At 65.4% G+C, this 57,671-nt stretch carries 48 protein-coding genes (1 of these 48 running past the window's edge); 27 read left to right on the top strand and 21 right to left on the bottom strand.

Annotated features, from left to right (window positions below; all coding sequences use genetic code 11):
* The 6 genes from AC1DQR_RS32360 to AC1DQR_RS32335 all read right to left on the bottom strand — a co-directional run.
* Positions 1-4,877, bottom strand: partial view of a hybrid sensor histidine kinase/response regulator gene (locus tag AC1DQR_RS32360; RefSeq protein WP_477134460.1) — the 5' portion only. The gene continues 1,234 nt to the left of window position 1, outside the view; only the first 4,877 of its 6,111 coding nucleotides appear in the window; it begins with the start codon at positions 4,875-4,877; the stop codon falls past the left edge of the window.
* A gap of 85 nt (positions 4,878-4,962) precedes the next feature.
* Positions 4,963-7,131, bottom strand: coding sequence for a methyl-accepting chemotaxis protein (locus AC1DQR_RS32355; protein ID WP_416047816.1), 2,169 nt, complete (start codon positions 7,129-7,131; stop codon positions 4,963-4,965).
* Positions 7,132-7,217: 86 nt separating this feature from the next.
* Positions 7,218-7,787: a chemotaxis protein CheW gene (locus AC1DQR_RS32350; RefSeq protein ID WP_416047815.1), complete on the bottom strand. Its 570-nt coding sequence runs from the start codon at positions 7,785-7,787 to the stop codon at positions 7,218-7,220.
* Positions 7,788-7,853: 66 nt separating this feature from the next.
* Positions 7,854-8,222, bottom strand: a complete 369-nt coding sequence (locus AC1DQR_RS32345) for a response regulator (RefSeq protein ID WP_477134459.1) — start codon at positions 8,220-8,222, stop codon at positions 7,854-7,856.
* A gap of 26 nt (positions 8,223-8,248) precedes the next feature.
* Complete coding sequence (locus AC1DQR_RS32340) at positions 8,249-8,743, bottom strand: response regulator (protein WP_006159033.1); 495 nt, start codon at positions 8,741-8,743, stop codon at positions 8,249-8,251.
* A 446-nt stretch (positions 8,744-9,189) separates the two neighbouring features.
* Positions 9,190-9,360, bottom strand: a complete 171-nt coding sequence (locus AC1DQR_RS32335) for a rubredoxin (RefSeq protein WP_006159034.1) — start codon at positions 9,358-9,360, stop codon at positions 9,190-9,192.
* A gap of 215 nt (positions 9,361-9,575) precedes the next feature.
* Here AC1DQR_RS32335 and hemL point away from each other — a divergent pair, with 215 nt between their 5' ends.
* Positions 9,576-10,865 (top strand): glutamate-1-semialdehyde 2,1-aminomutase, encoded by a 1,290-nt coding sequence (gene hemL / locus AC1DQR_RS32330; protein ID WP_416047814.1) that lies wholly within the window; start codon positions 9,576-9,578, stop codon positions 10,863-10,865.
* Positions 10,866-11,043: 178 nt separating this feature from the next.
* Here hemL and dapA read toward each other — a convergent pair whose 3' ends face one another.
* Complete coding sequence (gene dapA, locus AC1DQR_RS32325; RefSeq protein WP_477134458.1) at positions 11,044-11,985, bottom strand: 4-hydroxy-tetrahydrodipicolinate synthase; 942 nt, start codon at positions 11,983-11,985, stop codon at positions 11,044-11,046.
* 424 nt (positions 11,986-12,409) lie between these two features.
* On the opposite strand from dapA, the gene AC1DQR_RS32320 reads away from it, so the two are divergent.
* The 3 genes from AC1DQR_RS32320 to AC1DQR_RS32310 are packed head-to-tail and all read left to right on the top strand — an operon-like array spanning position 12,410 to position 14,421.
* Positions 12,410-13,030, top strand: a complete 621-nt coding sequence (locus AC1DQR_RS32320) for a LemA family protein (RefSeq protein ID WP_183035167.1) — start codon at positions 12,410-12,412, stop codon at positions 13,028-13,030.
* Between the two features lie 14 nt (positions 13,031-13,044).
* On the top strand, positions 13,045-13,911 hold the full coding sequence (locus tag AC1DQR_RS32315) for a TPM domain-containing protein (RefSeq protein WP_416047812.1): 867 nt from the start codon (positions 13,045-13,047) through the stop codon (positions 13,909-13,911).
* Positions 13,912-13,917: 6 nt separating this feature from the next.
* A complete protein-coding gene (locus AC1DQR_RS32310) occupies positions 13,918-14,421 on the top strand; it encodes a TPM domain-containing protein (protein WP_416047811.1) in 504 nt (167 codons plus the stop codon).
* Here AC1DQR_RS32310 and AC1DQR_RS32305 read toward each other — a convergent pair.
* The gene (locus AC1DQR_RS32305; RefSeq protein WP_477134457.1) at positions 14,411-15,700 is read right to left on the bottom strand and encodes an MFS transporter; all 1,290 of its coding nucleotides are present in this window, start codon (positions 15,698-15,700) and stop codon (positions 14,411-14,413) included. The genes AC1DQR_RS32310 and AC1DQR_RS32305 overlap by 11 nt on opposite strands.
* Positions 15,701-15,777: 77 nt before the next feature.
* On the opposite strand from AC1DQR_RS32305, the gene AC1DQR_RS32300 reads away from it, so the two are divergent.
* Positions 15,778-16,809: a LysR substrate-binding domain-containing protein gene (locus AC1DQR_RS32300; protein ID WP_416047809.1), complete on the top strand. Its 1,032-nt coding sequence runs from the start codon at positions 15,778-15,780 to the stop codon at positions 16,807-16,809.
* 3 nt (positions 16,810-16,812) lie between these two features.
* Here the strand turns inward: AC1DQR_RS32300 and AC1DQR_RS32295 are convergent, their stop codons facing one another.
* The 3 genes from AC1DQR_RS32295 to AC1DQR_RS32285 form a co-directional block, all read right to left on the bottom strand.
* Positions 16,813-17,982, bottom strand: coding sequence for a M48 family metallopeptidase (locus AC1DQR_RS32295; protein WP_477134456.1), 1,170 nt, complete (start codon positions 17,980-17,982; stop codon positions 16,813-16,815).
* Positions 17,983-18,051: 69 nt separating this feature from the next.
* Positions 18,052-19,149, bottom strand: a complete 1,098-nt coding sequence (locus AC1DQR_RS32290; RefSeq protein WP_416047807.1) for a YjgN family protein — start codon at positions 19,147-19,149, stop codon at positions 18,052-18,054.
* A gap of 1,001 nt (positions 19,150-20,150) precedes the next feature.
* Positions 20,151-21,110 (bottom strand): phosphatase PAP2 family protein, encoded by a 960-nt coding sequence (locus AC1DQR_RS32285; RefSeq protein ID WP_477134455.1) that lies wholly within the window; start codon positions 21,108-21,110, stop codon positions 20,151-20,153.
* A 1,430-nt stretch (positions 21,111-22,540) separates the two neighbouring features.
* Here AC1DQR_RS32285 and AC1DQR_RS32280 point away from each other — a divergent pair.
* The 3 genes from AC1DQR_RS32280 to AC1DQR_RS32270 are packed head-to-tail and all read left to right on the top strand — an operon-like array spanning position 22,541 to position 25,073.
* Entirely contained in the window at positions 22,541-23,917 is a 1,377-nt protein-coding gene (locus AC1DQR_RS32280; RefSeq protein ID WP_477134454.1) for a sigma-54 dependent transcriptional regulator, read from the top strand.
* A 38-nt stretch (positions 23,918-23,955) separates the two neighbouring features.
* Positions 23,956-24,690: a class I SAM-dependent methyltransferase gene (locus tag AC1DQR_RS32275; protein ID WP_416047804.1), complete on the top strand. Its 735-nt coding sequence runs from the start codon at positions 23,956-23,958 to the stop codon at positions 24,688-24,690.
* Between the two features lie 47 nt (positions 24,691-24,737).
* Positions 24,738-25,073 carry a GtrA family protein gene (locus AC1DQR_RS32270; RefSeq protein ID WP_416047803.1) on the top strand — a complete coding sequence of 112 codons (336 nt, stop codon included), beginning with the start codon at positions 24,738-24,740 and terminating at the stop codon, positions 25,071-25,073.
* 19 nt (positions 25,074-25,092) lie between these two features.
* On the opposite strand, the gene AC1DQR_RS32265 is transcribed toward AC1DQR_RS32270, so the two are convergent.
* Genes AC1DQR_RS32265 through AC1DQR_RS32255 form a run of 3 tightly spaced genes read right to left on the bottom strand, consistent with a single transcriptional unit; the run spans position 25,093 to position 28,605 of the window.
* Positions 25,093-26,118: a glycosyltransferase family 2 protein gene (locus AC1DQR_RS32265; RefSeq protein ID WP_150988510.1), complete on the bottom strand. Its 1,026-nt coding sequence runs from the start codon at positions 26,116-26,118 to the stop codon at positions 25,093-25,095.
* Positions 26,099-27,385 (bottom strand): glycosyltransferase family 87 protein, encoded by a 1,287-nt coding sequence (locus AC1DQR_RS32260; RefSeq protein WP_416047802.1) that lies wholly within the window; start codon positions 27,383-27,385, stop codon positions 26,099-26,101. Before AC1DQR_RS32260 ends, AC1DQR_RS32265 begins: the two co-directional genes overlap by 20 nt.
* Positions 27,376-28,605, bottom strand: a complete 1,230-nt coding sequence (locus tag AC1DQR_RS32255; RefSeq protein ID WP_416047801.1) for a glycosyltransferase family 87 protein — start codon at positions 28,603-28,605, stop codon at positions 27,376-27,378. Before AC1DQR_RS32255 ends, AC1DQR_RS32260 begins: the two co-directional genes overlap by 10 nt.
* A gap of 1,110 nt (positions 28,606-29,715) precedes the next feature.
* Between AC1DQR_RS32255 and AC1DQR_RS32250 the strand changes: the two genes are divergently transcribed.
* The 15 genes from AC1DQR_RS32250 (at position 29,716) to AC1DQR_RS32180 (ending at position 43,491) form a co-directional block, all read left to right on the top strand.
* Positions 29,716-29,901: a Flp family type IVb pilin gene (locus AC1DQR_RS32250; protein ID WP_043344388.1), complete on the top strand. Its 186-nt coding sequence runs from the start codon at positions 29,716-29,718 to the stop codon at positions 29,899-29,901.
* Between the two features lie 140 nt (positions 29,902-30,041).
* A complete protein-coding gene (locus tag AC1DQR_RS32245) occupies positions 30,042-30,218 on the top strand; it encodes a Flp family type IVb pilin (RefSeq protein ID WP_477134453.1) in 177 nt (58 codons plus the stop codon).
* A gap of 64 nt (positions 30,219-30,282) precedes the next feature.
* Complete coding sequence (locus AC1DQR_RS32240; protein WP_416047799.1) at positions 30,283-30,831, top strand: A24 family peptidase; 549 nt, start codon at positions 30,283-30,285, stop codon at positions 30,829-30,831.
* Positions 30,832-30,927: 96 nt separating this feature from the next.
* Positions 30,928-32,343, top strand: a complete 1,416-nt coding sequence (locus AC1DQR_RS32235) for an ATP-binding protein (RefSeq protein WP_416047798.1) — start codon at positions 30,928-30,930, stop codon at positions 32,341-32,343.
* A gap of 43 nt (positions 32,344-32,386) precedes the next feature.
* On the top strand, positions 32,387-33,235 hold the full coding sequence (gene cpaB / locus AC1DQR_RS32230; protein ID WP_416047797.1) for a Flp pilus assembly protein CpaB: 849 nt from the start codon (positions 32,387-32,389) through the stop codon (positions 33,233-33,235).
* Positions 33,236-33,314: 79 nt separating this feature from the next.
* Positions 33,315-35,162 carry a type II and III secretion system protein family protein gene (locus tag AC1DQR_RS32225; protein WP_416047796.1) on the top strand — a complete coding sequence of 616 codons (1,848 nt, stop codon included), beginning with the start codon at positions 33,315-33,317 and terminating at the stop codon, positions 35,160-35,162.
* Positions 35,163-35,196: 34 nt separating this feature from the next.
* A complete protein-coding gene (locus tag AC1DQR_RS32220) occupies positions 35,197-35,538 on the top strand; it encodes a hypothetical protein (protein ID WP_416047795.1) in 342 nt (113 codons plus the stop codon).
* 26 nt (positions 35,539-35,564) lie between these two features.
* On the top strand, positions 35,565-36,857 hold the full coding sequence (locus AC1DQR_RS32215; RefSeq protein WP_477134452.1) for a pilus assembly protein TadG-related protein: 1,293 nt from the start codon (positions 35,565-35,567) through the stop codon (positions 36,855-36,857).
* Between the two features lie 9 nt (positions 36,858-36,866).
* Entirely contained in the window at positions 36,867-37,376 is a 510-nt protein-coding gene (locus AC1DQR_RS32210) for a TadE/TadG family type IV pilus assembly protein (RefSeq protein WP_416047793.1), read from the top strand.
* A complete protein-coding gene (locus tag AC1DQR_RS32205) occupies positions 37,373-37,831 on the top strand; it encodes a TadE/TadG family type IV pilus assembly protein (protein ID WP_416047792.1) in 459 nt (152 codons plus the stop codon). Before AC1DQR_RS32210 ends, AC1DQR_RS32205 begins: the two co-directional genes overlap by 4 nt.
* Before the next feature lie 25 nt (positions 37,832-37,856).
* Positions 37,857-39,050, top strand: coding sequence for a CpaE/TadZ family protein (locus AC1DQR_RS32200; protein ID WP_416047791.1), 1,194 nt, complete (start codon positions 37,857-37,859; stop codon positions 39,048-39,050).
* A 36-nt stretch (positions 39,051-39,086) separates the two neighbouring features.
* Positions 39,087-40,448 (top strand): TadA family conjugal transfer-associated ATPase, encoded by a 1,362-nt coding sequence (locus AC1DQR_RS32195; RefSeq protein ID WP_416047790.1) that lies wholly within the window; start codon positions 39,087-39,089, stop codon positions 40,446-40,448.
* A gap of 36 nt (positions 40,449-40,484) precedes the next feature.
* Entirely contained in the window at positions 40,485-41,462 is a 978-nt protein-coding gene (locus AC1DQR_RS32190; RefSeq protein ID WP_416047789.1) for a type II secretion system F family protein, read from the top strand.
* 78 nt (positions 41,463-41,540) lie between these two features.
* Positions 41,541-42,461: a type II secretion system F family protein gene (locus AC1DQR_RS32185; protein WP_416047788.1), complete on the top strand. Its 921-nt coding sequence runs from the start codon at positions 41,541-41,543 to the stop codon at positions 42,459-42,461.
* A gap of 241 nt (positions 42,462-42,702) precedes the next feature.
* Positions 42,703-43,491, top strand: a complete 789-nt coding sequence (locus tag AC1DQR_RS32180) for a metallophosphoesterase (RefSeq protein WP_477134451.1) — start codon at positions 42,703-42,705, stop codon at positions 43,489-43,491.
* Positions 43,492-43,629: 138 nt separating this feature from the next.
* Here AC1DQR_RS32180 and groL read toward each other — a convergent pair whose 3' ends face one another.
* Both groL and groES read right to left on the bottom strand, forming a co-directional pair.
* A complete protein-coding gene (gene groL, locus AC1DQR_RS32175; RefSeq protein ID WP_477134450.1) occupies positions 43,630-45,273 on the bottom strand; it encodes a chaperonin GroEL in 1,644 nt (547 codons plus the stop codon).
* A gap of 40 nt (positions 45,274-45,313) precedes the next feature.
* The gene (groES, locus tag AC1DQR_RS32170) at positions 45,314-45,604 is read right to left on the bottom strand and encodes a co-chaperone GroES (protein WP_006160236.1); all 291 of its coding nucleotides are present in this window, start codon (positions 45,602-45,604) and stop codon (positions 45,314-45,316) included.
* A 507-nt stretch (positions 45,605-46,111) separates the two neighbouring features.
* Between groES and AC1DQR_RS32165 the strand changes: the two genes are divergently transcribed.
* The gene (locus AC1DQR_RS32165) at positions 46,112-47,116 is read left to right on the top strand and encodes a zinc-dependent alcohol dehydrogenase family protein (RefSeq protein ID WP_416047785.1); all 1,005 of its coding nucleotides are present in this window, start codon (positions 46,112-46,114) and stop codon (positions 47,114-47,116) included.
* A gap of 315 nt (positions 47,117-47,431) precedes the next feature.
* Here the strand turns inward: AC1DQR_RS32165 and AC1DQR_RS32160 are convergent, their stop codons facing one another.
* The 5 genes from AC1DQR_RS32160 to AC1DQR_RS32140 all read right to left on the bottom strand — a co-directional run bounded on the left by AC1DQR_RS32160 (position 47,432) and on the right by AC1DQR_RS32140 (position 50,753).
* A complete protein-coding gene (locus AC1DQR_RS32160; protein ID WP_416047784.1) occupies positions 47,432-47,647 on the bottom strand; it encodes a hypothetical protein in 216 nt (71 codons plus the stop codon).
* 589 nt (positions 47,648-48,236) lie between these two features.
* Positions 48,237-48,689, bottom strand: coding sequence for a hypothetical protein (locus AC1DQR_RS32155; protein ID WP_416047783.1), 453 nt, complete (start codon positions 48,687-48,689; stop codon positions 48,237-48,239).
* A 255-nt stretch (positions 48,690-48,944) separates the two neighbouring features.
* Positions 48,945-49,667, bottom strand: a complete 723-nt coding sequence (locus AC1DQR_RS32150) for a Crp/Fnr family transcriptional regulator (RefSeq protein WP_416047782.1) — start codon at positions 49,665-49,667, stop codon at positions 48,945-48,947.
* A gap of 67 nt (positions 49,668-49,734) precedes the next feature.
* Complete coding sequence (locus tag AC1DQR_RS32145) at positions 49,735-50,343, bottom strand: 2OG-Fe(II) oxygenase (protein WP_477134449.1); 609 nt, start codon at positions 50,341-50,343, stop codon at positions 49,735-49,737.
* 122 nt (positions 50,344-50,465) lie between these two features.
* The gene (locus AC1DQR_RS32140) at positions 50,466-50,753 is read right to left on the bottom strand and encodes a helix-turn-helix domain-containing protein (RefSeq protein ID WP_416047780.1); all 288 of its coding nucleotides are present in this window, start codon (positions 50,751-50,753) and stop codon (positions 50,466-50,468) included.
* 587 nt (positions 50,754-51,340) lie between these two features.
* Between AC1DQR_RS32140 and AC1DQR_RS32135 the strand changes: the two genes are divergently transcribed.
* The 3 genes from AC1DQR_RS32135 to AC1DQR_RS32125 are packed head-to-tail and all read left to right on the top strand — an operon-like array spanning position 51,341 to position 57,270.
* Entirely contained in the window at positions 51,341-52,789 is a 1,449-nt protein-coding gene (locus AC1DQR_RS32135) for an efflux transporter outer membrane subunit (RefSeq protein ID WP_477134448.1), read from the top strand.
* Positions 52,790-52,837: 48 nt separating this feature from the next.
* On the top strand, positions 52,838-54,070 hold the full coding sequence (locus AC1DQR_RS32130; protein ID WP_416047778.1) for an efflux RND transporter periplasmic adaptor subunit: 1,233 nt from the start codon (positions 52,838-52,840) through the stop codon (positions 54,068-54,070).
* Positions 54,067-57,270, top strand: a complete 3,204-nt coding sequence (locus AC1DQR_RS32125; RefSeq protein ID WP_416047777.1) for an efflux RND transporter permease subunit — start codon at positions 54,067-54,069, stop codon at positions 57,268-57,270. The genes AC1DQR_RS32130 and AC1DQR_RS32125 overlap by 4 nt, the downstream gene beginning before the upstream one ends.
* The last annotated feature ends 401 nt before the right edge of the window (positions 57,271-57,671 follow it).

Below are 57,671 nucleotides of genomic sequence, written 5' to 3'. Positions count from 1 at the left end.
TCGTCGACGAAGTGCAGCACCACCTCATTGCCTTCCTGCTGCACTTCCAGCGTGAGCGCGCCGGTGGCGGGCTTGCCCGCGGCGCGGCGCACGTCGGCGGACTCGATGCCGTGTACCACCGCATTGCGGATCAGGTGCTCGATCGGGCCGGCCATGCGGTCCAGCACGGAGCGATCAACCTCCACGGTGCCGCCCTTGATCAGCAGGCGCACTTCCTTGCCGGTCTCGCTGGCGGCCTGGCGCGCCACGCGATACAAACGCTCGGCCAGCGCGTCGAACTGCACCATGCGCGCCTGCATCAGGCTGCGCTGCAGGCCGCGCGTGAGGCGCGCCTGCGCGTCAAGGTCGCCGGCGGCGCGGTCGAAGCCGCGCTGCAGGTTTTGCTCGACGGTCGCCACGTCGTTGACCGACTCGGCCATCATCCGCGTCAGCTCCTGGAAACGCGTGAAGCGATCGAACTCGAGCGGATCGAACTCGACCGTGTGCTGGGCATCGGCGGTGCGCGAGGCCATCTGCGACTCGGCCTGGATCTCGATCTCGCGCAACTGGCCGCGCAAGCGCGCCACGTTGTCGTTGAGCTCGCCCAGGTAGCTGCGCATCGCGTCGAGCTCGCTCTCCAGCCGCGCGCGCGTCGCGCCGACTTCGCCAGCATCGGTGATCAGCGTATCGAGGGTGCGGGCCTGCACCCGCACCAGCGCGCGCTGGCGTTCGACGGCGTCGGTGGCGGGGGCCAGCGCAGCGCCCATTGCGGGCATCGGCAGGGGCGCCCCGACCGGCTGCATGGGCGCGCTGGGCAGCCACGGCTGTACCGTGGCGCTCGGCGGCACGTCTTGCACAAGCGCAGGTGTGGGTGCGAGTGTGCGCGCAGCCGGAACCGGTGCCTCGTCCGGCGCGCTGCTCTGCCCGGTCATGGCGTTGATCAGCTCAGGATCGTCCACCGGCAGCAGGCGGCCGGCCTGCAGCGCCTCGCTATGCGCGAGGATACGGTCGTACCAGGCGTACAGGCGCACGAACAGGAGCGGCACCACGCGATCGGCGCGCACGGCGGCATCGAGCAGGGTTTCCATCTCGTGGGCGGCCTGGCCCAGCGCCATGGCGCCGGCCATCCGGGCGCTGCCCTTGAGCGTGTGCAGCGCGCGCAGGATCAGGCCGGCGTGGCTGGCATGCTCGCCATCGCCGCTGGCGGTCTCCCAGCCTCGCAGCAGCTTGCCCAGCTCCGGCAGGCTGCCGTGCGCTTCTTCCAGGAAAATCTCGACTAGCGCCGGATCGGGGGCTTGCTCGGCTTGCTCGGCGACCTCGGTGGCTTGCTCGTCCGGCGTGTCCGTGACAGCCGTGACAGCCGTGACAGCCGTGACAGCCGGGGCAGCTTGTGCTTGCACCGCATGCAGGGGCGTGACGGTGGCGTCGTGCAGCATGCCGGCATTGGCCGCGCCGGGCAGCTTGCCGAACAGCAGCGCAACCGGCGCGTCCTCGGCCTCGGCCGGCAGCTCCACCGCCGGCAGCGCCAGGCGCGGGCGCACCATGGCGCGCTCGCCAAGCTCGAGCAGGCTGCGGCAGAGCGTGTCATCGGCGGCAGGCCAGATGCCCGCGGCAAACTGGTGCAGCATGCCACGCACGCGCTCCACCGCCTGCTCCAGCAAGCGGAAGTCGCCCGGGTGCATCGCCACCGGGTGCGCGCCGAGCTGCAGCATCAGGCGCTCAAGCGCCTCGGCAATGGCGCGTACCGGCTCCAGGCCGACCGTGGAAGCGCTGCCTTGCAAGGTATGCGCGACACGCAGCGCCAGCTCGCTCGGGCAGGGACGGCCCTCGTGGCGCCACTCGGAAAGATCGGTGGCGAACTGGCGGATGAGGTCGTCGGCTTCTTGCAGGTAGACGTTGTAAAGCGGCAGGCTGATACGCACCGGGCCGATCAGCTTGAAGTGGTCGTTTTCCTCAGCCGGCGTGCTGGCAAAGCGGAAAGGAATGACCTTGGCATCCCCGGCCACGGTGTTGTCTGCTTCGGCCTCGGCTTCGGCTTCGGCCGGGTGCTCCGCGTCCTGCTCGGGGGGCTGGATACCTGGCACGGGTTCCAGCTCCGTCCCCGGTTGTGCTTCCAGCACCTGCTCGTCCTCGGGCTGCGTCGCCATCAGCTCAAGCCCGGCCGCGTGCACAGTCGCGGTCTCCGCTTGGGCGATGTGCTCCGGCTCGGGCCGCTCGCCCGCGCGCACAGACTGCGCCGCGGCCAGCAGGCCCGTGGCGTCGTGCGCGGCATGGGCATCGCCGCGCAGTGCGCTCACCCAACCGGACAGCTCATCGTGGGCACGCAGCAGCAAGTCCAGCAGGCCCGGCGCCGGGGCGCGGGCCTCGGCAATCCAGAGGTTCATCACCTGCTCGATTGCCCAGGCCGCTTCGCCATAGCGATGCAGGCCGACCATCCGGCTGGATCCCTTGAGCGTATGAAAGGCGCGGCGCAGGCGGCTGATGGTATCGGCATCCGCCAGCGCGCAGAGGCCGCCGCCGAGATCGTTGCCGACCTCGCCCAGCACCTCGACCGCTTCGGTCAGGAAGATATCCAGCAGTTCGGCATCGATGGCGCCGGTATCGGCCGCGGCAGGCATGGCTGCCGCGGGCGCGGGCGTGCCGGGCGCACTGATCGGCAGCGCCTCGGCCAGCGCCACCACCAGGCGCTCGGCCGCGCCGTGGGACCCGGCGAGCCAGGCATTGAGCTGCGTAGTGGCTTCGCCGGCCTGGCGGCGCAGGCCGGCTGCGTCGTCGATGGCGGCCTGCTCGTTCATCGCCTGCAGTGCCGCGCGCAGCGCCTTCACTTCGGGTGCGTCGGCGGCGGCCGGATGGCGCATCGCATCGTTGGCCGCCGCGCGCGCCCTGGCTAGCAGCGTCGCGTGGGAAACCGCGCCGCCCTGCTCGTCTTGCGCGGCAACGTCGACGGCATCGGCATGCGTGTCCGCCGATGCGGCACGGCCAAATGCCAGCGCATCGATAAAGGCGTGCACAACACCCAGCTCGCCGGCGATCGCGGCAAGGCGGCCAGCGCGCGCGCTCACCGCGTCGGCAGCGCTGGCTGTGTCGCCTGCAACCTGGGTGGCGCGGGTGCCGGCAAGCCATTCCAGCGCTGGCATCACGCGCTCCAGCGCCGCCGCTACCGCAAGCGCGTCGGCCTGCAGTGCTTCCGGCAGCGCACCGGCCTCGCGCAAGCCAGCCAGCGTGCTGGCGAGCGCCGCGAACGCGCGTTCGGCGTCGCGCAGGTGCGCGCCGGCTTCGGCGCGGGCGGCATCGCGGTCATAGGCATCGAGCCAGGATTCACCGCTGTCGAGGTGGCCGCGCAGTTGCGCCACTGCTGCCTCGCGCAGGCGTTGGGTGCGCGCCTGGTCCACCATCTGCGCGAGCCAGCGCGGCGCTTGCACAGTGGGCTCGCCACGCTCATGCGCGCCAAGGTACAAGGTCAGTTCATCGCAACGCCGCGCGAACTCGGCCGCCGCCGCGTGCCCGGTGCTGCCATGCACGCGCCATGGCAGCGCCAGTGCCCGCCCCAGGAACAAGGCAATGGCGCAGGCGCCAAAGGGATCATCGGCACCGGGTCGGACCTGCAGCGCGGCATCCAGGCAGCGCAGCAGCGCCGGCTGGGCCAGCGGCTGCGCGGCTTCGGCCAGCACGGCGAGCGCGTTATGCCACTCACCGTGATCCGGGCCAGCGGCAGCGGACCGCTCGAGCGCGGTGGCCGCCTGCTGCAGGTTGCGGGTGTCGATCGGGTCGAGCCAGCCGTAATAGCGCACGCGGAAGTCGGCATGCACGGTGGCATGCGCCGCATCGATGCGGAAGGCTTGCAGGCATTCGCGAATGGCGGAGCGCAGCACCAGCACGGGCGCGCTCTGCGGTTCGTCCGCGGGCGGCGTGCCGCTGGTGGTGACCAGCAGGTACACGGCGTCGTTGAGCAAGGCTTGCGGCACCCGCACCTGGCCTTGCAGGTACTGGCGCAACAGCAGGTGGGCACGCCCCGCCAGCCGCTTGGCCAGCAGGTCCGAGGGCAGCAGGCCGTGGGCCAGCGCGCCGAACACCAGCGCCAGCACATGCCACACGCCGCGGTCCGGATGGTCAGTGGCGCGGCGCAGTTCCTGCTCGCTCGCGCGTACGTCTTCCAGCGCGGACTCCAGCGGCAGATAGGCCTCGTGCAACAGGCTCGGCTCGGCGCACGGCACCGGCAGGCGCAGCGCCTTGAGCAACGCCGCCTCGAAGCGCTGGCGCGCGCGCGTCACCGTGGAGGCCATGCGCATCGGCAGCAGGATGCCGGGCAGCATCTGCAGCTCGTCCACCCACAGGTCGGCGGGGTGCACGCGGTCTTCGCCAAGGCGGCCCAGCACGTCGGCGTAGGAACAGAACAGCCGCACCGGATCTTCGTCGTCGCCAACCATCAGGTCATCGACGTACTCGGCCAGCGCTTGCACGCCCAGGCGGAACGCGGCCAGCGTGCGGGCGTCGGCGGGCACTGCGCCGCCATCGATGCCTTCGAGCAGGCGGCGCAGCGCCTGGCAATACGGATCGACCCCGCGCAGGCCAACGATGTGCACCGCGCCGGCGGCCTGGTGCAGGTGCTGGCCGGCCAGGCGCAGCGAAGTGGTGTCGCGCGCGCCCAGCGCCTCGGGCGCCTGCTGCACTTCATCGACGTAATGGCCCAGCTCGGCCGCGGCGTCATCCAGCGCGGCGCGCAGGCTCGGCGCCAGCCAGGCCAGCACGGAAAGATCACGGGCTACCGGGGCGGCAGGCTTCCTGGCAGGGGCGGCCAGCTCGGCGGACAGGTCCGGCGAAGGGATCGGCGCCAGCGGATCCTGCACGGCCGGATCGGTGCCGGCGGCCTCGCGCGAGACAGGGAAATTCAATGACATGACTGCTTCCAATGCGTCCAATGCGGTGGCGCCGGTCCGTGGCCCGCATCCGCGCGGGCTCGCGTTGAACACCAATGCTGACTCGTCAGGCGATCTTGAATCGCAGCACCGAATTGCGCAGCTCTTCGGTCAGCAAGGTCAGCTGGCGCACCGAGAGTGCCGTCTGGCGCGTGCCGGACGAAGTCTGCTCGGTCACCTGCAGGATCCCTTCGATATTGCGTGCCACCGCGGTAGCCAGCCCCGCCTCATGCGAGGTGGTCTGGGAAATCTGCTCGATCAGCTCGGCGAGCTGGCGCGACACGCGGCCAATCTCCACCAGCGCGGCGCCGGCGTTGTCCGACAGCTTGGCCCCTTCCACCACGCCCTGCGTGCTGCGCTCCATGGCGTGCACCGCGTCCTGGGTGTCGGTCTGGATGGTGCGGATCAGCGCGCCGATCTGCTTGGTTGCCTCGCCGGAGCGCTCTGCCAGCCGCTGCACTTCTTCGGCCACCACCGAGAAGCCGCGCCCGGCTTCACCGGCCGATGCGGCCTGGATGGCGGCGTTCAGCGCCAGCACGTTGGTCTGCTCGGTAATGTCGGAAATCAGTTCGACGATTTCACCGATCTCCTGCGAGGATTCACCCAGGCGCTTGATGCGCTTGGAGGTGTCCTGGATCTGCTCGCGGATGTCGTTCATGCCGACGATGGCGTTCTGCACCGCGTGCTGGCCCTGCTCGGCCGCGGCCAGCGAGGCGCGCGCCACGTTGGCGGATTCCGCCGCGCCGCGCGAGACCTGCGTGATGCGGTCCGCCATTTCCACCACCGATTCGCCGGTCTGGCGGATCTGGCGCGATTGCTCTTCCGAGGCGGCGACCAGCTCGGTCGAGGTGTCCTGCACCTGCCCCGATGCCTGCGTCACCTCGCCGGCGGTCTGCTGCACCCGGCCGACGAGTTCGCGCAATTCTTCCACCGTGTAGTTCACCGAGTCGGCGATGGCGCCGGTGATGTCCTCGGTCACGGTGGCTTGTTTGGTCAGGTCGCCGTCGGCGATGTCCTGCAGCTCGTTCATCAACTGCAAAATCGCCTTCTGGGTCGCGTCGTTGTTGCGCTTTTCATCCAGGCGGCGGGCTTCCGCCTCGCGCTCGCGGGCCTCGGCTTCGAGGGTACGGGCACGCGAGTCGCGCAGGTACAGCGCGGCCAGGCCGGCCAGGAACAGCAGCGTGAGCAAGGCCGAGACGATGGTGGCGCCCAGCGTCAGCGGGCGCACGCGCGCGCCTTGCGCATAAGCGGCCTGCAGCGCGGACAGCTCGCCGCGCAGTGCCTCGTTGTCGTTGAAGATCTGCTGCTGCGCGCGCTTGGCGGCGATCAGGCCGGGCAGGTTCTGCAGGATGGTCTGGGTGGTTTTCTGCACCGCGTCGAAACGTTGCGACAGCTGCTGCAGGTAGCCGCGGGTTTCGGCATCTCCCGCCGCCGACAGCCGCAGCGCTTCGCTGCCATTGATCAGGCCGTCCAGGGTTTCGCGGAAGGTATTGGTGTCCTTGCCGAGCAGGAACGCGGTTTCCGGGTTGACGCCTTCGCCCGCCAGGAACTCGTTGAGGTTCTTACCCAGTCGCTGCGTCAGCATCACCAGCTGCGCGGAGGCAGCCACCTCGCGCGCGTTGGCGCCGCTTTGCAGCTTGATTGCCGCCACCTGCTCCGCGCTTTCCAGCAGTTCGGGGTTGGAGGCGTTGAAGATCTGCAGCGTCTGGCCGATGGTGGTCAGGGTGGGCTGCTGGGCCAGCACGTCACCGGCGCTCTTCTCGGTGCGCTGCCAGGACTCCATGGCTTTTTCCAGCAGCGGCGCGGCGGCTGCGCCGGTCGCGCGCACGTGCTTCGCATCGCTGCCGTCTTGCAGCGCCTGCAAGTCGCCCGCGAGCTCGCTCTTGGACTGGCGCAGCTGCGTGAACGCCTGCGCATTGCCCAGCAGCGCCACCGGCACGGCCTTGGCGAGGCGCTGCGAGTGCATCAGCATGTCGCCGGCGATCTCGATCTGCGCCGCGCCGTTGTTGGCTTCGCGGTTATCGAAATACACCGATGCCAGCAGCGCCGCCAGCGACACCACCACGCCGATGGTCAGCGCGCGCTGCTGGCTGGCAAACGGGATGCGGGACAGCCGGCCCGAGAGCGTCTCGGCCGGGGTGCTTCGCGTGCTGGGCGCGGCTGCGGCGTCTGCCGCCAGTTCGGCGGCACCGGCCGCCGGTGCCTGGCGACCCAGGCTGAACATCTTGAAACCCATAGCACCCTCTGTCCGTTATTTTTTGAATTTGGTTTGTCGCCGCACCGTTGTGTCGCCACATCCTTGCAGGCAGCGCCGCGCGGTGTTCAGGCAGCCTGCCGGCCCACCTGCAGGAAGGCCGGCGACGCCAGCAACCTGCGCACATCGAGCACCTGCCAGTCGCGCCCGTCGCGATCGGCAAAACGCGCGCCCTCCCAGTCCTGCGCCGCCTCCGGCCCCGCCGGCGGCGCGTTCGCCGCTTCCACCGGCAACGACAGGTCGCCGGCATGGCGCAGCCCGATCACGCGCGTGGCCAAGATGCCGCAGGCACGCTCCACCTGGCGCGACAGCACCACGATCTTGCTGCCCGGCTGCAGCGCGGTGGCTCCCTCGCCACAGAACAGGCCGAAATCGATCACGCCCAGCAGGCTGCCGCGCGCGTTCACCAGCCCGGTGTACCAGGACTGCGTGAGCGGCACGCGGCTGGGCTGGCGCATCTCCAGCACCTCGCCCGTCTCCGGCAACGGCAGCAGCCAGTGCCGCTGTCCCACCTGCAGGCCCAGGAAGCTGTCCACCGCCGGCAGGTTGCGCGCCTCGCGCAGCCGGCGGGCCAGCATGGCCTGGTAGTCCTGCAGCCGGGTCTGGCGGGCACGAAGATCCTGGCGCGGCGCGGTCATGGTCGGGTTCCGGTGAGAAGGCAAGGATGGGCTCGGATGCAAGCGGGCAGGAAACCGGCGCGCGGCTCAGTGCGCCAGCGCAGCGATCTTGGTCAGCAGTTCTTCGCCGTCGACCGGCTTGACGACGTAGTCTGCCGCGCCCTGGCGCATGCCCCASATGCGGTCGGTGTCCAGGCCCTTGCTGGTGCACATGATCACGGGGATGTCCTTGAAGCGGTCGTCGCGCTTGATCGCGCGGGTCGCCTGGTAGCCGTTCTGGCCGGGCATCACCACGTCCATCAGGATCAGGTCGAAGGGTTCCTTCTCGAGCCGGGCGAAGGCCTGTTCGCTATTGCCGGCCACCGAGACCTTGAAGCCCTTCTTGCCGAGCAGGTCGGACATGAACAGGGCTTCGGTGGGGGAGTCGTCGACGATAAGGATTTTGCTGATAGTCATGATGATTGGTATTCCTTGGATTGCGCTCAAGCCGGCAAGGGGCTGGCCACGGCAGCGGCACGTGGCACGCAGGCGTCTACCGCCTGCAGCAGCGACTCACGGGTAAAAGGCTTGGCGAGATGGTCTTGCGCGCCGACCAGGCGGCCGCGCGAACGGTCGAACACGCCGTCGCGGGAGGACAGCATGATTACCGGGATGGCATGGAACCGGGGGCTTTTCTTGATGAGGGCGCAGGTCTGGTAACCGTCCAGGCGCGGCATCAGGATGTCGCAGAAGATCAGGTCCGGATGCATGTCGCCGACCTTGGCGAGTGCCTCGAAGCCGTCTTCGGCCAACAGCACCTGGCAGCCGGCCTGGGACAGGAAGATCTCGGCGGTGCGGCGAATGGTGCTGGAATCGTCAATGACGAGCACCTTGCGGCGCGCAGGCGCAGCAGCGCCGCTAGCGCCAGCGCCAGCTTCGACCGCGCCGCTGACCTCGGCGTTGACCCGAATACCTTCTTGTAGTTGAGCGACCCGCATCTCGTTCCCGCGACCAGCGTGGTTCCCTGACGGAAACGCCGGCATTCACTTGAGAACTTCCGCGCAAGGCAGCCTGGCCGCCCCGACGGACCCCCGAAACAAAACGATTTGATTCCCGAAAACACGCCGGCCGGAAAGCCCCGGTGCCCGGCAAACGGCGGCGCGTGGTACCCGCGCCTGCCGCGGTCCACCCCCCAAAGGGTGGATTTTCAAATTTGAAACAGAGTGTGACAAGTCGTCGTGGGGCCGTCAATCCGGAATCTCGGGCGGCCCCTGGCGATCTGTCGCATCGACGCGACGCGCCGCGGCGGGCTGAGGCCCCAAGCGGGGTCGTCACGGTCGCGTCATGGTGACGCATGGCCAGATCAAGCCATCCAGCCTGTGCTGGCTGGCGACGCGGCGGTGCTAGCGTTGCTGTTTAGCAACTCCAGCCACCGTGGAGCCTTTCAGAGCGCCACCATCTCGAAATCTTCCTTGCGCGCGCCACATTCCGGGCAGGTCCAGTTGATGGGCACGTCTTCCCATTTGGTGCCGGGGGCAATGCCGTCTTCGGGCGCGCCGGTAGCTTCGTCGTAAATCCAGCCGCAGATCAGGCACATCCAGGTCTTGTATTCCATAACGGTCCAGTCACTCTCCATTAAAATTCAGGGCCAGATGGTACCGAATCGGCGCCGCCGGCGCCAGCCGGGCTAGCAGGATTCGGGCCAAATACGCCGTGTTCGCGCACGTTACCGCGTAAATGCCTCGCATTTGAGCCTTTTTGCTGGCATCTTCAAGGTAACTTGCTGCCTGTTAGAACGCGTTTCTCCCGCTTTTGATTTCACGCAAAGCCATGTCTCGTAACCAGCAGCTCTTCGACCGCGCACAGCAAACCATTCCGGGCGGCGTCAATTCGCCCGTGCGCGCCTTCCGCTCGGTGGGCGGCACGCCCCGTTTCATCACGCGCGCCGAAGGCGCTTACATGTGGGACGCCGACGGCCAGCGCTATATCGACTATATCGGCTCCTGGGGCCCGATGATCGTCGGCCATGCCCACCCCGAAGTGGTGCGCGCGGTGCAGGAGACCTCGGCCCACAGCTTCTCGTTCGGCGCGCCGACCGAGGCCGAGATCGAGATGGCCGAGGAAATCTGCAAGCTGGTGCCGTCGATCGAGCAGGTGCGCCTGGTTTCCTCCGGCACCGAGGCCACCATGAGCGCGCTGCGCCTGGCGCGCGGCTTCACCAAGCGCGACCTGATCGTGAAGTTCGAGGGCTGCTACCACGGCCACGCCGACAGCCTGCTGGTCAAGGCGGGTTCCGGCCTGCTGACCTTTGCCGACACCACCAAGAACGCGCCCTCCTCGGCCGGCGTGCCCGCCGACGTGACCAAGCACACCATGGTGCTGGAGTACAACAACGTCGAGCAGCTCGAGCAAGCCTTTATCAAGCACGCCGATGAGATCGCCGCGGTGATCGTGGAGCCGGTGGCCGGCAACATGAACCTGGTGCGCGCAAGCGATGCGTTCCTGCAAGCCATGCGCTCGCTGTGCACCAAGCATGGCGCCGTGCTGATCTTCGACGAGGTGATGACCGGCTTTCGCGTAGCGCTGGGCGGCGCGCAGGCGCATTACGGCATCACGCCGGACCTGACCTGCCTGGGCAAGGTGATCGGCGGCGGCATGCCCGCGGCGGCCTTTGGCGGGCGGCGCGACATCATGGCCTGCCTGGCGCCGCTGGGCGCCGTGTACCAGGCCGGCACGCTGTCGGGCAACCCGCTGGCGGTGGCGGCCGGGCTGACCACCCTCAAGCTGATCCAGGCACCGGGCTTCCATGACCGCCTTGCCGCGCAAACCCGCAAGCTGGCCGACGGCCTGGCCGCGGCCGCACGCGAAGCCGGCGTGCCGTTCGCGGCGGATGCCATCGGCGGCATGTTCGGCCTGTACTTCCGCGAGGGCGTGCCGGGCAGCTTTGCTGAAGTCACGCAATGCGATACCGCGCGCTTCAACCGCTTCTTCCACGCCATGCTGGATGCCGGCGTCTACCTGGCGCCGTCCGCCTTTGAGGCGGGCTTCGTCTCGGCGCAGCACGACGACGCGATCCTCGCCACCACGATCGAAGCCGCCCGCAAGGCTTTCGCGGCCTGAGGGCTTGTGTTGTTGGTCTTTGAACTGCAACTGCAATTGCAAGTGCTTAACTGCCACTTCAAGGTCAGAAGCTAAAAGGCAACTGCAGCTGCAGTTGCAGTTGCAGTTGCAGTTGACGTTAAGCAGTCGCTAATAACGCCGAGAGCCCGAAAGCTCGATAACTCAAACGCCCGCCGAGTCAGCCAAGCAACTCGGGAACAGCCGCCCCAAGCTGCTCGCAGGCCCGCGCCAGCGCCACCTCCAGGGCGGCGCTGGCGGGCGTCATCGGCGCACGCAGCTCATTGCGCAACCATCCCTCGCGCGCCAGCATGGCCTTGAGCGGGCCCGGATTGGGCTCGGCGAACAGCAGCTTGATCATCGGCATCACGGCATGGAAAAGCCGGCGCGCATGCTCGAGCCGCTGCCCCGCCACCGCCTGCGCGAGTGCCACGAACAGCGCCGGATACAGATGCGCAGAAGCGATGATCGCGCCCGTGCCACCCAGGCACAGCGTGCCCAGTAACTGGTGATCCTCCCCCGCCAGCACGCTCAAGCGAGCGTCGGCAATGACGGCCTGCGTGCCCTGGTAATCGCCGCCGCAATCCTTGATGGCGCGGATATTCGGATGCGCGGCCAGCGCCAGGATGGTTTCCGTCCCCAGCTTCACGCCGGTCCGGTAGGGAATGTCGTACAGCACCAGCGGCGCGGGGGCGCTGTCGGCCAGCATGCGGAAATAATCCAGCAGGCCGGCCTGCGACGGACGGACGTAATAAGGCGCGGGCGCCAGCAGCCCGGCCAGCGGTCGCCCGGCCAGCCGGCGCACGCACGCCTGCACCTGCTTCACCTGGCTGCCCGCCACGCCCATCATCACCGGCAAGCTGCCGGCGCTGGCCAGCACCGTATCCAGAACGGCCAGTTGCTCGGCCTCATCGAGCGCGGCCGCCTCACCGGTGCTGCCGCACACCACGATCCCCGCGATGCCGCTGCCGGCGTAGTGCACCACCAGGCGGGCCAGCTCGGGAAAATCGACCGAACCGTCGGCAAATGGCGTCACCAATGGCAGCCAGATTCCTGAAAAGACGTGTTGTGCCTGCGAATCCTGTTGGACTTGTTGGGCTTGGGCTTGATCTACGGCTTGCATCGAATCACTCCTGTACGACCGGTCAATAAAAACCGTGCAGAAGCGCGCCGGGTGGCAGATGAGCCCGCGTGGGGCAGTGGGAAAGCCTGAACCTTCAAACCTGGCCTCGCCCCTGTACGCTGGTACGCAGGTGCCGCTCCGTCGCTCATCTGACGGAAGCAGCGCCCCGGTCAGATGAGCGGCTGTTTTTTGGCTTTGGCGCGCGCCGGCACCTGCCGCTGCGAGGCAGGGCAAACAAGTGCGGAAATCGACGAAACAGCGCGCATGGCAGGTTGGGGCTGAATGGGAGCACACCGTGGCAACCACGGCAGAAACGACAATCTACCGGGACGGCCGGCCTGCCGTCAACCGCACCCGGGCCGATTCGCTTGCGCCGGCCGGCCCCTGCGCTACACTGGGGACTCCACGAATTCCGGAGTCTTCGATGCGCGCATCCCCTTCCCTGTCACTGTCCTGCGGGCGCTCTGTGCTGCGCTGGCTCATGCTGGCCCTGTGCGCAAGCCTGCTGTCCGCCTGCGGGTACAACGACTTCCAGTCCAAGGACGAGGCCGTCAAGGCGGCCTGGGGCGAGGTGATCAACCAGTACCAGCGCCGCGCCGACCTGATCCCCAACCTGGTCAATACCGTCAAGGGCTATGCCACGCATGAGCGCGAGACACTGGAAGCCGTGACCAAGGCCCGCGCCGCGGCCACCAGCATCCAGGTCTCGCCCGAGACCCTCAACGACCCCGAAGCCTTCAAGCGCTTCCAGCAAGCCCAGGGCGAGCTGAGCGGCGCGCTGTCGCGCCTGCTGGCGGTGTCGGAGAACTATCCGCAACTCAAGGCCGATGCGTCGTTCCGCGACCTGCAATCGCAGCTCGAGGGCACCGAGAACCGCATCACGGTGGCACGCCAGCGCTATATCACCGCGGTGCGCGACTACAACATCCTGGCGCGCAGCTTCCCCACCAACCTGACCGCCATGATCTTCAAGTACCCGGTCAAGCCGTCGTTCACGGTGGAGAACGAGAAGGCCATCTCGGCACCGCCCACGGTGAAGTTCTGACCCCGGACATACCTATGCGCAATCCCTCTGAGCGCAGTGGCTGGACAGCCGCCATGCTGGCGCTGCTGCTGTGGCTGGGCGCGCTGCTGGCGTTCCCGGCCATGGCCGCCGGCGACGGCTTTGTCGCGGTGCCGCCGCTCACGCAGCGGGTCACCGACCTCACCGGCACGCTCAGCGCCAGCCAGCGCAGCGCGCTGGAAAACGTGCTGGCAGAGTACGAGCAGCAGCGCGGCAGCCAGATCTTCGTGCTGATGGTGCCCACCACGGATCCCGAGCCCATCGATGCCTACAGCATCCGCGTGGCCGACGCCTGGCGCGCCGGGCGCAAGGGCATCGACGACGGCGTGATCCTGCTGATCGCCAAGGACAACCCGCCCGGCCTGCGCAAGATGCGCCTGGAAGTGGGGCGCGGCGTGCAAGGCTCGCTGACCGACGCCATGTCCAAGCGCATCCTGCAGGACGTGATGGCGCCGCACTTCCGCCAGAATGATTTCTATGGCGGCATCGCGGCCGGCGTCTCGGCGATCCAGGCCACCATCGACAAGGAAGCCCTGCCCGGCCCGCAGGCCGGTGCCAAGGCCGCCCAGAGCGGATCATGGACCGACTGGCTGCCGGTGCTGTTCCCGCTCGCCATCATCCTGTTCTTCTTCATCTCCGCGGCCCGCCGCTCGGGCGGCTCGCGGATCGTGACGCGCGGGCGCGGCTGGGACGCGGCTGCCGGCGGACTGGGCGGCACCCTTGGCGGTCTCGGGGGTGGCGGCTGGGGACGTGGTGGCGGTGGCGGTGGCGGATTTGGGGGCGGTGGGGGCGGTGGGGGCGGCGGCTTCGGTGGCGGCGGCGGCGGCGGCTTCGACGGGGGCGGCGCCTCCGGCAACTGGTAACGACACATGCCACACTTCAAACGCGCCCTGCGCCATCTCGGCACGCGCCCCGGCGCCGCCAGCAAACTCTTCCCCGCCGACGCCCAGCAGCAACTGCAGCAGGCGGTGCGCGCCGGCGAGCAGCGGCATCACGGCGAAGTCCGGGTCGTGATCGAATCCAGCCTGCCCTTGGCGCTGGCCTTCTCCGGCACCAGCCCGCGCGCCCGTGCCCGCGCCCTGTTCGGCGCGCTGGAGGTGTGGAACACCGAAGGCCACACCGGGGTGCTGCTTTATATCAACCTGGCGGATCACGCGGTGGAGCTGCTGGCCGACCGTGGCATCGATGCCCGCGTGGCCCCGGAAACCTGGCGCGCCATCTGCGGCGAACTCGCTAGCGGGCTGGCCCGGGAGCTATCGGTCAAGCCCGTGCTGGCGGCGGTGGAAGAGATCCACCATCAGCTGGCCACCCATTTCCCCGCGGGCGACCGGCCCAATCCGAACGAGCTCGACGACCGCCCGGTCATGCTGTAGCGCCGCTTGTGCGGCGCCCCCCCAGCATGTACCACAGCGCGGCCAGTACCTGCAGCGCCACCAGCCCGCCCCACACGGTCAGGTGCGCCGCCTTCGGGTAGCGGCCCGCATCGGCGGGCCAGAGGTCCAGCACCAGCCCGATGCCGACCTGGCAGGCAAAGGTGGACAGGAACACCGTCAGGGTCAGCGCCGTGGTGGCGCGCCCGATCAGCGCATCGGGGAAGCTGCGCGCCAGCACGGCATAGGCCAGGRTGCCGCTGGAGCCGAACACGCCATAGGCCGCCCACAGCAGCGTCGGCGGCAGCGGCACCCCCGCCATGATCAGGCACTGGATCACGATGAACCCGCTCATGCCGACGCCGGCGAAGGTGTAAAGGCTCACGCCGGCACGCTCAAGATGGCGCGCGGCCCAGCCGGCGCAAACGCAGCCGCCCATCATGGCAAAGCCGATCACCGACACCAGGCGAGCGCCCTGCTCCGGCGCATAGCCGGCCACGTCCCGCAGGAAGGCACCGACCCACAGCGTCTGCACCGCCAGGAACACACCTTGATTGAGCAGCGCCAGCGGCACCACGCGCAAAAAGCGCGCATTGCGAAAGACCTGCCAGGTGCCGCGCAGCTGTTCGGCAAGGCGCTGCTTGCCAGCGCGGCTGGTCTCGGGGGCGCCGAGCCACAGCAGCGCCGCCATGGCCAGCGTCAACCCGGCCAGCCCATAGCTGACGGTGCGCCAGTCGGTCCATGACAGCAGCCAGCCCAGCGGCGCGCCCACCATCACGGCGCCCAGCCCGCCGATCGCCATCACCACCCCATTGAGCAAGGGCATGCGCGACAGGGGGAACCAGATCGACAGGGCCTGGATGGCAGCCCCCAGGCAAACCGACACGCCCACGCCGATCATCAGGCGCCCTGCCGCCAGTGCGGCCATGCTGGTCGCCGAAGCGAATACCAGCGCGCCAGCCACCGCCACCAGCAGCAATGCCGCCTCGGTGCGGCGCGGGCCAAAGCGGTCGAGCATCAGCCCGGCCGGCAACTGGGCGCAGGCAAACCCCAGGAAGTAAAAGCTGGTCAGCAGCCCCAGGTCGGCGGCACCCAGCCCCATCTCGCGGATCAAATGCGGCGCGAAGCCCAGATTGACGCCCCGGAAGATATAGGAAACCAGGAAACCCAGCGAAAAGATGCAAAGCACGCGCCAGCGGGCAGCGGCCAGCGCAGGATCGCCAGCCCGGGAAGCAGGAGACGGCGCCGCAGCGGCAGGAGTGGATACATTGGCAGAATTCATGCCTGCATTGTCGTCAGTCGCCGCATGCAACACCAACGAAAGATACCCGCCGCAATTGTGAGTAGAATTTGACGGCAATGAGCTCCCGACACCCGAAACCTACCAAGCTTGGCCCGTCCGGCCAGCCCGGCTTGCCATCCCGCCCGGCTGAACCCGCCCCGCCACCCGAGCCGCCGCGCCTGCAGCGCGCGCCCCACCTGCCCGCGCTGCAGGCACTGCGGGCGCTCGAGGCCGCTGCCCGCCACCGCAGCTTTTCGCGCGCTGCGGAGGAACTGGCGCTGACCCACAGCGCCATCAGCCACCATCTGCGCGCGCTGGAGGACAAGCTGGGCACCAAGCTGTTCCAGCGCACCGGCCACCTGATGATGCCGACCAATGTGGGCGCGCGGCTGGCCGAGCGGATTCGCGATGGGCTGGCGGAACTGGAAGACGGCCTGCGCGAGGCCAGCAATGGTGGTGCCCCTCAGGTGGTGCGGCTGGAAGTCAGCGTCATGGCCGACCTGGCCAACGCGTGGCTGATCCGCCGCCTGCCGAGCCTGCACGCGGCCCTGCCAGGGCTTGACCTGCACCTGCGGCTGCACGCCGAGATCACGCCGCCCGATCCGTACTCGGTGGATGTGGGGATCTGGCACCAGCGCGTGGACCTGCCCGGCTTTGCCTGCCACAACCTGATCGAAGACCATGTCATCGCGGTCGCCAGCCCGGCACTGCTCGCGCGCTACCCCGGCTTCACGCTGGCCGACCTGCCGCGCCTGCCAATGCTGCGCTTCGCGCTGCGGCCGTGGCGCGACTGGCTGGAAAGCGCCGGCCTGCCTGGCACGGAACCCGAGCGCGGGCCGATCTTCCAGGACGCCGGCATGATGCTGCAATCGGCAGTGGCGGGGCTTGGCGTGGCCACCGCGCGCCTGCAACTCGCCAGCGACTACCTTGCCAGCGGCGAACTGGTGCAGATCGGCACCACCCGCATCCCGTCCAGCTTGCATTACTGGGTGACCTGGCGCGAAGGCAACCCGCGTGAGAAGGCCATCCTGCGGTTCCATAGCTGGCTGCAAAGCCAGGTGGCCGCCGCCTTGCGCGCGCCGCTTGATGCACCGCAGCCGGGCGCCTGAGACCTAGCGTCCGGCCGCTCGCAGCGCCTCGATGCGCTCTCGCGTGAGCGGATGGGTGGAGAAAAAGCTGTCGCCATCGTCGCCATCCCCGTTGTTGCCGCCATCCTCCGCGGCACGCCGGCTGCGGCGCTCACGCTTGGTTTCGCGCTCGCCGGAGGCGGCTGGCGCGCTGGCCTCGCTCCCGCCGTCGGCCTTGGCCGCCTGGACTTCCGCCTGCCGGGCATGGGCGTCCTCCAGCGCCTGCAGGACGTCGGCAAACGCCGACACCGGCAAGTGGTTGCGCTGCATGACCTCCACCGCATACGCATCCGCCGCGCGCTCATGGTCGCGCGAGTAGCGCAGGGTCAGGATCGCGGCGGGCACGCCCGCCAGCACGGTGGAATAGTCACCAAAGAAATAGGCCGCCAGCGCGCCCACCGCCGAGGCCTGGAGGATCTGCTGCAGGCCATGGCGCTCGGCCACGTGCCCGGCCTCGTGGGCGAGCACGCCCATGAGGCCCGGACCCACGCCGGTCAGCTTGACCAGTTCATCAGTCACCACGATGGTGCCGCCTGGCAGGGCCAGGGCGTTGGGCCCGAGCTTGCCACCGTGGCGGAACAGGATCTTGTACTCGTGGCCCGGATCGGCCGGGCGCTCCAGCGCGGCGAAGTCGGCACGAATCCGTTGCTGCTGCGCCTGCGGCAGAGCCGAGGGCATGAGCAGGCCCTGATCGATGCTGGTAAGCGTGGCCTCGCCGAGGCGGGCTTCCAGCGCCGGCGGCACGCTACGCGCCACCATGCCGGCGCCCCAGGGCAATACGTAGAAATATCCCAGCAGCAGCGCCGCGGCCAGGCCCAGCATGGACAGCAACGCCAGCCGCCAGCTGTTCTGCGCACGCACCACCCAGCCCTCGCGGTGGCCACTGGCGCCCAGCAAGGCGGCAAAACCGGCGTGGTCGGTGACCTCGCAGAAGGCGCCATCGGCAAACGTGACCAGGCGCGGCGCGCGCTTGACCCGTTCGGAGACGCGCAGGGACGCCAGCGGCGCGCGTCGCAGCACCCCCCCGTTGGCTTCGCGCAGCACCGCATCGCGCCCTTCGATGGACAGCATCACCCGATGGGCACGCGACGAGCGGCCATCGAAGTAAGTGGCGGCTACCGGGGCGGTGGCCGTGGCGTCGGGGATATCCTGCATCAGGGCCTTGGTATCGAAGTGAACGAGGCTTGCACGGCGATGACTACGATGACTGTGGTCACAGCGCGGTCACAGCGCGATGTCGATGTCGTACCAGTCCACCGCGGCGTCGCCCAGCGCACCCACCTGCTGCGTCTCGCCGGCCACGAAGGCGTCCAGCGGACCCGCCGCGAGCATCGTCATGCTCTCGATACGGTAGCGCATCGAGCGCACGCGCGCGAACGGCAGGAACAGGCCCAGCGTCAGTGCATTGGCGATCATGTTGGTAGCGAAGATAAACAACAGGCGGCCCGCCTTGACCTCGCTGCGAAACGCGTGCGGCGCCAGCGTGGTGTGATTCCATACCAGGTTCTGCAGCCGCGCCATGAAGAAGGGGCCGACCGCCATCATCGCCACGAAAAAGCCAATGACAGCCATGATCGCCGCCACCACCGGCGCGCCCATGCCCGCCCCCATGCCAGCGCCAATCCCGGCGCCGATGCCCCTGCCCAGCATGCCGCCAACCACGCTCATCCCCACCACGACCGCCACCATCATGCCGAATGCGCGCAGATAGACGCCATAGAAGCCGCCCGCGCTCGCGCTGATGCCGAAGGGCGCGGTGCCGAAGCGGGTGTTGTCATGCTGGTACTGCTTGAAGCGCTGGTGCGCCAGCGGCGCCAGCGCATAGAGGCTGAGCACTGTGAGCACGGGCCAGAGCAGGAACACCTTGTAGGCCTGGGCATCGCTCCCGGTAAAGGCGAAGCGCAAGCCGCGGTAGCTGGAGTTCGCCATGCGAAAACGCAGGGACCGTACCAGCAGCAGAGGAAACACCACCGCCAGAGCCAGGCCCAGCGCCAATGCCAGGAACAGGGAAATATGGCTGGCAAGCTGGAACACCATCGCCAGGCCAAACACGATGGCGCGGCCCTTGAGGATGGCGGAGGCACGGCCGTGGTAGTCGAAGCTCGCGCCGTCCAGCCGCGTGTTGCGATAGAAGTACTGCATCGTGCGGACCTTGGCCCAGGCCGAATAAATGCCCAGCGTGACAATGGTCAGCAAGGTATTGACGATCCAGATGCGGAAAAACTCGGAGCCCGAGCCGATGAACTCGAACCGCAGAGGACGCACCGTGGCGGCCGGCTGCTCATATGCCGGCGCGTGGAACGCGTTGTTGTCTAGCTGCATCCTGCTTTCTCCCGTGAATTGTGCAATTTGGCGATGCGCAGGCTGACCGCGATGCCCGCACGCCGCGCGACGATATCTCTTATCCCGGCATAGCGGCCAGCAATGTATCAGGAATGCAACCAAATCGATCGTATTCGCCCGGCATGACAGGAAGTTCCCTCCTCATCCAACAAGGCGAGGAACAGCCTTGGCCAATGTGAGTCAGCCCGCATTCGTCACCCCGTCCGGCTACATCTTTTGTCGCCGGCGCGTGCTTTCGGCGCGTGCGGTACGCCGCTAGCCCTCCCCCCCGGCAGTCGGTGGGCACCATTGTGCACAGCCTATTTGCGCGGGGTTGTATCACCACTGCAACCATTCGCACAGTCGTGCGGCGACTGCTCCACCACCCGAATACGTTCTCACAAATACCTTTTGGATGGTTCCCGGGCAAGGTAGCAAAGGACACCTCCCCCCTCCCTTTCGCCACTTTTGGTGATCTGAGAGAAGACAGAGCATCGCTTTTTGCCATGCCTGCCAAGTTGCGGCGCACACAACAGCCCCGAAAGTAGTAACGACAAGGAAACACTTTGTTACAAGAAACGCAGAATGTAACAAGTTCGAAAAATGCATTCTTAACAAAATCAGCAGCTTACAGACCATGGCACGTTCGTCGCTCTTGTCTTCGTTACAAAGAGCAGAGCGACCGAAAAGATAGTCGATGTCAGCAAATACGGTACGCCAAGGATGCCGGCGACAAGGCGGTGCAAAACCACCAGGCGCGGCATCACGATAATCAGACTTGAACGGGGAGTGGAGCAGTGGCCGTGACAGGGCTTGCTTCGCGGGGAGGTTAAGCGCCGGGCCAGCGCGGTTTTCAGAATCCATGGCCCACGCCGCACACGGTAGCAGCAACGCTGCCGGTGCGGCGATTTCTATCTGCTTTGCAGTACTTTCAGGCGCGGGCTTGGTTCCGGCAGGACGGCGGAACCAAGCCCGCCGCACTATCTCGCGGCTTCGGAGATTCAGAGAGGCTGCGGCTGGGCGACGTGTTGGTCGAGCACTGGAGGTTTGGCCACTCTGCATACGCGCAGCAAGCCTGCCGTCAGGGCCCACAAACCCACGCCAGCCACGACATCCACCAGGTAATGCCCCCCCTCCGTCGGCGTCGACAGGATCATCACCAGGTTCAACAGGCATGCGACCACGAACCCGGTGCGGGTCCAGCGCATCGTTTGCATAAAGATCAGCGCCATGGCGGTGTGATAGGACGGAATGGACACCAGCCCCTGTACGTGCGCGAGATCGAATACCTGCATCGCTCCGGCACGTAATACGTTGAAGTGTGAAACGCTGGCCATCTCGGCGGCGCTTGCTACGCCGAACGAGACATAAGCCCCGGCGGCTGGCCAAGGGGCGGCAATCAGCAACAGCAGCGTGCACGAGAGCATCATGTTGGACATGAACTCACGCAAATGTTCAGCCCGCCCCGCCAGACCGGTCAGCATGGGAACCAGGAGCAGCTGAGCCAGGCCGCTGGCGTAGGCCAACTGCAGAAAGAGAGTCACTGCGGGCCGCGCCCTGACCCAGTTGTAGACCTGCGGCCAGTCAAAACCCAACAGCTTATCCAACTCGGCCAGCCTGGCATCCACCAGAGGCGGGGCCAGCGTGATCATCAGATAAGACATCACGCTCATGATATTGGTGAAGGCCACCAGCAGAGCGCCACATTGCGCCACTAGCGCCAGCCGCCGATAGTGCAGTCCGCGCGATGTTGCTGTCACGCGCGGCATGCCTGCGATCAAGCTGAGAATCAGCGCAATGGCGGCAAGCATCGCCACGGCCCTGCAGATGGCAACGAGGCTGGCATGGGCCACGGAACGCCCGCTTACCGCGAGCCAGATCGAATCCAGAACCAGAAACCCGAGCACGATCATCCATCTGATCGCATCCCCCCGCGTGAAGACCCTGTCGCTTATTTTCATTTTGCTGCCCCTCCCCGGACTCATCCAGCTGCGCGCCCCGCTCGCTCGTCTCAGGCGAGGTAATGGATGCAAGATAGCTTAGTCGGGCTGCGTCCGGCATCGACTCTACGTGGGACTACCAAAGTACTAGGCGCCCAAGTATCGCTCCCTGAGCGCCAGTTGCCTGGGGCAATTCCGCCGAGGCAACGTTCCTTTGCAGCTCCGCGCCCGTTTTCACAAATGCAACCAATCCGCGTGAAATCGGCGATCTATGTAAGGCATGTGCAACTCATCCATACAGATGAGTCCGGTCCGCGTTCTGGCTTGTGAAAAGCACGCCACGCGCTATATCGTCCATCCTTCGGACTACGACTTTTGCCGTTAGTAAGAATCTCTCGTACTTTCGTTCTCATCGGCACGTGCCACTGCTAGTTCTTTCCAACCCTTGCACCGAGTACCGCCGGAGATACGCATTTTCAGAAATGCAACCATTCGATCCGCTGGTGCCGGGACAGCCCTACCGCAGGCCACATGCCGGCAATGGGAAAGCACGCATTCGGGATGGAAGCGCGGGCCTGGAAATGCGAAGCAGCCGTTCCATACAACAAACACAAGGTGCTAGAACTTCGCATTTCACGGTCGGGGGCATTCCGAATCCCAAGATTCGCAGGACGATGCGCAGTAACACGAAAGAAACATTCTGTTACACACTTGCGTTGGCAAGTAACGAACTCATAACCGGCCCTGTTAGTGAAATCAATGACTTAGCAGCGTTGGCACGTTCGTCGCATTTATGCTTCGCAGAACATGTGATCGGACTAAAGCCGCAAGCCAGACCACAACAACCGGCATTACCTTGCAACCGCCAAGTCCGACGACAAGATTATAAAAAACCCGCAAGCCCAGGCGGGATCAGGGGAGGGGCTCAGGCGCAGGGCCGCGCCAGATAACTACACGGCCCAGGCAGGACAGGCGTGCGCAAGCGTGCCTGCCCGATGATAGGCAGTTGCAGTCATTTCAGGCGCGGGTCGATCCGTAAATGGTCAGGATCGACCCGCGGCACCTGCGCAAAGCGCGACGCACAGTCCGTGACGCGCCGGGTGCGGGTGCTCCGGCGGGCTTTGCCCGTTGGCAGGGTTCCTGAAGTCAGGTGGGGACGGGAGGTCCACCATGCGAGTCGGGTCCGGGGAGCTTGTCGGCATTATGCCGGCGTTCAATTTTCACCCTCGTTCGTGACAAGCTGGCATTCGTGCTTAGCCAGGTGCGGTGATCGAGCCGGGCCCGATGTGGCCCGGACCCCGGGCGCCATGCAGCTGGCAGACTGAAGACCCTCCATTCCCGAAGCCGCGATGCGCTGGATCAGGCATCGCCCTTCAAGAAGGCCGCGAACTAGAACAAGTCCGGAACGGACACTAGCTCGCAACAAGAAGAAGAGATCGGGGGAGGGTTATATGACCGCGTACGTCAATCGTCCGCTGCTGTATCTGTCGCAGCATCACGACGCCATGCGTTGCAGGTTCCTGGCGCAACAAGGCTGGAAACTGATCTTCGCGTCAAGCCAGCGAGAGCTCGATGCACTCGCCCAAGACACGCAGCCCATCAGCGGGCTCCTCGATGTACACAGTGGATTCAGTGACGCCGAACTCGAGTCGTTCGAGCCTTGGCTCGCTCAGCCGAACATGAGTTGGGTCGCCACTGTCACGAGCAAGGAAGCGCTCTCGGATTCAGCGCGCCGTTTGCTCGGGCTGCACTTCGTCGACTACTACAGAGATCCTTGCGATATGTCGGCGCTGGCCCATTCCCTGGGCCACGCGGTCGGCATGGTGCAGCTGCGCCTGGAGGCCTCGCATCCACCGCCCCCGGCGAGCGGCCTCGACGGCATGATCGGCAATTGCGCTGCCATGCAAAGCCTGTTTCGCGGCATAGAGAAAGTCTCCAGATGGGATACACCGGTGCTCATCGCCGGCGAATCGGGCACGGGCAAGGAGCTAGCCGCCCAGGCGATCCACCGCGCCTCCCGGCGCGCCGGGCAGCCTTTCGTGGCAGTCAACTGCGCGGCAATCCCCCCCACCCTGCTCATGTCGGAACTGTTCGGCTATGAGCGCGGCGCCTTCACCGGCGCGCTCAAGCGCAAGCCCGGGCGCATCGAGATGGCACACGGAGGCACCCTCTTCCTCGACGAGATCGGAGATATGCCGCTCGAAAGCCAGGCCAGCCTGCTGCGTTTTCTGGAAACCGGCCGCATAGAAAGGCTGGGCAGCACCGAGTCGATCACGGTCGATGCGCGCATTGTGTCTGCCACGCACGTCGATCTCGACGCGGCAGTTGCGGCAGAACGCTTCCGCGGCGACCTCTATCACCGCCTGTGCGTGCTGCGCGTGAAGCAGCCGCCGTTGCGCGAACGGGAAGGCGATATCACGCTGCTGGCCGAGCATATCCTGAACAATATCCGCTCGCATTCCCCGGATCATATCAAGGGCTTCTCGCCTGCAGCGCTGCGCGCCCTCAGTGCGCATGACTGGCCCGGAAACGTCCGCGAGCTGATCAACCGTACCCGGCATGCGGCAGCCATGTGCGAGAACGGCATCATCACACCGTGCGACCTGGACCTGCAACCACCTCCCGAGACCCGCCCCCAGACACTGGCAGAAGTGCGCGACGCGGCGGAGCTGAATGCCGTCAAGGAGGCCTTGCAGCGGCACCACGAGCGGCTCATCGACGTGGCCGCAGAACTAGGGATCTCGCGAGTCACACTGTTCCGGATGATGCGCGAGCACAGGCTTCAGGTGAGAAAGGGCGGGTTGGGCATGGTTTGCCTGCAAGGCTAGTCCAATGCCAGAAAGCGCGTTAGTACAGGAGCAAAACCATGTCGCCCAATGCCTATCTTGAAATGGCGCAAACCGAAGCCGCTCACTGGTGGTTCCGCGGCCGCCGGGATATCGTCGCGGCCATGATCAAGCGCCTGAGCTTGCCGGCCGACGCGTCCATCCTCGAAGTGGGGGCCGGCACGGGCGGCAATCTCTCCATGCTTTCCCGCTTTGGCAAGGTGAGCGCCGTCGAAATGGATGCCATCGCACGGCAAATCGCCGAACAGAAGACAGCAGGCCAATTCGATATCCGCGGCGGCAGGTGGCCCGACGATGTCCCATTTTCCGCACCGGGCTTCGACCTCATCTGCTTTCTGGATTGCCTTGAGCATATCGCCGAGGATACGGCCTCGCTTGTGAGCGCACGACGCATTCTGAAGCCAGGCGGCGCGGTGCTGATCACCGTGCCAGCCTATCAGTGGCTCTGGAGCCAGCACGACGAATTCCTGCACCACCAGCGGCGTTACAGCCGGCAGGCGTTGCGCGCAACCGTCAGCGCGGCGGGCCTGGAGCTCGAGCGGATATCGCACTTCAACGCCCTGCTGTGCCCGTTTGCCATTGCCGCACGGCTCAAGGACCGGCTCAGCGGCAGCCTTGCCTCGACGGGCAGCGCGGTGCCCGCAGCACCGCTCAATGCCCTGCTGCACCGGATATTCTCCGCGGAACGGCACTGGCTCTCGATGTCACCTCTGCCCTTCGGCATCTCCCTGCTGGCTGTTGCCCGGCTGCCGTGAGCGCACGGATCGATCGCGCCGGTACAACCCGGCTTATGCGCTTCGCCTTGTCAGGTGTCGCAGCGACCCTGCTGCATGTGACAACGGCCTCGACACTCATCGCCTGGGCCTCGGCGTCACCCATGCTGGCCAACGGTGTTGCCTTCATCATGGCAACGGGCTGCTCCTACCTGCTCAATACACTGTGGAGCTTCTCGAGCCGGCTGCACCGCAAGAACCTCGCCCGCTTTCTTGTTGTATCCGGGCTCGCGTTGATCCTCACGGTGCTCATCTCCTGGGCCGTCCAGGCAACGGGGGGCAGCTACTGGATCGGCTTGCTGGTGATCGTCATGGTGGTGACGCCTCTCAGCTTCCTGATGCATAAGATCTGGACCTACCGATAAGCTGCCCCAGCAACATGCATCACCGCTCCTGGGATACTCGCCGCACGCTGGCCAGGTTGACCACCCGCTTGCCGGCGGCAAGCTGCCCCGTCTGGCGCCGTTCCTGATAGCGACGGCGCACCAGGTAGATGGGCCGCCCCTTGGCTTCGTAGTAGATGCGGCCGACATACTCCCCTACCACGCCGATGCCGATCAGCTGAACTCCGCCAAAGAACAGCAGCACCGAAAGCAAGGAGGCATAGCCGGGCACCTCCACACCAAGCACAATCGTGCGCGCAATAATAAAGATGCCGTACCAGAAAGCGATAGAGGCGATCAGGAAGCCCAGATACGTCCATACGCGCAACGGCAGCGTGCTGAAGCTGGTAATGCCCTCCAGGGCGAGATTCCACAAACGCCAGCCCGAAAACTTGGAATGCCCGGCATTACGCGCCTCACGCTCGTAGGGCACGATCACGGTCCGATAGCCCACCCAGGCGAACAAGCCTTTCATGAATCTCCTGCGCTCCGGCAACTGCTTGAGCGCATTGACGACCACGCGGTCCATCAGCCGGAAATCGCCGACGTTCTCCGGCAGCTTCAATTCCGACAGATAGTTATGCACCCGGTAGTAGGCCAGCGCCGCCGTGCGCTTGAGAAACGAATCGCACGAGCGGCTTGCGCGTTGTGCGAGGACGACCTCGGCCCCCTCCCGCCAGCGCGCAACCAGGACGGGAATCAGGCTTGGCGGATCCTGCAGGTCCGCATCGATCGGGATGACCGCATCGCCAAGCGCCTCATCGATCCCCGCGGTAAGCGCGGCTTCCTTGCCAAAATTCCGCGTGAGGTCGATCACCCTCACGCGAGCGTCCCGCCGCGAGATCTCGAGCAGCCTTTCCAGCGTGCCGTCGTTGCTGCCATCATTGACGCAGACGATCTCGAACGTGGCCGCCTCGATCGATTCGAGTACTGGCACAACGGATTTGAAGAACCCTGGAATAGCATCGCGCTCATTGAAAAATGGCACCACCAGAGAGATCTGCTTGCTATCGTATTGATCGATCATGACCCACCTCCCCCACCCGCGTTTCATTGTTGTGGCACGGCTCCGGGTGCTGAACTCGCTCCGTGCGGATTCGACGGACTACATGAGACAACGTTGCCAGGATTGCAAGCGGCATGAACTGGAATCCGATCGCCTGGACAACAAGCAACCCGAGCAGTGGCGTGAGCCAAAGGACGAGTAGCAACTCCTTCTCCCAGCGCATCCATCCGCGCTCAATGGCATAACCGGCAAGCCAGAGAATCACGAAACCGAGAAATGCGAGGTCGTAGTCGTAGAGATAAGGACTGAGCATCAGCGTGGCCGCCATCAAAGCGCTCGCCCGCAGCGGGAAACTGGCCGGCCTGCACCACGCATAGATCACGACGCCGGCGGCAAGGGCCGCCACCATGGCATGGATGCCATAGGAGAGCGCGAGATTGCCGCCCAGCAATCTCACCAAGGCAAACACGGTCGGCATCCGGACGAGCTTTGCTTCGCCACCCTCCACCGCGAGGCGTGCCATGTCCACATTGGCGAGGAATGAGAAAAAGGTCTCCGTGCCGAACACCGAAGCGCTCAAAGCCAGCAGCGCGGCTGAAGAAGCCGCCATGGCTGCCAGCGCCTTCCAGGCCCGGGCACAAACCAGTGCAAGCGGGAACAGCAACGCCAGGTGTGGCTTGATGGTCAGGATTCCCATCACCAGCCCGGCAGCAACCGGGTGACGCCGCACCATCGTCAGCGAGAGCGCGGCCAGACCGGCAGTGAGCAAGGCATTTTGCCCGGTCGCGCACACCACGGCGATGCCGGGGAAGGCCATGCCTGGCAGCCATGCGCCGCGCCAGGAAGCAATGCGGCTCCCCGCCCATAGGTAGAGCGCACCGGTCGTCCCGATAAAAGCCCCGTACGCAGCACCGAATGTAAGCAGCGCCAACGGACACACCAGCAGCAGGAAGCTAGGCGGGTATAGCCATGGAAGCGTACCCCCGGCGGAGGCAAGGGCCGGCATCGCGGCGATCTCGACCAGCCGCAAGGTGGCGTCATCGTAGGCACCCGTCGGGTTGCCGTTCAGGGCAAGCTGGGCGGCGCTCCAGAAGGCGACGAAGTCGCCGCCGAACAGGCTCGCATCCCCTTGCCTCGACAGACAGGTACGCCAGATCCAGATCGAGAAGAAGAGAACGTAGGCGACGAGCGAAACGGCCGAGTACAGGCGCACCCGCTCGGCGTTCAGCCAGTGCTCGCCGGGCACCTGCTCGCCATCGGCTGCGGCAGCGGTTCTCATCATGCGCATGTCACGCTCCACGCCACCTGGGTGCCCGCCCGCCGCAGGATTGCGCCGGCCACCAGGATCAGGATCACGGGGCCGATCTGCGGGAGCTTCATGAAGGGATTAAGAAGTTCATACAAGGGCAAGAGCCACACGACCACCAGCAATTGCTGCTCGCCGCGCAGCCATCCTCGCCTGAGGCAGTCGCTCACCATGCCGACAATGGCAAGCCCCATCCAGGTCAGCTCATAGCCATGAAGATATGGGGTCGTCAGCATGGTGGCCGTGGCGAGCATGGCGACGCGAAGCCCTGCGGGAGTCTGCCGCAACCAGACATAGAGCAGGCCACAGATCGAAAACAAGGCCACCAGGCCCTGGGCCAGATAAGCCTGGGCGATGCTGCCGCCGGACAGGCGCACCGCCGCAAACGCTGTCGGCGAAATGAGCCACCCCTGCGGGCTATGCTCAATCAGCTGCACCCGCGCCAGTTCGGCAGCGCCAAGGAAGGCCGGGATGGTCTCCCAGCCAAACGCCACCAGGCTGGCGCCAAGCAACGCGAGTGCGGTCAGGGCCGCGGCGGCGAGGGCTCTCCACGCCTGCGCCGCGATCAAGGCAATGGGAAACAAGAGGCCGAGTTGCGGCTTGATACAGAGCAGGCCAATACAAATGCCGGCGAGCACCGGGCGCCGCTGCAGCCAGCACATCGAGAGTGCCGCTAAGCTGGCTGTCAGCATGGAATTCTGCCCCAGCAAGAGGGTCAGCAAAACCCCAGGAAACGCGACGATCGGCAGCCAATTCCCAGACCTCCAGCTCGTTGCGGAACCAAGCAACCTTAGCAGCGACGTTACATAGAGATACGCCGTGCCGGCTGAGAAGAGGAAATAGCTGACCGGGAACGGCAGCAGCGCCAATGGCAGCACAGTCAGCAGGAATGTCGGCGGATAGAGCCAGGGCATAAAGAAGTCGCCGCCTGAGGCCTGCGAGCCGAACGCCGCCATTACCGGGGCCAGCGACTCAAACACATAGGCATCCTGCGCAGCCCCTTGCAGCGCTAGATAGGAAGCGCTCCAGAATACGGAAAAGTCCACCCCGGGACGCGCCGCACGGCCGCTCATGAAGCCGTTGCTGGCCCATCCCCAAGCGACGACAAATAGACCGAAGAACACCAGCACGACAATGCTGTAGAAGCGAACCCGGTCAAGGCCGAGCGCGCCGGACTGCGGGGATTCCTTGCCTTCGCGCATTCTGGCCCTCACAATTCGCTCCTGTTCATGTCCTCGCAATGGCGCTTTTCTCGTGCGTTGAAAAAGGCGCTGCGCGATGCCGGTTTGCCTCTGGCTTTCGACGCGCTATTTGTCGAGCATCCTTAGCTGGTTCCTGGCACGCGCTCTGATTTTCTCTTCGGGTGCCGTGGTTTTAGTCTTGTCTGAATCCCAAGATTAAACAAGCGCGCCCGCTGCCGGAAAACACCGCGTTTCACGGCTTTCCGGGGCAATAAAGGCCCAACGTTTCAGCCTTGAATCGCGAGCGAATAGCTCCCAGAGCCAGGCCTGGCGCCGAGGACGTGCCAGAACTCCGTAAGACGGGCTGCCATTTGACGTTTCTCGCCGGAAACATGCCACTTGGCGCCAGCCTCGCCGCCATCACCTCAACCATTCGGCGGATCCGCCAGGCCTCGCGTCCGCGTGCAGAGGCTGTGCACGCCCTTTGCAATGCCCTTTTGCGGAAAGTCATCCTTCCTTCCTAGCGACTTAGGACTAGCCGGATCCGTCACGCCTCATCCATAGGCTGCCGTAACGCGTCCGTCGCCGCGCCGCACGTTTCCACGCAGCAACGACGATGCCGACGCAGCCCCTGGCTGGCACGCCCTCTGCGTGCCCACCTTCCCGGAAACCCTTTTAACTCAACGAATAGCGGTGGGGTGGCCCAGCTTTTGCCTATGGTCTGGCATGCGGCTCCAGGACAGTTCCAAGCTGGATGCCGAAGAAGCGGAGGCACGCAGCAAAGGCGCCGAAGCCCGACAACGAATCAGCTAAATGAACTTACGCCATGACTGCTGACCGACAACACGCCATGCCCGCTGTCTATCTGGAGGCCGCAAGGACTATCTGGAGGGACGGCGCACCGAATCGCCTGCCAGGACTACCCTCGCAGGCGCTGGTGAAGGGCATGCTGGACGGGATCCGGATTGCTGCCACGCATAGCGCCGTCATCTCTCGGCATTGTCGCGAACACAAGGGTGGCAAGTGGCCGTTCCACGCCTTCGCAATCTGCGGCCCTCCGCAACGAACAACCCTCGCCCGTAGTTGATTTTCATTGCATCAAGTTTTTTCCCAACACCGAAGGAGATTGCCATGAATACCCTGATCAACAACATCAAGCGCTTCGCCAACGATGAAGATGGCGTCACCGCCATTGAGTACGGCCTGATCGCAGCACTGATCGCCGTCGTGATCATTGGTGCGGTCACGATCGTCGGCACGCAGCTCGCGACCACCTTCAACAAGATTGGCACTTCGCTCACGTCGGCTAACGGCTAAAGCGATGCGGACGGGCTCTTCAGCCCGTCCGCACCCCGCCTCGGCCAAGGCGGAATCACGATGGCACACGATGGAAAGGGGGCTTCACGACACGAGCCATCCTGCCCAATCCAACGATCCACGACGACACGGCGGACACCATGCCAAAGCTAAGACGAATGTTCAGGGAACTGCATCGTGATCAATCCGGGGTGACTTCCATCGAGTACGCGTTGCTGGGTGTCCTGATCGCCGTTGCCATACTCCTCTCGGTCACGTCGGTTGGCACCAGCGTGTTTGACCTTTACCAGAAGATCGCTTCCGCAGTCACTGCTTGAGCAGGAATGCCAGGTCCGAATAACGGGCCGGCATAGACAGAACAAAAAAAGTAGAGGGAACATCATGCTAGCCCAGTCCGCCTTACCGCATTACGTCGGTCCATTGGTGATCGTGCTGGTGCTGACCGCAGCGGCCATCGATGCGCAGCACCGTCGCATTCCCAACTGGCTGACCTTCGGGGCGTGGCTGCTCGCGCTGCCTGTGCAGATCGTCATGCACGGCTGGGGCGCCGGAGCCCTGGCCTGGGCAAGTGGCTGGCTCACCGGATTCGCCCTGTTCCTGCCCCTCTACCTTCTGCGCGGCATGGCAGCCGGCGACGTCAAATTAATGGCCGCGGTGGGTGCCTGGCTGGGCGCGCCGATGGCGTTCGAGATTGCGCTGGCTACCTTCGTGGCTGGTGGGGTGTGGGCGCTGGCACTGACGTTGTGGCGTGGCCGCCTTGGTCAGCTGCGCCACAACCTTGCCTTGATGCTGACGTCGTTCGGTCGGGTCAGGCCTGCGCTCACCCAGGACAGCGGTGCCAGCAACGGATCGTCGTGGTCGGTTGGGTCGCTGCCCTACGGCGTGGCCATTGCCGCCGGCACGATCGGCGTGCTGTTCGCCTCCGTGTGACGACAGCCATTCGCCGTGATTCACCTGAACCAGAAACTGAACAAGAAGCGGAAATCGAGCTTGCAGGGCCGCACCAGCCAATAGACGGGGGGAGCAATGATCGAACACAACACATCGGGAACTGCGCAGCGGGCACCCACGCGAGGCCTCGAAGCCGACAACCCGGACGACCACGGGCGCGAACAAGTGCGTCCGTGGCATCCCGCGCCCAGGACGGTCGCCGATACCGGCATCGACGTCACGCTGCTGGTGGGACTATTGATGAAGGCGGCCTACCTGCATCGCAGCGCCATGCTTGCCCAGTTGGCCGACACCCTCAAGTTGCCCGCCATGGTGACCCACGAGATCGCCAGCATCGCCGTGCAAGAGCGCATGCTGGAGGTGGCGCACCGCGGCGCAAGCGACCTTGACGTACGCTTCCGCCTGACCGATACGGGGTATGCCAGGGCCGCCGAACTGGTTGCGCGCAGCAGCTATGTCGGCGCAGCACCGGTCACCCTCGACGCGTATCTCGCCGCCGTCCAGCGTCACTCCGTGCGCCAGGCATCGGCATCCAGGGAAGATATGACTGCTGCCTTCGGCGACATGGTCGTCCCGTCTCACCTGCTCGACGAGGTGGGCATGGCAGTCAATACCGGCCGGGCGCTGATGCTGTATGGCCCCGCCGGCAGCGGCAAGACTTACCTGGCACAGCGCCTTGGCAAGCTCCTGCCAGGTGCTGTGCCGGTACCGCACGCGATTACCGTCGCCGGCGAGATCATCCAGGTCTTTGACCCGCTCGTGCATGTCCCGTTCGATACCGCCGTCGCACCGCTGCAGCAGCGCTCGACGGATCGCCGCTGGATCATCTGCCACCGCCCCGCCGTATTGTCTGGGGGCGAGTTGACGCTGTCCATGCTGGACCTGCGCTACGACGCCATGTCGGGCTTCTACCAGGCGCCACCGCATATGAAAGCCAACAATGGCATCTACATCATCGATGACCTTGGGCGCCAACTGGTAGGTGTGAGCGAATTGCTCAACCGCTGGATTGTGCCCCTGGACCGCGGCGTCGACATGTTCTCGCTGCAGACCGGCGTGCGATTCACGGTGCCGTTCGATGTGTGGCCGGTGTTCTCAACGAACCTGGATCCCCAGCAGCTGGGCGACGAGGCATTCCTGCGGCGGCTCGGCAGCAAGCTCTTCATCGGCCCCTTGTCGAGCGATGACTACCGCGAGGTGTACCTGCGCGCCGCCAGCGACGTCGGACTGGAAAGCACCGAAGCCGCATTCGACTTCCTGCTGGAAGGGCTGCACTTCCCCAGCAGGACACCGCTCCTGGCCTGCATTCCACGTGACCTGCTCGTGCTGGTGGCGTCCAGCGTGCTCTACCACCGCGGTCCGCCGCAGGTGACGCAGGACGCGCTGCGCGTCGCCTGGAAGTGCTATTTCGGTGCGCAGGCAGTACCCGAATCCACGCGTCCCTCCGGCATGGGGATCGCATGGCAGGCTGCGCCTCAGGCCGCCAGCTGAGTGCCGGCATGCTGTCTAACGAACAACGGTAAGGGGAGTCATCATGAAAAACGCTCGAGCAATTCTGATGCTGTTCATCGCCCTGGTCGCGGGAGTCGCGGCGGTCGTCTCCGCCTCGCGATGGCTGGTGCAGCAATCTTCCAGTTCTCTCAAACAAGTCGTAGTGGCAACCAGCGACCTGAATCTCGGACAACCGCTCACCAATGCGCAACTGAGCCTGGTGAGCTGGCCAGCGGGAAGCGTGCCGCCTGGCGCGTTTGAGGACATCAAATCCCTCGAGGGACGCGTGGTTCGCACCAGCGTCCAACGCGGAGAGCCGATTCTCGACGCCAAGCTCGCTCCGCTGGGCACCAAAGGTGGGCTCTCTGCCGTGATTGGCCAGGGCAGGCGCGCCATCACCGTACGCGTCAATGATGTGGTCGGGGTGGCGGGCTTTGCCTTGCCAGGCAATCACGTCGACGTGATTGTCAACACCAACGAGACCGAGGCCAAGGGCGCGGGCAACGGCAGCATCTCCAAGATCGTGCTGGAAAAGATCCTGGTGCTGGCGGTAGCCCAGCAAGTCAGCCGCGACGACACCCAGCCGAAAGTCGTCAATGCCGTCACGCTCGAAGTCACGCCCGAGCAGGCAGAAAAGCTTGACGTCGCCCGCAGTGTGGGCACCCTGTCGCTCGTCCTGCGCAACCAGGTCGACGTCGCCGCGGTCAGCACCGGTGGTGCCACCAAGATCACGTTGCTCGGCACGCCGCCGACGGAACAGCCCGTCAAGGTGGTCACGGTCAATGCGCCGCACGCGCCGGCAAGACCGCGCCCGCTCGTAGCGACACCGGCCAGGCCGGGCCATTGCATCGGTGTGCTAGCCGGCATCCAGGGCAGTCTCGAATGTTTCTGATGGCCAGGGTGGCCGCCCAGCCAGATTCTATTTGGCAACTCTAGGCGCGATGTACAGCCTCTCCGGGGGGAGATACGAAATGAACAACGTCAATACGGAAGTCCTGAGTGGTGCCCGAGCCATTGCGCTCGCGAGCGTCGCAGGCGCAATCTTGTGCGTACCGTTGGCCGCCGCTGCCCAGGTGGCGGTCGAAGCTGGCGCCATCGCCAAATCCACCACCGCGGCGCCTGCCAAGGCAGCCATGGGCACGCCTGCCGGCGGCCCGGTGCAGATGACCATCAGCATGGCGCCCGCGCCGGCTGCCGCCGTGCCCGCGGACAGCCGTGGGCCGAACTGCACCGGCGCGATCCGCAACGAGAGCAATATCATCGTGCCGGTCGGCAAGTCATCACTGATCCCCCTGCCAGAGCCGGTACGCAACCGCACGCTCGGGAACCCGAATGTAGTCCAGGCCACCATGGTGTCGCCGCAAACCCTCTACGTGCTTGGCCGCAGCGTCGGCACCACGAACATGATCGTGCAAGGACGCAGTGGCGGCTGCAGCATCATCAACGTGGTGGTCAACGCAGACGCCGGCGGGCTCCAGACCTCGCTGGCGCAACTGATGCCCGGCGAATCGCAGATCCGCGTGCTGACGGCCGCTGACAACCTGGTGCTCTCAGGCAGCGTTTCGAACGCGCAGGCCGCGCAACAGGCCATGGAGATCGCCTATGCGTACGCCGCGGCGGCGCAGGGCGAGGGCAACAAGAAAGGCGGCGTCCTCAACATGCTGTCTGTTGACACGCCACAGCAGGTCATGCTCGAGGTCAAGGTGGCCGAAGTGTCGAAGACGTTGCTGAATCAGCTCGGCTCGGCGGTCAACCTCCAGGGCGGCTTCGGCTCCTGGAGCGGTGGCCTGGTGACCTCGCTGCTGAGCGGCGCGTCGGGCGCCATCTTCGCCAACAAGGCGAACAACCGGCCCTTCAACGTGGCCGTCGATGCGCAGAAGAATGACAGTCTGGTGAAGATCCTGGCCGAGCCGAACCTGGTCACCATCAGCGGCCAGGAAGCGAGCTTCCTCGCCGGCGGCAAGATCTATATCCCGGTGGCGCAAAGCAATGCCCTCGGTGGTGCATCCACCATCACCCTGCAACAGGAGGAGTTTGGCGTTGGCCTGAAGTTCACGCCGACCGTACTGGCAAATGGGCACATCAATCTCAGGGTGGCGCCCGAGGTCTCCGAGCTCTCGCCCACCGGCGCCACGGTCAGCGGCAGCAGCCTGACGGGCCAGACCATCCTGCCTTTGATCACCACCCGCCGCGCTTCCACTACCGTGCAGATGCGGGATGGAGAGAGCTTTGCCATTGGCGGCCTGCTGCAGAACAGCGCACGCGGCTCGCTAAAGGCATTGCCGGGCGCCGGCGAGGTTCCCGTGCTGGGCACGCTGTTTCGCAGCACGTCTTTCCAGCAGGACCTGACCGAGCTCGTGTTCATCATCACCCCGCATCTGGTCCAACCCATGCAAAGCGCATCCTATCCGCTGCCAACCGACAGCTTCTCGACACCGAACCCGCTCGCGCTCTACCTGATGGGCAATATGGAAGGCTCCGGCAAGAAGACTGACGCACCGAGCCCGACGCCCTCGCAGCCAGCCCCGGCAGCTCCCGCGCCGGCAGCGGTCCCGGCAGCGCCCGCTCCGCAGGCACCAAAGGCTCCGCTGAGCATGGTTCCGGCAGCCAAGCCGCTGGATGATGTGCCCGTCATCTCCCCGCCCGCGCCCCGGGCGAGCGCTGCGGGCGTTCCGCCGGCAGACGCTGCCGCGGCGCGCATCGCGCGCATCGAAGCCACCGCGGCACGGCTGGCGCAGGCGCGCGCCGCTACCACTGCCAGCCCCGGCGGCCTGGCGCCGGACAAAGCCCGCCCGGCCGAAACACCAAGCGCCAACTGAGCTGCCGAAGCGTCCGTCCACGAGGAGAACCACCATGAACAAGAACCTGAAGTACGCGCGCCGCGCCGCTGTCACGCTGGCAGTGCTTGGCAATCTGACCCTGTCCGCCTGCATGACTTCGACGCCAAACTGGGACAAGCATTTTGGCGAGGCCGTTACCACCGTGACGCGCTCCCAGATCATCAACCCCGACGCGCCCGCTGGACTGCCATCGCTGACGGGCACCGATGGCAAGACCGCCGTGGCCGCAATGACCAACTACGAGCGGTCGCTGATACGCCTGCGCCCCGCCGGCACCGGCGCTGCAGGTGGCATGGATTTCGGTGCGGGGGGCTACGGCGGCGTCGGCATGGCGGGCGGTGCGGGAACGCGCTGAAATCGGTTTGCTCGGGGAGACTCATCATGTCCAAATCAATGCTTCGCAGAACCGCGCTGTCGAGCCATCGCGCCCGGCAGCGCGGGGCGGTAGCGATCATCGTTGCGATCGCACTGGTCATGCTGGTGGGCTTCCTCGGCCTGGCGCTCGACCTGGGCAAACTCTACGTCGCCAAGAGCGAACTGCAGAACGGCGCGGATGCCTGCGCGCTGGCTGCCGCTCGCGACCTGACGGGAGCGACACCGCTCACCGTCTCGGAAGCGGCGGGAATTACCGCCGGCCTTCGTAACATGGCATTGTTCCAGAGCGAGTCGGTACAGCTTGTCGCCAACCAAAGCGTGACATACAGCGACGCATTGGCCGACCCCTTCCTGGACAAGAACAGCGTCAGCTACCCGCTCGCCAGCATCAAGTACGTCAAATGCTCTGTCAGCCGCGCCGGCATTGCCAACTGGTTCGCCCAGGTGCTCAACTTCCTGCCGGGCGTGAGTATCGGGCCCACAACCGTCGCCTCGTTCGCGGTGGCAACCACCGGCTCGGCGCAGACGACCTGCGCCATCCCCGTCTTTGTCTGCAAACCCAGCACCATCAGCCCGCCACAGTCCCCCTACACCACCGGGCAGTGGCTGGTGACCAAGCTCGACTCCAGCAACAAGGGTACCTACGGAGGTGGCAACTTTGGCTGGGCGGACCTGGGCGGAGGCAACAGTGCCAGCCAGATTGCGAAGCAACTTGACGGCGCGGGACAGTGCAACCTGCCTGCCCAAGGGACATTGATTGGATCTGCCGGCAACAAGGCATCACTGGCGGATGACTGGAACAGCCGCTTCGGCATCGTCAAAGGCTCGAAAGTACTAGGCGTGACCGACTTTACGGGATTCACATACAACGACACCACCTGGACGGCAAAGAGCAGCGCTTACGACGGCAGCTCCGTGGATACATCGGGCAAGACCCAGCCGAACTTCCTTGCCGCGCGCAAGGCCTATCGTGCCTATCAGGGCGACTCCGTTACCGGGCTGAGCACACAGGGCAATGCCGCCCCCGCCGCTTCGTACCAGAGCGGCGCGGATCGTCGCCTCGTGCTCGCACCGATTGTGGACTGCTCCGGTTTCGCCAACCCCGGCAACCATAGCGCACCGGTAATAAGCTGGGCCTGCCTGCTGATGATCGAGCCTATGCAAACCGGCGGAAACATCGACTCCGTGCGGCTCGAGTACCGGRGCGACTCAAGCGCGCCAGGCAGCCCCTGCGCGACGCAAGGCATCCCTGGCGCAGGTACTGGCGTAGGGCCGCTAGTGCCGGTTCTCGTGCAATAGGAGGAGATCATGAAGACAAGAAAAATGCTCCTGGCGCGCCATCGCGGCGTGGCGGCCGTCGAGTTCGGCATTCTCCTGGTCCCCATGCTGCTGATGGTCTGTGGCGTGGCGGAATTCGGGCGTGCCATCTACCAGTTCGACACCCTGACCAAAGGCACGCGCTCCGCCGCCCGCTACCTGTCGCAGTTCTCTCCGCTGGATATCAGCTATCCGACGGGGCCGGCGAAATGCCTGGCCGTCTACGGCAATACCAGCTGCTCGGGCTCAGCGCTCTCGACCGGCCTCACTACATCGATGGTAGTGATCTGCGATAGGGTCGACGCATCAGGCTGCCCCGGCATGTCATTCGCCAACGTGAGCACCTACGACAACAGTACGGGCACTGGCACGCCGGCCGGCACGATCAACCTCGTCACGGTAAAAATCACCGGATATACGTACTCGCCCATCCAGACCTTCATCAATGCAAGCGGATTGACCTTCACCGACATCGCTACCGTCATGAGGCAGGTACTATGAAAACGCGAACCCACTTCCTCCGGCCTGCGCGGCAGCGCGGCGCGACTGCTGTCGAGTTCGCCTTGATAGCCGGCATCTTCTTCCCCCTGCTGATTGGCATCGTGGAGTTCTCCCGCGTGCTGTTTTACTGGAACACCGCAGCCGAGGCAACACGGCTTGGCGCGCGCATGGCCATCGTCTGCGACGCCGACGACGCGATCATCAAGACCAAGATGCGCTCACTGTTGCCACTGCTCAGCGCCTCCAACATCCAGCTCAACTATCTGCCAACTGGATGCGACTCCGATGTGGTCACCGCGCGGGGCACCTGCCAGAGCGCAACCGTCAGCATATCCAACGTCTCGGTACGCACGTTCATCCCCTTGCTTCCGATCACGCTGACCATGCCACCCTTCACATCCACGCTGTCCCGAGAGAGCATGAACTCGTCAAGCGGTGGATCGGTTTGCAGCTAGATTGCCCGAGATTGGAGAACGCACCATGTTGAAGATCCTGATCGCATCGGAAGATGCCCAAAAACTTGACGAGATTTCCCGCCTGAGCGCAGGGATCGGGAACTTCCAGACCATGTCGCTCCTGGAAGGACCGGCCCGCTTTCCGTTCCATGGCAGCCAGATGCAGCTGGCGGATCTCCTCATCATCGAGCAAGCCGTCGTCGGGGCATCGCAGATGCATAGCATCGAAGCCTTGCGCGAGCAGCACCCCGAACTGCCTTGCATTCTTGTCACGCCCAACCCGAGCTCCGACTGCCTGATCAAGGCCCTGCGCGCAGGTGTGCGCGACGTCCTCGCGTGGCCGCTGGACAGGACGCAACTGGCGGAAGCGTTGCGGCGGGTGGAGGCCAGCCATGTGCCCAGGAATCGCGAGATGGCGCAAGTGATCTCGTTCATTTCATGCAAGGGCGGTGCGGGCACCAGCTTCCTCGCCAGCAATCTCGGGTATGCGCTTGGCGCCCAGTTGGGAAAGCGCGTCCTGGTAATCGACCTGAACCGGCAGTTCGGAGACCTGACCTACCTTGTCAGCGACAAGCCGCCGCCCTCCACCCTCCCGGAGATCTGCAGTCAGATCGAGCGGATGGATGCGGCGTTCCTGGATGCCTGCCTGACGCATGTCGAGAGCAATTTCGACATCCTGGCCGGGGCCACCGACCCGATCAAGGCAAGCCAGATTCAGAAAGAGAAACTCGAGTGGATACTCTCAGTGGTCCAGCCGGTCTACGACTTTGTGATCGTGGACATCGGACAGGCGCTCGACCCTCTGTCCATCGGCCTGCTGGATCGCAGCGATCGCATCTGCGTCGTCGTCGAACCAACCATCGCCTTTGCACGCCCGGGACGCCGCCTGCTTGATATCCTGCGCGCCCTGCACTACTCGGCCGACAAGGTCCACATCTTGCTCAATCGCGAGGGCCGCCGCAATGCGCTGGCCCGCTCGGCCCTGGGTGACGTGTTTGGCATGAGGATCTTCCACGCGCTGCCCGACGATTCCTCGGCGGTCGACGAGGCAATCAGCCACGGAGAGCCGGTCGCAAAATCCCACAAACGCAGCGCCATCGCCAAGGCGATCCTGGCATTGGGTACGCAGTTCGTTGCCGCAACCGGAGCCGAGCGCCGTGCGCAACAAGACAGCGTGTCGCCGTTGCGCAAGCTGATGCTGCGCACGCGCGCAACCTGAGCCACCGAGTTCCTGATTCCCTTACCGGAGATCATCATGTCAATCCGCGATCAACTGTCGAGCCCCAGCCAGCCTGCCTTCATCGCCAATGGCCATGGGGCAATCCAGTTCCCGCCGACCCCGGCGAACTACCGCTCGTTCAAGCGGACCATCCATGAGACGGTGCTGGATCGTGTGGAGCTCGAACGGCTGGCACGCTTCCCCCAGGAGCAGGTCCGGCAGGAAATCAACATGCTGGTGAGCAGCATCATCGAGGAAGAGAAGATCCTGCTCAATGACGCCGAGCGCAGGCTGCTCACCTCGGAGGTCTACGACGAGATGTTCGGCTTCGGGCCGCTTGAGCCACTGCTGCAAGACCCTACGGTTTCCGACATCCTGGTCAACACGGCGAAACAGACCTTCGTGGAGCGGCGCGGCAAGCTGGAACTCACGGATGTCACCTTCTACGATGATGCACACCTGATGAAAGTCATCGAGAAGATCGTTTCGCGGGTCGGCCGGCGCATTGACGAAACCAGTCCGATGGTGGACGCGCGGCTGCCGGACGGCTCGCGCGTCAATGCGATCATTCCCCCCTCCGCCATCGATGGTCCCTTGCTATCGATCCGGCGGTTCGCCGTCAATCCCCTGCAGGTAGCCAACCTGGTCGAACTCAAGAGCCTCACGCCGCCGATGGCACAGCTCCTGCAAGCGCTAGCGCACGCCAAGGTGAACGTGCTGGTGTCAGGCGGAACCGGCAGCGGCAAGACCACGCTGCTGAACATCCTGTCGGGCTTCATTCCCGAGAGCGAGCGTGTCGTCACCATCGAGGATGCCGCGGAACTCCAGTTGCGCCAGCCGCACGTGCTGCGACTGGAAACGCGGCCACCGAATATCGAAGGCAAGGGTGAGATCACGCAGCGCGCCCTGGTACGCAACGCGCTGCGCATGCGCCCCGACCGCATCATCCTGGGCGAGGTGCGAGGTGGTGAGGCGCTGGACATGCTCAATGCGATGAATACCGGCCATGAGGGTTCGCTGACCACCATCCACGCCAATACACCGCGCGATGCGCTTACGCGCCTGGAGAACATGGTCAGCATGGCCGGCCTCAATCTTCCACCGAAGGCAATCCGGCAACAGATATCCTCGGCAATCACCGTCATTGTGCAGGCGTCCCGGCTGACTGACGGGCGCAGGAAGATAGTCAGCATCCAGGAGATCACCGGCATGGAGGGCGAGATCATCAACATGCAGGAGATCTTTACCTTCCAGCGTACCGGTGTAGCCCAGGATGGCACGGTCAACGGGCACTTCCGAGCCACAGGCGTGTACCCGAAGTTTGCCGAACGCCTGCGCGTGTTCGGCGTGGGCTTGCCCGACGAAACCTATGACCCGGCAAAGCGCTTTGACGTCTGAACCGGCCAGCGGCACAGAGAACGCGGGGAGAAGAAAATGAGCTTCATATTTTATGCCTTCATCATCTTGTTGTTCGCTGCGGTGGTGCTTTGCATCGAAGGCGCCTACCTTTGGTGGAACAATTACCACGGCCCGGCGGCGAAGCGGATCGAGGCCAGGCTGCGATCGCTGTCGGCCGGCGGGCAGGTCAGCGCGGAGACCCTGTCGATCCTGAAGGGGCGCATGCTGAGCAACACGCCGTTGCTGCAGCGCTGGCTGCTGATGCTGCCTCGCGTCGGCGGGCTCGACCGATGGCTCGAGCAATCCGGGAGCACGTGGTCGGTTGCGCAGCTACTCGGCTATTGCGGGCTGGTCGCGCTGTGCACGCTGGCGCTCGTGCCGCTGCTGCCCGTGCCACCAGGACTGGTGGTACTAGGCGCGTTGCTGGTTGGCTCATTGCCTGTCTGGCATGTCATCGCACTTCGGCATAAACGCCTCAAGCAACTGGAGACGCAATTGCCCGATGCTGTCGACATGATCAGCCGCGCGCTACGCGCGGGGCACTCCTTCTCGGGTGCGCTGGGGATGGTGGGGCAGGAGGTAAAAGACCCGATGGGCCGCGAATTCCGGACTACCTTTGAGGAGATCAATTACGGAGTCGCTCTCGACGAGGCAATGACAAACATGGCAATGCGAGTGCCGATCAACGACTTGCGCTACTTCGTGATCGCGGTACTGATACAGCGCGAGAGCGGCGGCAACCTTGCCGAAATTCTCGACACGATCGGCAACCTGGTGCGTGAACGCCTGAAGCTGTTCGACAAGATCAAGGTGCTCTCGGCAGAGGGGCGCCTATCGGCCTGGATACTGGGCCTGCTCCCGTTCGCCACCGCGGGACTGATTCTCGTGGTGAATCCGGATTTCATGACAGTCCTATGGCAAGACCCGATAGGCCTCAAGATGGTCGGGATGGCGCTGGGAGGAATGACGCTCGGCGTCGTCTGGATGCGCCGGATCATCCGTATCCGGGTCTGAATGTACGCGACCCAGAAGTAGGCAGAATTCTCGATTCCGGAGGCGATCATGCAAGGTGTCCATACAGAGCAGGTCCTGATGCTGGTTCTCATTTTCGTGGCGGCGTTCGGCGCGGTGTTCGGTTTGCTGCTGACATTCACGCCAAGCCGGGCACGCGAGAGGCTGGGGCAGATAGTCGGTACGGCCACGGGAGCCGGCACGGGGCAGGACAATGCCTGGCTCGACAACCTGGTGCGGTGGGCCAGGCCCGTGTCCCGCCTGTCGTTGCCCAAGGAGGGTTGGGAAGGCTCGCAGATGCGCGTGCGCTTCATGAACGCAGGCTGGCGCAGCAGCGCTGCGCCGCATCTCTACTTCGCCGCCAAGACGGTGCTGGCCATCGGGCTTCCCATGCTGGCGTTGGTAGCGGTTAGCGGCATGCCGGCGTTCCAGGGGCAGTACAAGACCGTAGCGCTCCTGGCAGTACTAGGTGCGATTGGTTACTACCTGCCCAATGCCGTGCTATCGCGCAAGGTGGATAACCGCAAGCGCGCGGTGTTCGAGGAGTTTCCGGACGTGATTGATCTGCTCACGGTTTGCGTGGAGGCCGGGCTCGGGCTCGACGCGGCGTTGATGCGCGTGGCGGATGAACTCGCGCTGCGCTGCCCGGTACTTGCCGACGAGCTGCAATTGATGCTGCTGGAACTGCGCTCTGGTTTCGCCAAGGACAAGGCGCTGACCAACCTGGCACTGCGCACCGGTGTGGATGACGTGGACAAATTCGCATCCATGCTGAACCAGGCCGACCGGTTCGGCACGAGCCTGGGGGAGTCGCTGCGGGTGCTGTCCGACATGCTGCGAACCAAGCGCCGCATGCGTGCTGAGGAACAGGCCGCGAAGATTGCGCTGAAACTATTGTTCCCCTTGATCTTCATGATCTTCCCGACTCTGCTGCTAGTGTTGCTTGGACCCGCATTCATCCAGATTTATCGGGTCTTGCTCCCGACCATGTCCGGCCAGTGAGCTGGCTGCCTCGCCTGGCTGGACGTCGCTCCCTCGATTGTCTCCCGGTGCAATGCCAGGGAGCCAGTCTTGCCCGGACTTTGTCCGGGCATTTTTKCTGGCGGCACAAATAGCCAGCATGCCCGCCGGCGGGCGGCGAACGGTGCGACGCGCCCATGACGCTTGACCAGGTCTTCGCTCGCATGAAGAATACAGGCAGGCCCCTTGCCGTCGGCGCGTCGGCATTTCGCACGGAGACCCCATGAAGATCCGCATCCTCAGCGACCTGCACCTCGAACACGACGCCCCCACATCCGTACCCGCCTGCCCCGCCGACTTGGTGGTGCTGGCCGGCGATATCGCCAACGGCCGCGCTGGCGTCGACTGGGCCGCGCGCACCTTTTCGGGGCCGGTGGTCTATGTGCCGGGCAATCACGAGTACTACGAGAGCGCCTTCGAGCAAGTGGATGCGGAGATGGCGGAGGCCACCGGGGCGGCGCCGCATGTGCGCGTGCTCAATGACGCGGTGGCTTGTTTCGACAACCTGGCAGGCGAGCCGGTGCGCGTGATCGGTACCACCTGGTGGACCGACTACGCGCTGTTTGGCACCGGCCGGCGCGAGGAGTCGATGCTGGCCTGCGCCGGCGTGATGGTCGACCACCGCCTGATCGAGGTGGCGGATGGCAACGGCCAGCACCGCCGCTTCACCGTGGCCGATGCCCTGGCGCGGCACGAGGCGGCCAGCGCCTGGCTGGCAGAGCAACTCGCCACGCCCTTTGCCGGCAAGACGGTGGTGGTGACTCACCATGCGCCGGATCTCGGCAGCCTCGACCCGCGCTTCTCCCACGACCTGGTCTCCGCCGGATTCATCTCGCGCAGGCCGGACCTGGTCGCGCAGGCCGACCTGTGGGTGCACGGCCATACGCATACCGGCTTCGACTACCGCCTGGAAGATGCGCGCGTGGTGTGCAACCCGCGCGGCTATATCCGCCGCAAGACCGGCGAACTGGAGAACCCGGCCTTCGACTGGTGCTACACGGTGGAGCTGTAAGCCTTTCCCGCGACGGCGCCCCTTCGGCCGGTACTGTCGCCCCATAAACAAAAACCCCCGCCGGCTCGCGCCAGCGGGGGTTTTTGCTACTACGGGTGATGCGGGTACAGCAGGCTGCCGTTTGGCAGGCCGGCAGATTTACATCATGCCGTCCATGCCGCCCATGCCGCCCATGCCGCCCGGCATTGCCGGAGCCGAGTCATCCTTCGGCAGTTCGGCAACAGCGCAGTCGGTGGTCAGCATCAGCGATGCGACCGAAGCAGCGTTCTGCAGCGCGGTGCGGGTCACCTTGGTCGGGTCCAGCACGCCCATTTCCACCAGGTCRCCGTACTCGCCGGTGGCRGCGTTGTAGCCGTAGTTRCCSTTGCCTKCGATCACCTTGGCCACGACGACCGAAGCTTCTTCGCCAGCGTTCAGCACGATCTGGCGCAGCGGCTCTTCCATGGCGCGCAGCACGATCTTGATGCCAGCGTTCTGGTCAGCGTTGTCGCCGGTCAGGTTGGCGATGGCAGCGCGAGCGCGCAGCAGGGCCACACCGCCGCCGGGGACAATGCCTTCTTCCACGGCTGCACGGGTTGCGTGCAGTGCATCTTCCACGCGTGCCTTCTTTTCCTTCATTTCGACTTCGGTGGCTGCGCCAACTTTGATCACTGCAACGCCGCCAGCCAGCTTGGCCACGCGTTCTTGCAGCTTTTCACGATCGTAGTCCGAGGTCGCTTCTTCGATCTGGGCACGGATTTGCTTCACGCGTGCTTCGATCGAGGCTGCGTCGCCGTGGCCGTCGATGATGATGGTGTTTTCCTTGCCGATTTCGATGCGCTTGGCTTGACCCAGTTCTTGCAGGGTTGCCTTTTCCAGCGTCAGGCCGATTTCTTCAGCGATCACTGCACCGCCGGTCAGGATGGCGATGTCTTCCAGCATGGCCTTGCGGCGGTCGCCGAAGCCCGGAGCCTTGACAGCAGCGGTCTTCAGGATGCCACGGATGTTGTTCACCACCAGGGTCGCCAGGGCTTCGCCTTCGACGTCTTCAGCGATGATCAGCAGCGGGCGGCCCGACTTTGCCACTTGTTCCAGCACCGGCAGCAGGTCACGGATGTTCGAGATCTTCTTGTCGAACAGCAGGACGAACGGGTTGTCGAGGGCGACAACTTGCTTTTCCGGGTTGTTGATGAAGTACGGCGACAGGTAGCCGCGGTCGAACTGCATGCCTTCCACGACTTCCAGCTCGTCGGCCAGCGACTTGCCGTCTTCCACGGTGATCACGCCTTCCTTGCCGACCTTGTCCATCGCTTCAGCGATCAGCTTGCCGATCACTTCGTCGCTGTTGGCCGAGATCGAGCCAACTTGCGCGATTTCCTTGCTGGTGGTGGTGGTCTTGGTCAGCTTCTTCAGCTCTTCGACCGCGTTCACCACAGCCTTGTCGATGCCGCGCTTCAGGTCCATCGGGTTCATGCCGGCGGCAACGTACTTCATGCCTTCGCGCACGATCGACTGGGCCAGCACGGTTGCGGTGGTGGTACCGTCACCGGCGTTGTCGCTGGTCTTGGAAGCCACTTCCTTGACCATTTGCGCGCCCATGTTCTGCAGCTTGTCCTTCAGCTCGATTTCCTTGGCCACGGACACACCGTCCTTGGTCACGGTCGGGCCGCCGAAGCTGCGCTCCAGCACCACGTTACGACCCTTCGGGCCCAGGGTAACCTTGACTGCGTTGGCGAGAATGTTCACGCCTTCGACCATCTTGGCACGGGCGGCGTCGCCGAATACTACGTCTTTAGCTGCCATGTTCTGAATCTCCTAAATCTGTACGAATGGGGTGCGTGGATTACTTGTTCACCACAGCCATGATGTCTTCTTCGCGCATGACCAGCAGTTCCTGGCCATCCACCTTCACGGCCTGGCCGGCATACTTGCCGAACAGCACGCGGTCACCCACCTTGACGTCGAGGACGATCGAAGCGCCCTTGTCGTCCTTCTTGCCGGGGCCCACGGCGAGCACTTCACCTTGATCAGGCTTTTCGGCAGCGTTGTCGGGAATCACGATGCCGGAAGCGGTCTTGGTTTCATTGTCCAGACGCTTCACGATCACGCGGTCGTGCAAAGGACGCAGATTCATACGGACTCCTTGGTACAAAAAGTGATTTAAGGTTCACAAAAATGACCGCCAGCACTGACGGCCAGCAGAATTAGTACGCTGGGAGAGGTCTGTTAGCACTCATGCCCAACGAGTGCTAATTATAGGGACGGGGGGTAGCGTTTTCAAGTCAACGACTTGATACGTGTTTACCCTGGAATTGTGAAAATCGTTATGGGGCCTGGCCGCGCGGCGAGATCTTTATTCGCGTCCCAATGGAATTCAGACAGATTTCGCCGAAATAAAAGTTACCCATGGATCACCAACTCAGTGTCTCGGGGGCGGATCATCACATGCCACCCGTGGTGTTGCCTGCGGCACTTTCGCCTGCCGTGCGACCCTCAACGTCACCCACATCCACGCCGGTGTGACAAGAAGCCAGCCCATTCAAAACTGCATGGCAAGAGTACAGAAGCGTTGATTTACGAACGTGCCTGCCTGGCCAAGAATGGTCACACCAACCCTTCGCCAACCCATCCGGAGCGCATCATGTCCCACCCCACCATGCTGGCCCTCATCGTCGAATCCGCGGGCGCGCCGTTCACGGCCATCCAGCTTCCCAGGCCAGTGCCCGGCCCCGGCCAGGTACTGGTGCGCATTCTGGCCAGCGGCGTCAACCCGCTCGACACCAAGATCCGCGCCGGCCAGGCGGGGCACGCCCGCCACCCCTTGCCCGCCGTGCTGGGGCTGGACCTGGCCGGCGTGGTCGAAGCCGTGGGCGCGGGCGTGACGGCCTTCGCGCCAGGCGACGAGGTCTATGGCATGACCGGTGGCGTGGGCGGCCTGCAAGGATCGCTAGCGCAGTACGCGGCAGTCGATGCCGACCTGCTCGCGCGCAAGCCCGCCACGCTGTCGATGCGCGAAGCCGCCGCGTTGCCGCTGGTGTTCATCACCGCGTGGGAAGGCCTGGTCGACCGCGCGCGCGTGCAGCCTGGCCAGAAGGTGCTGGTGCATGGCGGCGCCGGCGGCGTGGGGCATATCGCGGTGCAGATCGCCCGCGCGCTCGGGGCGCAGGTGTATGCCACGGGCTCAGCCGCGCAGAAAGCGATCATCGAGGGCTATGGCGCCACCGCGATCGACCATGCCGCGACATCAGTCGCGCAGTATGTCGACCAATACACCGCGGGCGAGGGCTTCGACGTGGTCTACGACACGGTGGGCGGCTCGGTGCTGGACAATGCGTTCCTCGCGGCGCGCACCTATGGCGGCCATGTGGTGAGCTGCCTTGGCTGGGGCGTGCACGCGCTGGCGCCGCTATCGTTTCGCGCAGCCACGTATTCGGGCGTGTTCACGCTGATGCCAATGCTCACCGGCAAGGGCCGCGCGCACCACGGCGAGATCCTGCGCGAAGCGGCGCGGCTGGCCGATGCGGGCAAGCTCTCCGTGCGGCTCGATGCGCGGCACTTCACGCTCGACAGCGCCATCGATGCGCATCACGCCATCGAGACGGGCACAGCCAAGGGCAAGCTGGTGGTGGAGATTGCCGGGGACTAAGCGTCTGCGCGATTGCCCGGGCGCTCGATGGTCGCGTCCAGGAAGGCGCATCCAGCGTCAGCAGGGCATGGCCCTCGCCATCCGCGCGCGGCGGTGCCACGCCGGGCGCCGAGTAGAGCGCGTAGTCCATGTGCATCAGCGATCTTGATATCGCTCCAATCCATCCGGGAATTCGCTGACGTTACCGACGTTACGTTTGGGAGGTGTCGGATTCGGCGCGGCCAGGCAAGTCGCAGGCGGCTGCACGATGATGGCACGGCAGGGTGGCGGCAACAATAGCGCGTTCGCCGGCGGCGGGCCGGCATCCCGTCAACGTCAGGCGGAAGGCGTCCGCCCCTCCAAGGCCCAGTAGTCTGGCACTTCCCGGCTGGGACTGCGCAGCACCAGCATGCAGCCGCACTGGCGGCAGCGGTAGGCATAGGCGGCGCCGTCCTGGGCCCGCGCATTGGCGCGCGCGGCCACCAGATCCTCGTGCGGCGGCAGGTGTCCTGGCCTGCCGGCCTGGCGCTTGCATCGCTCACACGGCGACATGGATTTACCTCAGGTTGATAGGGGGCATGGTTCCATCCTGCATAGCAGGATGTAGGATGGCAGCAGGAAAATTGGTGCAACGCACCATAATTATAGGCGCCTTGCGATCCTTTTCCAGATATATAGCGGTCTATGCGTTGCCTTGCGGCGCAACGAAACGATGCCTCGCCAGGGCCGCTGCGGCCAGGCTAGCGGACAGCAGGCGTGGGCACTGTGAGGAGGTCTCGCCGCGCATCTGGATTCGCTTCACCGCGCGCGGACAATTCGCCCGGAGGCCGTTCCCGCGGTGGCTCGGCCAGCGGCACCGTGACGACGGCGAACACGGAAAACGGGCACCAGAAAGATGGCCTGAAGAGACTCATTCTGCGGATGACGATGGCGCCGGCAAGAAACGGTGAAGGCTCTGAAAAGCGGAGGACCGGCAAGGCAGCGCCTGGTCGATCCGGCTTCAGGATTGGTGGGCCCTGCCCATCTTAACGACCGAATCGGCGGATGGTTGAGGCTGTCATCAACTATTCATGAAACCCGCAAAATACGGCGCGCACCTGGACGGAGTACATCCAGGTGCCACGCAATGTACGCCGCCGCTTTACTGCCCGGAAGCCGCGTCGCGCGCCTTGCGCTTGGCGGGCCGGCCCGTCTTGACGGTCTCGACCTGGGCTACGACGGCCAGCAACTGCCGCTCCGGCAACGACTCCAGCATCTTGAGCCCGGCCCGCAGCAACTCGCTCTTCTTCACGTGCGCGCCGCCGTTCAGGCAGCGCCGCTTGAGTTCCGCCAGCTTGGCATAGTCCCACTCCGGCATGGTGAAGCTGTCGCGCACGACCTTGGCCTTGGCAGGCTTCTGTGCCTTCTCAGTCTTCTCTGCTTTCTCGGCTTTCGGTGCGGCAGCCACGGTCTTGACCGCTTCAGCCTTGGCAGCCTTGCCTGCCGTCTCCGTCTTACTGGCGCGCGTGACCGGCCGCTTCACTGCGGTGGCTGCCTTTTTCTGCGCCGCGGCGGGCGCGGGCGCACGTGTGCGCCCATTCGAAACCGTTGCCATGCATCCTCCTGTTTTGATCGCAGTGGTATCAAAACAGTATATATCGTTTATATCGTTGATTTTCGCCGGCGGCGCGAAAGGAACAAAAGGAGGAAAGGCAGGAAGCAGCCATCGCCGTCAAGCGGGACGGGGCCATGCAGACACGGATTTCGTCAAAAAACCTGCCATCCCCGCGAAGGGAAAAGTATCGGCCGGCCCCGCCACGATCTTAGCCGCCGGTTATTTCATTCTTGCGACGAAGCACAAGCTCCCGCGCTACGTGCCAGGCGCGGACTCGCTGGCGATGGCCTGCAGCGCCGCCTTGTCGCATAACGTCAGGCGCCCGTATTCCAGGCGCAGCACGCCCTGCTTCTCCCAGTCCTTGAGCTGCCGGTTGACGCTCTGGCGGGACACGCCAAGCATATGGCCCAGGTCTTCCTGGGAGAGCTTGAGCGCGGCGGGGGCACCGGATGTCCGCACACCCGGCATGCCGTGGGTGGACAGCGCGTGCGCATGCTCGACGGCAAGCAGACGCCGCGCCAGCCGCACCGGGAACGGCATCAGGATCACCTCGTCGATCCACTCCAGTGCGCTGCGGTAGCGCTGGCAGATCAGTTGCGTGAACTCCATCAGCCAGCGCGGCTCGCGCGCAATCAGCGCATGGAAGGTGGCGGCGGGAATCACCAATAGTTCGCTAGCCTCTGCGGCGCGCGTGTCGTACACGCGATGCGCGTCGATGAAGAGCGAGACCTCCCCAAACCACTGCCCGGGCTCCAGCAGGCTGACCACGGCCTCGCGCCCGTTCTGCGCCGTGCTGCTGACCTTGATGGCGCCGCGCTCGACACAGAAGAGCGCGTCCGGGTTGGAGCCGTAGGTAAACAGCACCTCGCCCTTGACCAGTTGCCGCCGCATGGCATGCGACCGGAGCAGTGCTTCGAGCTCGGCCGAAAACTGTCCAGCGGCGGTGTCGTCTTCGTGCGGCTTCGGTCGTGTGCTCATGCCTTTTCCCCGGGGTGCTGGTTACGCTGGGTTACGCTGCTGATGCCGCTTAGGTGGCTCAGGCGGTTCAGGCCTGATCGGTACGGAACCAGCCGGTAAGTGCCCAGCGCGTCTTGTGGCAGGGCAATACTTCATGTGGAACCAGGTCGCTGCGGAACACGACCAGCCGCGCGCGCTGCGGCAGCACGCGGTGCAACTCGGTGGCGCCGTCGTCCTGTCCGTAGAGCGCGAGCTCGCCGCCATCGCGCTCGCTCCATTCAGGATTGAGGTAGAGCACCAGCGAAATCTTGCGATGCAGGGTCGCCCGATGCTGGTCCACGTGCTTCTTGTAGGCGGTACCGACCGGATAGTGCGAGAAGTGGAATTCCTCGCGCTTCAAGCCCAGGAAGTAGCGCTCGTTCAAAGCCTCGCGCAAACCCGCAGCCCAGGCCTGGAAATCCGCCCTGGCCGCGCCGGCGGGCGCGTCATCGAGCCACAGGATCGAATCGCCGCGAATGCCCGCGTCGCGGGCGGTGGCTTCGCCCCGCCCGATGCGGGCCGGATGGAACAGGCCGGCCCCCCACGCCGCGCGGCTCTCGGCATGCAGCCGCGCCGCCAGCGTGGTGTCGATGAGATCGTCGGACACGGCCCAACCGTGCTCTTCCAGGGCAACAAACAAACGTTCCAGGGCTGACATGGATGGGAGACTTCGTGCTGGGGAAACGTCAAAACGAAAAGGGCCACCTGGACAACAGGAGGCCCTTGGCGCGCAGGCGCGCATTTTAACAGCCCCGGGCTGCAGCCATGCCGGCAGCCGGCCTACGACGACCCGCTGCTGTCGAGATACTCCAACGCCAGGCTCACCGCGCGGCGGGCCTTGAGCACATAGATCACCTGCCGGTCACGCACGACCAGGGCCAGCACATCGGCCTGCATCAGTTCATTGAAATGGTGGCTGGCGCGCGGCAGGCTCAGCCCGGCGACGCCAGCCAGGTCGAACGCCGGCATGCCAGCTTCGCCCGCCTCCAGCAGCGCGCGGCAGATGGCGGCACGCGCTGGCACTGTCAGCAGCGCGTACGTCAGTGTGCTTTCTTGATCGGTCTCCATGGCCACGCCTTCCCGCTCGTCGTCCAGATGTCATGTCGTTATATGCGTCGGCCGGCCGTACGGATTGCCGCAGCCCTTCCGCCGCGACCGCCTGACACCTACTTTCTACGCGGCAGGCGCAGCAAATGCAACCCGCCGGGGCTCGCTGGCGCACAATTACACAAGATTACAACAGGCTGCGACAGCCCGCCCGTGGCGGCTCGCGCGGCGCCGGGGCGTCCTCTGCGGCGCTGATGCTGGCTCGCCTTTTGCCGCGCTGCACAAGCCGGCATCCACCCGACATCCACCCGCTGCAAGATACCGTAACAGGCACGCGCGCCCGCCGCGTGCCGCATCCGTGGGTGTATTTCGCGCTTCACTTGGCGGCGCAAGCCGTGGCGCTGCCCGGCGCATCGGCGTAAGCGAGTGAAATATTCAGTAATGCGCAGCGCGTTTCACACATTCCCGCGCCGCACTATCCTTGCCATAAGACCCGCCCGCGCGACGCCGCTCAGGCGGCGTGCGTGCGCGCGGAAACCAACCCGCCAGCCCGGGCAGGAAACGACAAACAACGGCATCGCCTCACGAAAGTCCGTCATGACTATCGCATGCTTCTCGCCTTCATGAACGCCGCGCGTTTGGTCTCGCCGCGCCTGCTCTGCATCGCCCTGGCGTCTGCCTGGATGGGCGGTTGCGCGGTCGGGCCGGACTATCAGCGCGCCCCGGTCGAGGCCCCCGCCGCGTATCGCGAGGCCGTGCGGGACGATCATCAATGGAAGGTCGCCGAGCCTCGCCCGGTGGATCTGACCCAGGCCTGGTGGGTGGGCTTCGACGATGCCCGCCTGAATGAACTGGTGGGGCAAGCCAACGCAGCCAACCAGAGCCTGCGCCAGGCCGAGGCCCAGTACCGGCAATCCCGCGCGCTGGCGCAGGCGGCGCGGGCCGGCTTGTTTCCCACGCTCGGCGCAGGCGTGGCGGTGGGGCGCGCGCGCACCAACACGCTGGGCATCCAGATGGTGTCCAACACCCATGCGGCTAACCTCGATGCCAGCTGGGAAATCGACCTGTGGGGCCAGGTGCGGCGCAGCATCGAAGCGGCCAGCGACAACGCGCAGGCCAGTGCCGCCGACCTTGCCGCTGCGCGCCTGACGATCCAGGGCGAGCTGGTGCAGGACTATATCCAGCTGCGCGTCACCGATGTGCTCAAGGCACTGTATGCCCGCACCCTGGCTGCGTATGAAGAATCGCTCAAGCTGACCCAGAGCCAGTTCCGCGCAGGCGTGGCTACCTCGGGCGACGTGGCGCTGGCGCAGGTCACGCTGAACGCGGCGCAAGCGCAGGCGATCGACCTGGACGTGCAGCGCAACCAGCTGGAGCATGCCATCGCCGTGCTGCTGGGGCGCGCCCCAGCCGAGTTCACGCTGGCGCCAGAGCCGTTTTCCATGCGCCCGCTGGCAGTGCCGCCGGGGCTGCCTTCGGCGCTGCTGGAGCGCCGCCCCGACATCTCGGCGGCCGAGCGCCGCATGGCGGCGGCCAATGCCAATATCGGCGTGGCGCGCGCTGCGTACTTCCCGTCGCTGGTGCTCTCCGCGGTGGGCGGCGCCAGCAGCGGCAGCCTGGCCAACTGGTTCGGGCCGCCTGGCCGGGTGTGGTCGCTGGGCGCGGCGCTGGCCGGCACCATCTTCGACGGCGGGCTGCGCAACGCGCAAAACKACCAGGCCGTGGCGGCCTACGACGGGGCGGTTGCGGCGTATCGGCAAACCGTGCTCAGCGGCATGCAGGAGGTGGAAGACAACCTCTCGGCGCTGCGCGTGCTCGACCAGGAAGTGGTGGTGCAAGACCATGCGGTGGACGCCGCCCGCGTGGCGGAGCGCGTGAGCCTGGCGCAATACCGCGCTGGCACCGCTTCCTACCTCGCGGTGGTAACGGCACAGGCCCTTTCCTTGTCTAACGAACGGACCGCGATCCAGTTGCGTGGCCGGGAGCTTGCCGCCAGCGTGGCGCTGGTCAAGGCGATCGGCGGCGGCTGGCAAAGCGATGCGCTGGCGCAACCCTGATCCCCTGATTCCCCGATCCACATCGGCACACCACTTCCAAGGCAATCCATGGCGACCCAGTCCTCCCGCCGCAATCCCGTTCTGATCGGCCTGGCCGTGCTCGCGCTGGCAGTCGTGGTGTGGTTCGCAGTCGGCCCGCTCAAGCGTATGGTGACACCGCGCCGGGCAGCGCCGCCGGCGCCGGCTGTCTCGGTGACCAGCGCGCAGGTCAAGCGCGAGGACGTGCCGATCGGCCTGTCCGGCGTCGGCACGGTGCAGGCCATGGCCACGGTGACGGTCAAGCCACGCGTGGACGGCCAGCTCGACCGCGTCGGCTTTGTCGAAGGCCAGGACGTCAAGGCCGGGCAGTTGCTGGCGCAGATCGACCCGCGCACGTTCCAGGCGCAGCTGCAGCAAGCCATGGCGCAAAAGGCGCGTGACGAAGCGCAGCTAGCCAATGCGCGCCTCGACCTGCAGCGCTACGAGGGCCTCATCAAGGAAAACGCCACCACGCAGCAGACGCTGGATACCCAGCGCGCGCAGGTGGCGCAGCTGGCCGCCGCGGTGAAGACCGACGAAGCGCTGGTCAAYGTCGCCCGCGTGCAACTCGACTACACCACCATCACCGCGCCGCTGTCCGGGCGCGTTGGCGCGCGCCTGGTCGACCCGGGCAATATCGTCCACGCCGCCGACGCCAACGGCCTGGTGGTGATCCGCCAGATCGACCCGATCGACGTGGTGTTCACGCTGCCCGACGGCGAATTCCAGCGCATCAACGGCGCCATGCAGGCCAGCGGCGCGCCGCTCGCGGTGCAGGCCAGCGAGCGCGCCAGCGGCCAGTTGCTGGGACAAGGCAAGCTGATCCTGCTCAACAACACCATCGACACCACCTCCGGCACCATCCAGTTGAAAGGGCGCTTTCCCAATCCGTCGCACACGCTGTGGCCCGGCCAGTACGTCAATGCGCGGCTGGTGCTCGGCGAGCGCGACCAGGCGCTGACCATCCCTGCTGCCGCCGTGCAACGCGGCCAGAGCGGCACCTATGTCTATGTGGTGCAGGCGGACCATACGGTTGCGTCCCGCGCGATCGAGGTGGCGGAGACCCAGGACGCCAAGGCCGTCGTGGCCAAGGGGCTGGCGGTCGACGAGCGGGTCGTGGTGGACGGGCAGTACAAGCTCAAGCCCGGCACCCGCGTGAACGAGACGGCCGCGGCCACCACCATAGCGGATGCCGGCGCAGCGCCCGCCTCCGCGCCTGCCGCCGGTGTTCCGGCAAACCGCGCCGGGAACGCACGGCCATGAGCATTTCCGCGATCTTCATCAAGCGCCCGATCGGCACCTCGCTACTGGCGCTGGCCGTGCTGCTGGTCGGCGTGGCCGCATGGCCGCTGCTGCCTATCGCGCCGCTGCCGCAGGTGGATTTCCCCACCATCCAGGTGTCGGCGAACTTGCCCGGCGCCAGCCCGGAGACCATGGCGTCGAATGTGGCCCAGCCGCTGGAGCGCCAGTTCTCGCTGATCGGAGGGCTTACGCAGATGACGTCGACCAGCGCGCAGGGCAACGCCCAGATCACGCTGCAGTTCGACCTCAACCGCAGCATCGATGCCGCCGCCGTGGACGTGCAGGCCGCCATCAATGCCGCCAGCGGGCAATTGCCCGGCAACCTGCCCACGCCCCCGACCTTTCGCAAGATCAACCCGGCCGACTCGCCGATCCTGGTGCTGGCGGTGCAATCCGACACGTTGCCGCTGACCGAGGTCAACGACTTCGCCGACAATGTGCTGGCGCAGCAGATCTCGCAGATCTCCGGCGTCGGGCTGGTCAATATTGGCGGCCAGCAAAAGCCGTCGGTGCGCATCCAGGTAGATCCGCAGAAGCTCTCGGCCATGGGCATGAGCCTGGAGGACCTGCGCGGCGTGATTGCCGCCACCACGGTGAACCAGCCCACCGGCAGCACCGATGGCGCCACCAAGGCCTTCAACGTCTACACCAACGACCAGGTCACCAAGGCGGCAGCGTGGAACGACATGGTGCTGGCCTACCGCAACGGCGCGCCGGTGCGCGTGCGCGATGTCGGCGTGGCGGTGGACGGGCCCGAGAACGCCAAGCTGGCAGGCTGGGGCTTTGCCGGCGCCGCCGCGCCGGCGGACAACACCTTCCACAACGGGCGCGCCATCATCCTGGCCATCACCAAGCAGCCAGGCGCCAACGTGATCGAGACGGTGGACCGCATCCGCGCCGCGCTGCCGCACCTGCAGGCCGCGATCCCTCCCACCGTCAACGTCAACACGCTGGCCGACCGCACCCAGACCATCCGCGCCTCGGTGGCCGATGTGGAGTTCACGCTGGTGCTCACCATCGCGCTGGTGGTGATGATCATCTTCGTATTCCTGCGCAACGTGGCCGCCACGGTGATCCCGAGCGTGACCGTGCCGCTGGCGCTGATGGGCACCGCCGGCGGCATGTACCTGCTGGGCTACAGCCGCGACAACCTGTCGCTGATGGCGCTCACCATCGCGGTGGGGTTCGTGGTGGACGATGCCATCGTGATGCTGGAGAACATTTATCGCCACGTCGAAGACGGCATGGCGCCGATGGACGCCGCGCTCAAGGGCGCCGCGGAAATCAGCTTCACCATCGTGTCGATCTCGGTCTCGCTGGTGGCGGTGTTCATCCCGCTGCTGCTGATGGGCGGCATCGTGGGGCGGCTGTTCCGCGAGTTCGCCGTGACCGTCACGCTCACCATCGTGGTATCGGTGCTGGTCTCGCTGACGCTCACGCCGATGCTGTGCTCGCGCTACCTGACCCCGCCTCGCGGCCATCATCACGGCCGCATCTACCAGTGGTTCGAGCATGGCTTCGACGCCATGCTGGCGAGCTACAAGCGCGGGCTGGACGTGGTGATGCGCCACCAGTTCTTCACCCTGTGCGTGTTCATCGCCACGGTCGCCACCACGGTGGCGCTGTTCATCTACATACCCAAGGGCTTCTTCCCGCAGCAGGATACCGGCTTTATGTTTGGCATCGCGGAGTCCGCGCAGGACGCGTCGTTCAAGTCGATGAACGCGCGCATGGTGCAGCTTGCCGACATCGTGCGTGCCGACCCCGATGTCGCCGCGGTGGGCATGACCGGCGGGCAGAATACGCTCAACACCGGCAACTTCTTCATCAGCCTGAAACCCAAGGACGAGGGCCGCACCGTCAGCGCCGACGAAGTGATCGCGCGGCTGCGGCCCAAGCTGGCGCAGGTGCAGGGCGCCAACCTGTTCCTGCAGGCCGGGCAGGACATCAACGTGGGCGGGCGGCTGTCGCGCACGCAATACCAGTACACGCTGATGGACTCCAGCCTGGATGAGCTCAACCAGTGGGCGCCGCGCATCCTGGAGCGCCTGCGCGCCCTGCCCCAGCTCGCCGACGTGGCGTCCGACCAGCAGAACGCCGCCGCCGCCGCGCGCCTGACCATCGACCGCGCGCGCGCCTCGAGCTTCGGCATCACGCCCGCGCTGATCGACTCCACGCTGTACGACGCGATCGGGCAGCGCCAGGTCGCGCAGTACTTCACCCAGATCAACAGCTACCACGTGATCCTGGAAGCCACGCCCGCGCTGCAGGACGACCCGCGCTTGTTCAGCAAGCTGTATGTGACCTCGCCGCTGACCGGCGAGCAAGTGCCGCTGTCCACCTTCGTCAAGATCGACACCGACAGCACCGCCTACCTCTCGATCAGCCACCAGGGGCAGTTCCCCGCCGTCACGATCTCGTTCAACCTGGCCAAGGGCGTGGCGCTGGGTGATGCCGTCAAGGCCATCAACAGCACACTGTCCGGCATGGGGCGCCCGCAGACGCTCTCCGGCTCGTTCCAGGGCACGGCACAGGCCTTTGGCGCCTCGCTTGCCTCCCAGCCCTACCTGATCGCGGCCGCGCTGGTGGCCGTGTATATCGTGCTGGGCCTGCTGTACGAAAGCTACATCCACCCGCTCACCATCCTCTCCACCCTGCCTTCCGCCGGCGTGGGCGCGCTGCTGATCCTGCTGGCCGGCGGCTATGACCTCAGCGTGATCGCGCTGATCGGCATCATCCTGCTAATTGGCATCGTCAAGAAAAACGGCATCATGATGGTCGACTTCGCGCTCACCGCCGAGCGCGACCACGGCATGAAACCGGAGGAGGCCATCTACCAGGCGTGCCTGCTGCGATTCCGGCCAATCATGATGACCACCATGTGCGCGCTGTTGTCCGGACTGCCGCTGATGCTCGGGCATGGCGCTGGCTCGGAGCTGCGGCGGCCATTGGGCTTTGCGATGGTGGGGGGGCTGGTGCTGTCGCAAGCGCTGACGCTGTTCACTACGCCCGTGGTGTATCTCTACCTGGATCGCGCGCACTATTGGTATGTGAACCGCAAGGAACGGCGGCAGGCACGGCGCGAGGGACGTGAGCACGCGCGCAGCGCGCAGGCCGAACGCGAGAGGCAGCAGGTGCTGGCGTCCGGAGAGGGAGATTGAGACACGGCACAATGAGATCTCTCGCTCTTGCGAGCGCCCGCCCTCTCCCCCGGCCCCTCTCCCACAAGTGGGAGAGGGGCGCCGACCAACAGCAAGATCAACCAACTGTGGTAGCCGTGTTTCCCGCCCGAAGGGGCGGGAAACACCCACGGCGATGCGAAGCGAGCCGTCAAGGTGTGCCAAGGCCGTATGGGGCGCCTCGGGATTCGGCGAAAAGAGCGGAAACGAGGGACCCATGTCTGAGTATCGCCTTAAGGATCGCCTGAAAAACTCAGTTTCGTGACCCGGGCGTCTTATCGACACCATCGCGGTTTGGATCTCCGCGGCTCTCCGGCTGGTTGCGTCAGCGCAATCCCGTTCTCTACCCGGTTGGGAGGCCATTTGGCCCCTCAATCCTCAAT

Source organism: Cupriavidus sp. 05L411 (assembly GCF_056398045.1).
This window is presented reverse-complemented; position numbering and strand designations above follow the sequence as displayed.

Excerpts from the sequence above, each read along its gene's own strand:
- groES (WP_006160236.1), bottom strand. The coding sequence starts at position 45,604 with ATGAATCTGCGTCCTTTGCACGACCGCGTGATCGTGAAGCGTCTGGAC.
- AC1DQR_RS32275 (WP_416047804.1), top strand. The coding sequence starts at position 23,956 with ATGTCGCCCAATGCCTATCTTGAAATGGCGCAAACCGAAGCCGCTCAC.
- AC1DQR_RS32335 (WP_006159034.1), bottom strand. The coding sequence starts at position 9,360 with ATGGAATACAAGACCTGGATGTGCCTGATCTGCGGCTGGATTTACGAC.
- AC1DQR_RS32265 (WP_150988510.1), bottom strand. The coding sequence starts at position 26,118 with ATGATCGATCAATACGATAGCAAGCAGATCTCTCTGGTGGTGCCATTT.
- AC1DQR_RS32150 (WP_416047782.1), bottom strand. The coding sequence starts at position 49,667 with ATGAGCACACGACCGAAGCCGCACGAAGACGACACCGCCGCTGGACAG.
- AC1DQR_RS32225 (WP_416047796.1), top strand. The coding sequence starts at position 33,315 with ATGAACAACGTCAATACGGAAGTCCTGAGTGGTGCCCGAGCCATTGCG.
- AC1DQR_RS32155 (WP_416047783.1), bottom strand. The coding sequence starts at position 48,689 with ATGGCAACGGTTTCGAATGGGCGCACACGTGCGCCCGCGCCCGCCGCG.
- AC1DQR_RS32195 (WP_416047790.1), top strand. The coding sequence starts at position 39,087 with ATGTCAATCCGCGATCAACTGTCGAGCCCCAGCCAGCCTGCCTTCATC.
- AC1DQR_RS32295 (WP_477134456.1), bottom strand. The coding sequence starts at position 17,982 with ATGCAGGATATCCCCGACGCCACGGCCACCGCCCCGGTAGCCGCCACT.
- AC1DQR_RS32320 (WP_183035167.1), top strand. The coding sequence starts at position 12,410 with ATGCGCGCATCCCCTTCCCTGTCACTGTCCTGCGGGCGCTCTGTGCTG.
- AC1DQR_RS32315 (WP_416047812.1), top strand. The coding sequence starts at position 13,045 with ATGCGCAATCCCTCTGAGCGCAGTGGCTGGACAGCCGCCATGCTGGCG.
- AC1DQR_RS32190 (WP_416047789.1), top strand. The coding sequence starts at position 40,485 with ATGAGCTTCATATTTTATGCCTTCATCATCTTGTTGTTCGCTGCGGTG.
- AC1DQR_RS32285 (WP_477134455.1), bottom strand. The coding sequence starts at position 21,110 with ATGAAAATAAGCGACAGGGTCTTCACGCGGGGGGATGCGATCAGATGG.
- AC1DQR_RS32260 (WP_416047802.1), bottom strand. The coding sequence starts at position 27,385 with ATGCGCATGATGAGAACCGCTGCCGCAGCCGATGGCGAGCAGGTGCCC.
- AC1DQR_RS32355 (WP_416047816.1), bottom strand. The coding sequence starts at position 7,131 with ATGGGTTTCAAGATGTTCAGCCTGGGTCGCCAGGCACCGGCGGCCGGT.
- AC1DQR_RS32300 (WP_416047809.1), top strand. The coding sequence starts at position 15,778 with ATGAGCTCCCGACACCCGAAACCTACCAAGCTTGGCCCGTCCGGCCAG.
- AC1DQR_RS32140 (WP_416047780.1), bottom strand. The coding sequence starts at position 50,753 with ATGGAGACCGATCAAGAAAGCACACTGACGTACGCGCTGCTGACAGTG.
- AC1DQR_RS32145 (WP_477134449.1), bottom strand. The coding sequence starts at position 50,343 with ATGTCAGCCCTGGAACGTTTGTTTGTTGCCCTGGAAGAGCACGGTTGG.
- AC1DQR_RS32240 (WP_416047799.1), top strand. The coding sequence starts at position 30,283 with ATGCTAGCCCAGTCCGCCTTACCGCATTACGTCGGTCCATTGGTGATC.
- AC1DQR_RS32210 (WP_416047793.1), top strand. The coding sequence starts at position 36,867 with ATGAAGACAAGAAAAATGCTCCTGGCGCGCCATCGCGGCGTGGCGGCC.
- AC1DQR_RS32340 (WP_006159033.1), bottom strand. The coding sequence starts at position 8,743 with ATGCGGGTCGCTCAACTACAAGAAGGTATTCGGGTCAACGCCGAGGTC.
- AC1DQR_RS32205 (WP_416047792.1), top strand. The coding sequence starts at position 37,373 with ATGAAAACGCGAACCCACTTCCTCCGGCCTGCGCGGCAGCGCGGCGCG.
- AC1DQR_RS32200 (WP_416047791.1), top strand. The coding sequence starts at position 37,857 with ATGTTGAAGATCCTGATCGCATCGGAAGATGCCCAAAAACTTGACGAG.
- AC1DQR_RS32185 (WP_416047788.1), top strand. The coding sequence starts at position 41,541 with ATGCTGGTTCTCATTTTCGTGGCGGCGTTCGGCGCGGTGTTCGGTTTG.
- AC1DQR_RS32165 (WP_416047785.1), top strand. The coding sequence starts at position 46,112 with ATGTCCCACCCCACCATGCTGGCCCTCATCGTCGAATCCGCGGGCGCG.
- AC1DQR_RS32180 (WP_477134451.1), top strand. The coding sequence starts at position 42,703 with ATGAAGATCCGCATCCTCAGCGACCTGCACCTCGAACACGACGCCCCC.
- AC1DQR_RS32280 (WP_477134454.1), top strand. The coding sequence starts at position 22,541 with ATGACCGCGTACGTCAATCGTCCGCTGCTGTATCTGTCGCAGCATCAC.
- AC1DQR_RS32125 (WP_416047777.1), top strand. The coding sequence starts at position 54,067 with ATGAGCATTTCCGCGATCTTCATCAAGCGCCCGATCGGCACCTCGCTA.
- AC1DQR_RS32160 (WP_416047784.1), bottom strand. The coding sequence starts at position 47,647 with ATGTCGCCGTGTGAGCGATGCAAGCGCCAGGCCGGCAGGCCAGGACAC.
- AC1DQR_RS32290 (WP_416047807.1), bottom strand. The coding sequence starts at position 19,149 with ATGCAGCTAGACAACAACGCGTTCCACGCGCCGGCATATGAGCAGCCG.
- hemL (WP_416047814.1), top strand. The coding sequence starts at position 9,576 with ATGTCTCGTAACCAGCAGCTCTTCGACCGCGCACAGCAAACCATTCCG.
- AC1DQR_RS32220 (WP_416047795.1), top strand. The coding sequence starts at position 35,197 with ATGAACAAGAACCTGAAGTACGCGCGCCGCGCCGCTGTCACGCTGGCA.
- AC1DQR_RS32310 (WP_416047811.1), top strand. The coding sequence starts at position 13,918 with ATGCCACACTTCAAACGCGCCCTGCGCCATCTCGGCACGCGCCCCGGC.
- dapA (WP_477134458.1), bottom strand. The coding sequence starts at position 11,985 with ATGCAAGCCGTAGATCAAGCCCAAGCCCAACAAGTCCAACAGGATTCG.
- AC1DQR_RS32245 (WP_477134453.1), top strand. The coding sequence starts at position 30,042 with ATGCCAAAGCTAAGACGAATGTTCAGGGAACTGCATCGTGATCAATCC.
- cpaB (WP_416047797.1), top strand. The coding sequence starts at position 32,387 with ATGAAAAACGCTCGAGCAATTCTGATGCTGTTCATCGCCCTGGTCGCG.
- AC1DQR_RS32235 (WP_416047798.1), top strand. The coding sequence starts at position 30,928 with ATGATCGAACACAACACATCGGGAACTGCGCAGCGGGCACCCACGCGA.
- AC1DQR_RS32255 (WP_416047801.1), bottom strand. The coding sequence starts at position 28,605 with ATGCGCGAAGGCAAGGAATCCCCGCAGTCCGGCGCGCTCGGCCTTGAC.
- AC1DQR_RS32350 (WP_416047815.1), bottom strand. The coding sequence starts at position 7,787 with ATGACCGCGCCGCGCCAGGATCTTCGTGCCCGCCAGACCCGGCTGCAG.
- AC1DQR_RS32250 (WP_043344388.1), top strand. The coding sequence starts at position 29,716 with ATGAATACCCTGATCAACAACATCAAGCGCTTCGCCAACGATGAAGAT.